The organism is Allobosea sp. BH3, from assembly GCF_025499465.1.
In the GTDB taxonomy this organism is placed as follows: domain Bacteria; phylum Pseudomonadota; class Alphaproteobacteria; order Rhizobiales; family Beijerinckiaceae; genus Allobosea.
In genome coordinates this window covers 109,498-164,512 of record NZ_JAIMCA010000004.1, presented here as the reverse complement: position 1 = coordinate 164,512, position 55,015 = coordinate 109,498, and the positions used below count along the sequence as shown (strand labels likewise).

Annotated in this window: 52 protein-coding genes and 2 tRNA genes (2 of these 54 running past the window's edge); 27 read left to right on the top strand and 27 right to left on the bottom strand. The window is 67.0% G+C overall.

The window, feature by feature from the left end; all coding sequences use genetic code 11:
* Both rnd and BoBH3_RS13615 read right to left on the bottom strand, forming a co-directional pair.
* On the bottom strand, positions 1 to 746 hold the 5' portion of the coding sequence (gene rnd / locus BoBH3_RS13620) for a ribonuclease D (protein ID WP_262331358.1). Its footprint begins 394 nt before the window's first position; the window shows 746 of its 1,140 coding nt (coding positions 1-746); the start codon lies at positions 744 to 746; the stop codon falls past the left edge of the window.
* Positions 747 to 799: 53 nt separating this feature from the next.
* The gene (locus tag BoBH3_RS13615) at positions 800 to 1,060 is read right to left on the bottom strand and encodes a hypothetical protein (RefSeq protein WP_262331357.1); all 261 of its coding nucleotides are present in this window, start codon (positions 1,058 to 1,060) and stop codon (positions 800 to 802) included.
* Positions 1,061 to 1,227: 167 nt separating this feature from the next.
* Between BoBH3_RS13615 and aspS the strand changes: the two genes are divergently transcribed.
* The 5 genes from aspS to BoBH3_RS13590 all read left to right on the top strand — a co-directional run bounded on the left by aspS (position 1,228) and on the right by BoBH3_RS13590 (position 5,744).
* Positions 1,228 to 3,006: an aspartate--tRNA ligase gene (gene aspS, locus BoBH3_RS13610; protein WP_262331938.1), complete on the top strand. Its 1,779-nt coding sequence runs from the start codon at positions 1,228 to 1,230 to the stop codon at positions 3,004 to 3,006.
* 5 nt (positions 3,007 to 3,011) lie between these two features.
* Positions 3,012 to 3,383: a hypothetical protein gene (locus BoBH3_RS13605; RefSeq protein WP_262331356.1), complete on the top strand. Its 372-nt coding sequence runs from the start codon at positions 3,012 to 3,014 to the stop codon at positions 3,381 to 3,383.
* A gap of 6 nt (positions 3,384 to 3,389) precedes the next feature.
* A complete protein-coding gene (locus tag BoBH3_RS13600) occupies positions 3,390 to 3,698 on the top strand; it encodes a hypothetical protein (protein ID WP_262331355.1) in 309 nt (102 codons plus the stop codon).
* Positions 3,699 to 3,819: 121 nt separating this feature from the next.
* A complete protein-coding gene (locus BoBH3_RS13595) occupies positions 3,820 to 4,695 on the top strand; it encodes a glycosyltransferase family 2 protein (protein ID WP_262331354.1) in 876 nt (291 codons plus the stop codon).
* Positions 4,692 to 5,744 (top strand): acyltransferase family protein, encoded by a 1,053-nt coding sequence (locus BoBH3_RS13590; protein WP_262331353.1) that lies wholly within the window; start codon positions 4,692 to 4,694, stop codon positions 5,742 to 5,744. The genes BoBH3_RS13595 and BoBH3_RS13590 overlap by 4 nt, the downstream gene beginning before the upstream one ends.
* Here the strand turns inward: BoBH3_RS13590 and BoBH3_RS13585 are convergent.
* A complete protein-coding gene (locus BoBH3_RS13585) occupies positions 5,716 to 6,453 on the bottom strand; it encodes a CatB-related O-acetyltransferase (protein ID WP_316045104.1) in 738 nt (245 codons plus the stop codon). The two genes, BoBH3_RS13590 and BoBH3_RS13585, sit on opposite strands and share 29 nt — an antisense overlap.
* A gap of 36 nt (positions 6,454 to 6,489) precedes the next feature.
* Positions 6,490 to 8,307, bottom strand: coding sequence for a hypothetical protein (locus tag BoBH3_RS13580; RefSeq protein ID WP_262331352.1), 1,818 nt, complete (start codon positions 8,305 to 8,307; stop codon positions 6,490 to 6,492).
* Positions 8,308 to 8,506: 199 nt separating this feature from the next.
* On the opposite strand from BoBH3_RS13580, the gene BoBH3_RS13575 reads away from it, so the two are divergent.
* From BoBH3_RS13575 to BoBH3_RS13560, 4 genes are all read left to right on the top strand, one after another.
* Complete coding sequence (locus BoBH3_RS13575) at positions 8,507 to 8,986, top strand: DUF192 domain-containing protein (protein WP_262331351.1); 480 nt, start codon at positions 8,507 to 8,509, stop codon at positions 8,984 to 8,986.
* A 95-nt stretch (positions 8,987 to 9,081) separates the two neighbouring features.
* A tRNA-Pro gene (locus tag BoBH3_RS13570) sits at positions 9,082 to 9,158 on the top strand.
* A 41-nt stretch (positions 9,159 to 9,199) separates the two neighbouring features.
* Positions 9,200 to 9,505, top strand: coding sequence for an ETC complex I subunit (locus BoBH3_RS13565; protein WP_262331350.1), 306 nt, complete (start codon positions 9,200 to 9,202; stop codon positions 9,503 to 9,505).
* A gap of 34 nt (positions 9,506 to 9,539) precedes the next feature.
* Positions 9,540 to 9,616: transfer RNA gene (locus BoBH3_RS13560), tRNA-Arg, on the top strand.
* Positions 9,617 to 9,849: 233 nt separating this feature from the next.
* Here BoBH3_RS13560 and BoBH3_RS13555 read toward each other — a convergent pair.
* Positions 9,850 to 10,932, bottom strand: coding sequence for a hypothetical protein (locus BoBH3_RS13555; RefSeq protein WP_262331349.1), 1,083 nt, complete (start codon positions 10,930 to 10,932; stop codon positions 9,850 to 9,852).
* A 379-nt stretch (positions 10,933 to 11,311) separates the two neighbouring features.
* On the opposite strand from BoBH3_RS13555, the gene BoBH3_RS13550 reads away from it, so the two are divergent.
* The 3 genes from BoBH3_RS13550 to BoBH3_RS13540 all read left to right on the top strand — a co-directional run bounded on the left by BoBH3_RS13550 (position 11,312) and on the right by BoBH3_RS13540 (position 14,326).
* A complete protein-coding gene (locus BoBH3_RS13550) occupies positions 11,312 to 13,003 on the top strand; it encodes an ArnT family glycosyltransferase (protein WP_410050613.1) in 1,692 nt (563 codons plus the stop codon).
* Positions 13,004 to 13,238: 235 nt separating this feature from the next.
* Entirely contained in the window at positions 13,239 to 13,982 is a 744-nt protein-coding gene (locus BoBH3_RS13545; RefSeq protein WP_262331347.1) for a glycosyltransferase family 2 protein, read from the top strand.
* Entirely contained in the window at positions 13,982 to 14,326 is a 345-nt protein-coding gene (locus BoBH3_RS13540) for a lipid-A-disaccharide synthase N-terminal domain-containing protein (protein ID WP_257732267.1), read from the top strand. The genes BoBH3_RS13545 and BoBH3_RS13540 overlap by 1 nt, the downstream gene beginning before the upstream one ends.
* Positions 14,327 to 14,447: 121 nt before the next feature.
* On the opposite strand, the gene BoBH3_RS13535 is transcribed toward BoBH3_RS13540, so the two are convergent.
* From BoBH3_RS13535 to fliL, 5 genes are all read right to left on the bottom strand, one after another.
* Positions 14,448 to 17,846, bottom strand: a complete 3,399-nt coding sequence (locus BoBH3_RS13535) for a hypothetical protein (RefSeq protein WP_262331346.1) — start codon at positions 17,844 to 17,846, stop codon at positions 14,448 to 14,450.
* Positions 17,847 to 17,984: 138 nt separating this feature from the next.
* Positions 17,985 to 18,863 (bottom strand): MotE family protein, encoded by an 879-nt coding sequence (locus tag BoBH3_RS13530; protein ID WP_262331345.1) that lies wholly within the window; start codon positions 18,861 to 18,863, stop codon positions 17,985 to 17,987.
* A complete protein-coding gene (locus tag BoBH3_RS13525; RefSeq protein WP_262331344.1) occupies positions 18,860 to 19,309 on the bottom strand; it encodes a DUF6468 domain-containing protein in 450 nt (149 codons plus the stop codon). The genes BoBH3_RS13530 and BoBH3_RS13525 overlap by 4 nt, the downstream gene beginning before the upstream one ends.
* 14 nt (positions 19,310 to 19,323) lie before the next feature.
* Positions 19,324 to 20,451 carry a flagellar motor switch protein FliM gene (gene fliM / locus BoBH3_RS13520; protein ID WP_316045103.1) on the bottom strand — a complete coding sequence of 376 codons (1,128 nt, stop codon included), beginning with the start codon at positions 20,449 to 20,451 and terminating at the stop codon, positions 19,324 to 19,326.
* An 89-nt stretch (positions 20,452 to 20,540) separates the two neighbouring features.
* Positions 20,541 to 21,050, bottom strand: a complete 510-nt coding sequence (gene fliL, locus BoBH3_RS13515; RefSeq protein WP_262331343.1) for a flagellar basal body-associated protein FliL — start codon at positions 21,048 to 21,050, stop codon at positions 20,541 to 20,543.
* Positions 21,051 to 21,335: 285 nt separating this feature from the next.
* On the opposite strand from fliL, the gene flgF reads away from it, so the two are divergent.
* The 5 genes from flgF to BoBH3_RS13490 all read left to right on the top strand — a co-directional run bounded on the left by flgF (position 21,336) and on the right by BoBH3_RS13490 (position 28,044).
* A complete protein-coding gene (gene flgF / locus BoBH3_RS13510; RefSeq protein WP_262331342.1) occupies positions 21,336 to 22,079 on the top strand; it encodes a flagellar basal-body rod protein FlgF in 744 nt (247 codons plus the stop codon).
* A 15-nt stretch (positions 22,080 to 22,094) separates the two neighbouring features.
* Entirely contained in the window at positions 22,095 to 22,886 is a 792-nt protein-coding gene (gene flgG, locus BoBH3_RS13505; RefSeq protein ID WP_262331341.1) for a flagellar basal-body rod protein FlgG, read from the top strand.
* Positions 22,887 to 22,902: 16 nt separating this feature from the next.
* Positions 22,903 to 23,946, top strand: a complete 1,044-nt coding sequence (gene flgA, locus BoBH3_RS13500; protein WP_262331340.1) for a flagellar basal body P-ring formation chaperone FlgA — start codon at positions 22,903 to 22,905, stop codon at positions 23,944 to 23,946.
* Positions 23,947 to 23,977: 31 nt separating this feature from the next.
* A complete protein-coding gene (flgH, locus tag BoBH3_RS13495) occupies positions 23,978 to 24,730 on the top strand; it encodes a flagellar basal body L-ring protein FlgH (RefSeq protein ID WP_262331339.1) in 753 nt (250 codons plus the stop codon).
* A gap of 581 nt (positions 24,731 to 25,311) precedes the next feature.
* Positions 25,312 to 28,044 carry an autotransporter outer membrane beta-barrel domain-containing protein gene (locus BoBH3_RS13490; RefSeq protein WP_262331338.1) on the top strand — a complete coding sequence of 911 codons (2,733 nt, stop codon included), beginning with the start codon at positions 25,312 to 25,314 and terminating at the stop codon, positions 28,042 to 28,044.
* Positions 28,045 to 28,139: 95 nt separating this feature from the next.
* Here the strand turns inward: BoBH3_RS13490 and BoBH3_RS13485 are convergent, their stop codons facing one another.
* Positions 28,140 to 28,478 (bottom strand): YciI family protein, encoded by a 339-nt coding sequence (locus BoBH3_RS13485; protein ID WP_262331337.1) that lies wholly within the window; start codon positions 28,476 to 28,478, stop codon positions 28,140 to 28,142.
* Positions 28,479 to 28,675: 197 nt separating this feature from the next.
* Between BoBH3_RS13485 and BoBH3_RS13480 the strand changes: the two genes are divergently transcribed.
* Positions 28,676 to 28,966, top strand: a complete 291-nt coding sequence (locus tag BoBH3_RS13480; protein ID WP_262331336.1) for a DUF1330 domain-containing protein — start codon at positions 28,676 to 28,678, stop codon at positions 28,964 to 28,966.
* 174 nt (positions 28,967 to 29,140) lie between these two features.
* Here the strand turns inward: BoBH3_RS13480 and dksA are convergent, their stop codons facing one another.
* The 3 genes from dksA to BoBH3_RS13465 all read right to left on the bottom strand — a co-directional run bounded on the left by dksA (position 29,141) and on the right by BoBH3_RS13465 (position 32,137).
* Positions 29,141 to 29,563 (bottom strand): RNA polymerase-binding protein DksA, encoded by a 423-nt coding sequence (dksA, locus tag BoBH3_RS13475; RefSeq protein WP_262331335.1) that lies wholly within the window; start codon positions 29,561 to 29,563, stop codon positions 29,141 to 29,143.
* A gap of 194 nt (positions 29,564 to 29,757) precedes the next feature.
* On the bottom strand, positions 29,758 to 30,789 hold the full coding sequence (locus BoBH3_RS13470) for a hypothetical protein (protein WP_262331334.1): 1,032 nt from the start codon (positions 30,787 to 30,789) through the stop codon (positions 29,758 to 29,760).
* A complete protein-coding gene (locus tag BoBH3_RS13465; RefSeq protein ID WP_262331333.1) occupies positions 30,764 to 32,137 on the bottom strand; it encodes an MBOAT family O-acyltransferase in 1,374 nt (457 codons plus the stop codon). Before BoBH3_RS13465 ends, BoBH3_RS13470 begins: the two co-directional genes overlap by 26 nt.
* A gap of 120 nt (positions 32,138 to 32,257) precedes the next feature.
* On the opposite strand from BoBH3_RS13465, the gene BoBH3_RS13460 reads away from it, so the two are divergent.
* Both BoBH3_RS13460 and fabF read left to right on the top strand, forming a co-directional pair.
* On the top strand, positions 32,258 to 32,770 hold the full coding sequence (locus BoBH3_RS13460; protein WP_262331332.1) for a winged helix-turn-helix transcriptional regulator: 513 nt from the start codon (positions 32,258 to 32,260) through the stop codon (positions 32,768 to 32,770).
* An 8-nt stretch (positions 32,771 to 32,778) separates the two neighbouring features.
* Positions 32,779 to 34,044 carry a beta-ketoacyl-ACP synthase II gene (gene fabF, locus BoBH3_RS13455; protein ID WP_262331331.1) on the top strand — a complete coding sequence of 422 codons (1,266 nt, stop codon included), beginning with the start codon at positions 32,779 to 32,781 and terminating at the stop codon, positions 34,042 to 34,044.
* 20 nt (positions 34,045 to 34,064) lie between these two features.
* On the opposite strand, the gene BoBH3_RS13450 is transcribed toward fabF, so the two are convergent.
* Together BoBH3_RS13450 and BoBH3_RS13445 are read right to left on the bottom strand one after the other, a co-directional pair.
* The gene (locus BoBH3_RS13450; RefSeq protein WP_262331330.1) at positions 34,065 to 35,141 is read right to left on the bottom strand and encodes a tartrate dehydrogenase; all 1,077 of its coding nucleotides are present in this window, start codon (positions 35,139 to 35,141) and stop codon (positions 34,065 to 34,067) included.
* A gap of 67 nt (positions 35,142 to 35,208) precedes the next feature.
* On the bottom strand, positions 35,209 to 36,183 hold the full coding sequence (locus BoBH3_RS13445; protein WP_262331329.1) for a tripartite tricarboxylate transporter substrate-binding protein: 975 nt from the start codon (positions 36,181 to 36,183) through the stop codon (positions 35,209 to 35,211).
* Between the two features lie 147 nt (positions 36,184 to 36,330).
* Here BoBH3_RS13445 and BoBH3_RS13440 point away from each other — a divergent pair, with 147 nt between their 5' ends.
* On the top strand, positions 36,331 to 37,038 hold the full coding sequence (locus BoBH3_RS13440) for a GntR family transcriptional regulator (RefSeq protein ID WP_262331935.1): 708 nt from the start codon (positions 36,331 to 36,333) through the stop codon (positions 37,036 to 37,038).
* 14 nt (positions 37,039 to 37,052) lie between these two features.
* Here the strand turns inward: BoBH3_RS13440 and BoBH3_RS13435 are convergent, their stop codons facing one another.
* From BoBH3_RS13435 to BoBH3_RS13425, 3 genes are all read right to left on the bottom strand, one after another.
* Complete coding sequence (locus BoBH3_RS13435; protein WP_262331328.1) at positions 37,053 to 38,582, bottom strand: acyl-CoA carboxylase subunit beta; 1,530 nt, start codon at positions 38,580 to 38,582, stop codon at positions 37,053 to 37,055.
* Between the two features lie 191 nt (positions 38,583 to 38,773).
* Entirely contained in the window at positions 38,774 to 39,562 is a 789-nt protein-coding gene (locus tag BoBH3_RS13430; protein WP_262331327.1) for an ATP12 family chaperone protein, read from the bottom strand.
* 157 nt (positions 39,563 to 39,719) lie between these two features.
* Positions 39,720 to 40,718, bottom strand: coding sequence for a P1 family peptidase (locus tag BoBH3_RS13425; protein WP_262331326.1), 999 nt, complete (start codon positions 40,716 to 40,718; stop codon positions 39,720 to 39,722).
* A 190-nt stretch (positions 40,719 to 40,908) separates the two neighbouring features.
* Here BoBH3_RS13425 and BoBH3_RS13420 point away from each other — a divergent pair, with 190 nt between their 5' ends.
* Positions 40,909 to 41,505 (top strand): Spy/CpxP family protein refolding chaperone, encoded by a 597-nt coding sequence (locus BoBH3_RS13420; protein ID WP_262331325.1) that lies wholly within the window; start codon positions 40,909 to 40,911, stop codon positions 41,503 to 41,505.
* A 145-nt stretch (positions 41,506 to 41,650) separates the two neighbouring features.
* Here BoBH3_RS13420 and BoBH3_RS13415 read toward each other — a convergent pair whose 3' ends face one another.
* On the bottom strand, positions 41,651 to 41,884 hold the full coding sequence (locus tag BoBH3_RS13415) for a hypothetical protein (protein WP_410050612.1): 234 nt from the start codon (positions 41,882 to 41,884) through the stop codon (positions 41,651 to 41,653).
* A gap of 220 nt (positions 41,885 to 42,104) precedes the next feature.
* On the opposite strand from BoBH3_RS13415, the gene BoBH3_RS13410 reads away from it, so the two are divergent.
* A complete protein-coding gene (locus tag BoBH3_RS13410; protein WP_262331323.1) occupies positions 42,105 to 42,257 on the top strand; it encodes a hypothetical protein in 153 nt (50 codons plus the stop codon).
* A 74-nt stretch (positions 42,258 to 42,331) separates the two neighbouring features.
* Here BoBH3_RS13410 and BoBH3_RS13405 read toward each other — a convergent pair whose 3' ends face one another.
* From BoBH3_RS13405 to BoBH3_RS13390, 4 genes are all read right to left on the bottom strand, one after another.
* Complete coding sequence (locus BoBH3_RS13405) at positions 42,332 to 42,697, bottom strand: hypothetical protein (protein WP_262331322.1); 366 nt, start codon at positions 42,695 to 42,697, stop codon at positions 42,332 to 42,334.
* A 175-nt stretch (positions 42,698 to 42,872) separates the two neighbouring features.
* Positions 42,873 to 43,490 carry a 30S ribosomal protein S4 gene (rpsD, locus tag BoBH3_RS13400; RefSeq protein ID WP_262331321.1) on the bottom strand — a complete coding sequence of 206 codons (618 nt, stop codon included), beginning with the start codon at positions 43,488 to 43,490 and terminating at the stop codon, positions 42,873 to 42,875.
* A 278-nt stretch (positions 43,491 to 43,768) separates the two neighbouring features.
* Positions 43,769 to 44,629, bottom strand: coding sequence for a glutamate racemase (gene murI, locus BoBH3_RS13395; RefSeq protein ID WP_262331320.1), 861 nt, complete (start codon positions 44,627 to 44,629; stop codon positions 43,769 to 43,771).
* Positions 44,630 to 44,750: 121 nt separating this feature from the next.
* Entirely contained in the window at positions 44,751 to 46,085 is a 1,335-nt protein-coding gene (locus BoBH3_RS13390) for a flavin monoamine oxidase family protein (RefSeq protein WP_262331319.1), read from the bottom strand.
* Between the two features lie 354 nt (positions 46,086 to 46,439).
* On the opposite strand from BoBH3_RS13390, the gene BoBH3_RS13385 reads away from it, so the two are divergent.
* Positions 46,440 to 48,674, top strand: coding sequence for a TonB-dependent hemoglobin/transferrin/lactoferrin family receptor (locus tag BoBH3_RS13385; RefSeq protein ID WP_262331318.1), 2,235 nt, complete (start codon positions 46,440 to 46,442; stop codon positions 48,672 to 48,674).
* 170 nt (positions 48,675 to 48,844) lie between these two features.
* On the opposite strand, the gene BoBH3_RS13380 is transcribed toward BoBH3_RS13385, so the two are convergent.
* The 3 genes from BoBH3_RS13380 to BoBH3_RS13370 form a co-directional block, all read right to left on the bottom strand.
* The gene (locus tag BoBH3_RS13380) at positions 48,845 to 49,663 is read right to left on the bottom strand and encodes an RNA methyltransferase (protein WP_262331317.1); all 819 of its coding nucleotides are present in this window, start codon (positions 49,661 to 49,663) and stop codon (positions 48,845 to 48,847) included.
* Positions 49,664 to 49,793: 130 nt separating this feature from the next.
* Positions 49,794 to 50,933, bottom strand: a complete 1,140-nt coding sequence (locus BoBH3_RS13375) for a dipeptidase (RefSeq protein ID WP_262331316.1) — start codon at positions 50,931 to 50,933, stop codon at positions 49,794 to 49,796.
* 195 nt (positions 50,934 to 51,128) lie between these two features.
* Positions 51,129 to 52,379, bottom strand: coding sequence for an NAD(P)/FAD-dependent oxidoreductase (locus tag BoBH3_RS13370; protein WP_262331315.1), 1,251 nt, complete (start codon positions 52,377 to 52,379; stop codon positions 51,129 to 51,131).
* A 267-nt stretch (positions 52,380 to 52,646) separates the two neighbouring features.
* Between BoBH3_RS13370 and BoBH3_RS13365 the strand changes: the two genes are divergently transcribed.
* The 3 genes in view from BoBH3_RS13365 to rpe are tightly spaced (at most 45 nt apart) and all read left to right on the top strand, a layout consistent with a single transcriptional unit that may run on beyond the window.
* Positions 52,647 to 53,618 carry a hypothetical protein gene (locus tag BoBH3_RS13365; RefSeq protein ID WP_262331314.1) on the top strand — a complete coding sequence of 324 codons (972 nt, stop codon included), beginning with the start codon at positions 52,647 to 52,649 and terminating at the stop codon, positions 53,616 to 53,618.
* Positions 53,619 to 53,663: 45 nt separating this feature from the next.
* A complete protein-coding gene (locus tag BoBH3_RS13360) occupies positions 53,664 to 54,347 on the top strand; it encodes a glutathione S-transferase family protein (RefSeq protein ID WP_262331313.1) in 684 nt (227 codons plus the stop codon).
* 36 nt (positions 54,348 to 54,383) lie between these two features.
* Positions 54,384 to 55,015, top strand: partial view of a ribulose-phosphate 3-epimerase gene (gene rpe, locus BoBH3_RS13355; RefSeq protein ID WP_262331312.1) — the 5' portion only. Its footprint extends 52 nt past the window's final position; the window shows 632 of its 684 coding nt (coding positions 1-632); its start codon is at positions 54,384 to 54,386; the stop codon falls past the right edge of the window.

Sequence of the window (55,015 nt, the reverse complement as noted above, 5' to 3'; positions counted from 1 at the left end):
CCGCGCTGGACAATGTCCATCATCGCATCGTCCTTGAGCACGCGCTGGCGCGGCACGTCGCGGTTCTGCGCCTCACGCTCGCGCCAGGCGGCGATCTCCATCAGGAGCGGCAGTTCGCGCGGCTTGCGGACGCGGCCCTTGAGACGCTGCCAGGCGTTCTCGGGCTTGACCTCATAGGTCGAGGGGGAGGCCAGTACCGACATCTCCTCGGCGACCCAGCTTTCGCGGCCGCTCTCGTCGAGATCGGATTTCAGGGCGAGATAGATCTGGCGCAGATAGGTGACGTCCGATTCCGCGTAGGCGAGCTGGGCCTCGGAGAGGGGCCGGCGCGACCAGTCGGTGAAGCGGGAGGATTTGTCGATGCGTGCCTTGGCGAGGTCGTTGGCGAGCTGTTCGTAGCCGACCGAGTCGCCATAGCCGCAGACCATGGCGGCGACCTGCGTGTCGAAGAGCGGCACGGGCAGCACGCGCCCGAGCAGCCAGACGATTTCAAGATCCTGCCGTGCGGCGTGGAAAACCTTCACCACCGCCTCGTCGACCATCAGCCCGAAGAAGGGGGCGAGGTCGAGCTCCGGCGCGAGCGGGTCGACCAGGATCGCCTCATCTGGCGAGGCGATCTGGATCAGGCACAGCTTCGGGTAATAGGTCGTCTCCCGCAGGAACTCGGTGTCGACCGTGATGAAGGGGTGGGTCGCGAGGCGCTCGCAAGCGGCGGCCAGCTCGGCGGTGTCGGTGATCAGATGCATAGAGTGGGATTAGCGGAGGAACGGGCTAGCCGTCGAGTCCGTGTTGCATCGGATCATCGGCTGATGCGGCATTCGTTCCAGACGGCGGTCGAGAAGCGCGGGCCGTCGGAAATGGCCCAGAAGTTCTTGGCTTTCCGATGGTTAACCAGATGGGCCTGCTCGGCGAAGACGCGTGCATAGCATTCCGGGCGCTCGTAATGGCGGCTCTTGGCGACCTTCAGCCCTGCACGATACGCAGGCGATGGCGCCGCTGCTGACGCCGGTACCATCGCGCATAACCCTAAGCCGGCGCTGAGCGCCGCTTTCCAAAGCATGTCTTCGTCCCCCGGCCGCGTGGCAGCTTCGCCACCATTTTTCTGACTGACAGGATGCGGCGGCTCCGCTGTTCTTGACAAGTCGCCCCAGCGCGTGTGGTTACGCCCGAAGCTACGTTTCGGCCCCGTGCCTTGCACCCGCGCCCGCGAAAGACGATTCCGTGACCATGCACCGTTACCGTTCCCATAACTGCGGCGCGCTCCGCGAGAGCGACATCGGCCAGACCGTGCGGCTCTCCGGCTGGTGCCACCGCATCCGTGACCATGGCGGCGTGCTCTTCATCGACCTGCGCGACCATTACGGCGTGACGCAGGTCGTGGTGGACCCGGATTCGCCGGCCTTCGTCGATGCCGAGGCAGCCCGCTCGGAATGGGTCATCCGCATCGATGGCAAGGTCAAGGCGCGCCTCGAGGGCACCGAGAACGCCAACCTCTCGACCGGCAAGGTCGAGGTCTTCGCGACCAAGCTCGAAGTGCTGGGCCCGGCGGCCGAGCTGCCGCTGCCGGTCTTCGGCGATCTCGAATATCCCGAGGACACGCGGCTGAAATACCGCTTCCTCGATCTGCGCCGCGAGAAGCTGCACAACAACATCATGCTGCGCACCAAGGTCATCGATTCGATGCGCACGCGCATGAAGGCCTCGGGCTTCTCGGAGTTCCAGACGCCGATCCTGACCGCCTCCTCGCCGGAGGGCGCGCGTGACTTCCTGGTGCCGAGCCGGCTGCATCCGGGCAAGTTCTATGCGCTGCCGCAGGCGCCGCAGCAGTACAAGCAGCTCCTGATGATGGCGGGCTTCGACCGCTACTTCCAGATCGCGCCCTGCTTCCGGGACGAGGACCCGCGCGCCGACCGTCTGCCGGGCGAGTTCTACCAGCTCGACGTCGAGATGAGCTTCGTCGAGCAGGAGGACATCTTCGCGACGATGGAGCCCGTGATCACCGGCGTCTTCGAGGAGTTCGCCGAAGGCCGCAGCGTCGCCAAGAACTGGCCGCGTATTCCGTACGCCGAGGCCATCGCGAAGTACGGCTCCGACAAGCCGGATCTGCGCAACCCCATCGAGATGCAGGACGTGTCCGAGCATTTCCGCGGCTCGGGCTTCAAGGTCTTCGCGCGCATCCTCGAGGGCGAGAAGAACCGCGTCTGGGCGATTCCCGCTCCGGGCGGCGGCAGCCGCGCCTTCTGCGACCGGATGAACTCCTGGGCTCAGGGCGAGGGCCAGCCCGGCCTCGGCTATCTGATGGTCAAGGAGGATGGCGAAGGGCAGGGGCCGATCGCCAACAACATCGGGCCTGAGCGCGTCGCCGCGATCGTCAAGCAGATGGGGCTGAAGGGCGGCGACGCCTGCTTCTTCGTCGCGGGCGACCCGGACAAATTCTACAAGTTCGCCGGTTCGGCGCGGAGCAAGGTCGGGCAGGAGCTCAACCTGATCGACGAGAACGCCTTCGCCTTCGCCTGGATCGTCGACTTCCCGATGTTCGAGTACAACGAGGACGAGAAGAAGGTCGATTTCTCGCACAACCCCTTCTCCATGCCGCAGGGCGGGCTGAAGGCGCTGACCGAGGAAGACCCGCTCTCGCTCAAGGCCTTCCAGTACGACATCGCCTGCAATGGCTATGAGCTCGCCTCCGGCGGTATCCGCAACCACAAGCCGGAAGCGATGGTGAAGGCCTTCGAGATCGCCGGCTATGGCGAGGAGACGGTGATCGAGCGCTTCGGCGGCATGTATCGCGCCTTCCAGTATGGCGCGCCGCCTCATGGCGGCATGGCGGCGGGTGTCGACCGCATCATCATGCTGCTGGCCCGGGCCACGAACCTGCGCGAGGTCGCCCTGTTCCCGATGAACCAGCAGGCGGTCGACCTGCTGATGGGCGCGCCGGCCGAAGCCTCGCCCAAGCAGCTGCGCGAGGCGCATCTGCGGATCAACGCGCCCGAGAAGAACGGCTGACGACCATGGCCCCGCTGCCTGCCGGGCGAGCCTTGGCGCTCGCCTGTCTTCTCCTGCTGCCGCTCGGGGCCTGCGTCTCACCGCATGCGGATACCAGCGCCGGGCGTGCCTCGGCGCTGGCGACGACGGTTTCGCGCGCCACGGCTTGCAAGGCGGGCTCGCCGCAGCGCGGTACGCTGGACCGCTTCATCGCCGCCGAGCAGGCGCGTGGAGCGAGCGTTGACCAGATCGCCGCCGCCCGCTCGGCCTATGTCTCCATCTCGGAGGCCGAGATGATCAACCAGGGCGTGAAGCCGCAGCCCTGCACGGCACAAGAGCGGGCGGCGCTCAAGGAGCGCATGGCCGCCATCCGGGCCGGGACGTTCGAGGCGCGCTGATCCGCTATGCCGAAGGCGCGAATCCTCAAGTTAGGCTTCGCCGGCGCGGCTCTCGCCGGGCTCACAGCCTGCACCGTCGCGGGGCCGGCGCCGGGCACGGTGGAATATGCAGCAGCGACAGTCTCGCGCGCCTATGATTGTGGGTTGCGCGTCGACCGCGGGCGTATCATCGCGCGCATCGACCGGCAGGAGCGCCAGCGCTTCGTCGAGGCCAACCAGCGCTACGCCGTATCCGCCTATCGGGCGCCGCATGCCTGCGGAATGGCCGAGCGCGAGCGGGTCCGGGGCGAGATCGTCGCGCTGGCACGGCGCTAGATCACCGTGATCTTGCGCGTTGTCATGCGCATCGGATTCTTCCGAAAAGTGGGTTCCACTTTCCGGTCCGATGCGCTGAATTCGCTTGCGTCTGATGAGCCGGCATGGCCAGAAGCCCGCGATGCCCGCCGCCGCCATCACAGCCATCGTCGTCTCCTATGACAGCGCCGAGGTCCTGCCTGCCTGCCTCGATGCGCTGGCGGGGGAGGGCGTGCCGGCGATCGTCGTCGACAATGCGAGCGGCGACGACAGCCGCTGCATCGCCGAGAAGCGCGGCGCGCGGGTGATCGCCAACGCCCGCAACGAGGGCTATGGGCGCGCCAACAACGCCGGAGTCGCGGCCGCCGACACCCCCTTCGTGCTGATCGTCAATCCGGATCTGGAGCTGGGGCGCGGCGCTGCGGCGGCGCTGCTGGCGGCAGCCGAGCGGTATTCCGATGCCGGCATGCTGGCGCCGCGCATCGTCGAGCCGTCGGGCCGCATCTTCCTCCAACCGCGCTCGATGCTCTCGCCGCCGCATCTCAACCTCCGCGGCGCGATGGCGATCCCCGATGGAGATGCCTGCCTGCCTTTCCTGTCGGGCGCCTGCCTGCTGATCCGCCGCGAGCTGTTCCTGGCGCTTGGCGGCTTCGACCCGGCGATCTTCCTGTTCTATGAGGATGACGATCTGTGCCGGCGTATGCGCGACGCCGGCCATGCACTCGTCCATGTCCATGAGGCGGAGGCGCGGCACGGGCGCGGGCGCTCGACGGCGCCATCGCCGCAGCGGCGCTTCAAGGCGCGCTGGCACCTCGCCTGGTCGGAGGGCTACATCGCCCGCAAATACGGCCTGCCGGAACCCAGCCTCGTCCGCACGCTGGAAAACCTCGGTAAGGCGGCCGGATATGGCCTGCTGCTCAACCGCGACAAGGCCTATGCCCATGCCGGCTCGGCCGCCGGGGCGCGGGCCTGGGCGCGGGGCGAGACGGCGCTGGCACAGGAAGGGCTCTCGCCATGATCTTCGGCGGCGCCAAGGTCGGGCAGGCGCTTGCCCATCCGCACAATAATTTCGGCCTGCTGCGCCTCGTCATGGCGGTGGCGGTGGTGATCTCGCACGCCTTCAGCGTCACCGATGGACGCGTCGAGCAGGAGCCCTGGTTCCAGACCACAGGTTTCACGCTGGGCGAGCATGCGGTGAACGGCTTCTTCGCGATCTCCGGCTTCCTCGTGACCATGAGCTTCCTGCGCCGGGGCTGGCGCGACTATGTGCTGGCGCGGGCGCTCAGGATCGCACCGGGGCTGATCGCGGCGGTGCTGGTGGTGGCGCTGCTGCTCGGCGGGGCGATGACGAGCCTCGACAAGGGCGCCTATTTCAGCGACCCGCGACTCTGGCGCTTCATCACCGCTACGCTGACGACCTTCAAGAGCGCGGCTGCCCTGCCGGGTGTTTTCGAAAACAACCCGCTGCAGTTCCCGATGGGAACCGTCTGGACGCTGAAATACGAGACCTTGTGCTATCTCGGCGTGCTGCTGGCCGGACTAGCCGGGCTGCTGACGAAGCCGCGCGTGGCGCTGTCGGCGCTGGTCGCACTGACGCTGGCGGTGGTGCTGCGGGAGGTGGTGACGCCGGATGGACCCAAGGGCACTGAGACGGCGCTGCGCCTGCCGCTGATCTTCCTCGCCGGAGGCGTGATCTATCTCTACCGCGAGCGGGTGACGCTCGCGCTGCCGCTGCTGGCGCTTGTCCTGCTGGCGCTGGTGCCGCTCTCCTTCACGCCGCTCTACAAGGCCGCGCTCTATCTGGTCACGGCCTGGGGCTCGCTCGTGCTGGCGCTGTCGCCCGTTCTGACGCGCCGCTCGGTCGAGCCGCCGGCGGACCTGTCCTATGGCGTCTATCTCTATGGCTGGCCGGTGCAGCAGGCTCTGCATGCGCTGTTTCCGAGCCTCGGCGCCGTTGCGCTGCTCTGGCCCTCGCTCGCCGGCACCTTCATCATCGCGGCGCTGTCCTGGTATCTCGTCGAGAAGCCGGCACTCGGCCTCAAGCGCCGGCTGCTGCGCGGGTCCTGAGCGCGGCTAGAAATTCGCCGGTCCGCTCGCTCATCATCAGCGGCAGGAGGGGAGCGAGCGCCTCGCGCGGCAGATCCCACCAGCGGCTCTCGATCAGCGCCGCCACCGTCGCCTCGCCGAAGCGCAGCCGCACGACGCGGGCCGGGTTGCCGGCGACGATGGCGTAGGGCGGCACATCGCGCGTCACCACGGCGCGCGCCGCCACCACCGCGCCATGGCCGATGCTGACGCCGGACAACACCATGCATTGCGAGCCGAGCCAGACATCATGGCCGATGACGACATCGCCGCGCGTGGTGTCGTGGTCAGTCCGGCCTGCCGCCTCCGGCCAGAGACCGGGCAGGGCGGGGAAGGGGTAGGTCGTCGCCCAGTCGAGCCTGTGGTTGCCGCCGAGCAGGATCTCGACCCCGTCCGCGATCGAGCCGTAGCGGCCGATGACGAGCTTCGCCCCGCTTTCGGGAAAGCGGACCTTGGGCCGGCCATAGGTGTACGAGCCGGCGACGATCTGGCCCGGCCGCCGCGCGACGAGATGGGCCAGATGCAGCCTCGTCTGGTTGTGCGGGTTCAGCCGCTTGCGCAGCCAGCCGCGCGTCACCTGCGGCAGGCCGGCCCACCAGGCCTGCAGCGTGGAAGGGCGCCAGTTGCGGTCTGCGGGCGCGACGCAGTCTTCGGGCGCGCCCTCCATCTCTTCATCCCGCATTTTCTTCACGCGAACCGGCTTCCATTGCGCTTGAAAATGCCTGGCTCACTGGGCATCGGCCTTGATGTTGATCTTGTCGAAGATCTCCGTCGGCTCCGTCATGGTGATGACGTCGGCGAGGCCGAGCCCGCTGCTCGATTTCGCGCTGGCGGCGACGGTGAGCGTGCCTGGCTTGGCGGCGAAACGCGCCACCGCGGCCGTCAGGGCCTTGGCCGAATCGGAGGGGCCGAGGATGGCGGCGAGGCCCAGGCTCGCGATCATAGCGAATTGCTGGCGGACATCCTCGACCTTGCGCTTCGACTTGCGGGCCTCGTTCTCGATCAGCTTCTCGGCGAGGCCGAGATTCTGCAGCTTCACCTGCACGCCACGCGCCGTGGCACCGAGCGCGGCGACCTGAGCGAGCGCGAGGTCGCTCGAGAACAGGTCCTTGGTGACGTTGCCGAGCGTGGCCGAGGCGTCGAGCTGGGCGAGGCCGGCGCCGCCGAGCGAGAGCGAGCGGATGGCGATCTCGTTCTTTGCCGCTTCCCAGGCAAGGTCGAGACGCAGCGAGAGATCGAGCGAGCGGATGCCCATCGCGATCATGTCCTTGGCGGCGGGGTTGCCGGGGGTCTCGACGATCGGCGCGACGAGGCGGTCGATGGTCAGCGCCAGGCTGGTCGGGATGCCGTTGAGCTGCTCGCCGGCCTTCACCTCGAAGGTTCCCAGAGAGACCTTGATCGGGGCCTTCGCCGGCGGGACCGGCGGCGCGTCGACCGAAAGGCCGGCCAGGCGGATCGTGCCGAGCGTCGGGACGAGCTTGCGGAAGTCGATCTCGTCGAACGACGTATCGGGCTGGCTCAGCATCGCCCTGAGCTCGCGCAGCACCGGGCTTATGGAAAAGCCCGAATGGCCGATGAAGTCGATGCCGCCCTTGGCAGGGCCGGCGGTGAAGCGCAGGCCTTCCACGGCGAAGCCGGACTTTGCCGGCGTCGCGTCGCCTAAGACCATGCGGGCGATCTGCACGTCCACCGTCTCGGGCTTCGCGCCGGGCGTCGGCGGGGCCTGCACGGTCATGACGAGGTCGCGCGCCTCGCCGCTGCCGTATTCGAACATGTCGAACAAAGCGAGCATGGAGAGGGCGAGGGGCTTCGCCGCGTCGCTATCAGCCGCCTTGTCGCCGGTAGCGTCCTTCTTCTCGAGTTCGGCGGAGGCGGTGGCGACCTTTGCGAGGAGGTCGAGCAACGGTTCGGGACCGACGCGGCCCGCGAAGCCGCGGCCGGTCGTCTTGCCGAGGGACATCCTGCCGGCCTTGCCCATGTCGAGGCTGTAGCCGTCCTGCTCGAAATTGCCGATCAGCGGCTTCATCGGCTCCTCGGTGCCGGGAGCGGCCTTCTCGGTCAGGATGCGTGCGGCCTGGTGCAGGTCGAGGGCGTCGAAGGCGGTGCGCTTCAGGACGCCGGTGACCTGGCCGGCGGGGCCGCCATCGGATGAGACCGCTGCGCTCGCCGATTCGCCACGGCCGATCCGGCCCTCGCGGATGTCGGTGAGGCGGATGTCGCGATAGGTCGTCGTCTGCTTCTGGTCGCCGATGGTCTGCAGCAGGGTGAGCTCCGGCGCGCTGATCTCGGCGGCGTTGAGGCGCTTGGCGCGGCTGGCGGCCGAATCGGCGGCGGAGCCGCTGAACAGCGCCAGGAAAGCGTCCTTCTCCAGCGTCGAGCCCTTGATCGCGATCTTCGGCGCACTGATGACCATCGCGCCCATGTCGATGCGGACGTTGTCGAGCTGGAAGTCGGCTGCGCGGGCGGGAAGGGCGAATGTCAGGGCTGCCGCGGCGAAGGCCACCCCGGCAAGATGCATCGGCCGACGAAGGCACGCCACGGTCATGAGGAACTCCTGCTTGGGAACTTGCTGAAACTGCCGCAAGCGACGGACGAAAGAAAGGCGCCGAAGGCCGGGCGAATCGTCCTTTCTTCATAGGATGAGGAAAGTCTTGACCGAAAGGCGGCGAAGGCTGCCATCTGCCGAAGATTCGCCATTTCGTTTTTCTAGCGCAGGGCGAAGACCGCCATGGAGTTCGGACGCGATGCTCGCCCTCAGAACCGCTTTCGCCGCCTTCGCGCTTGCCATCATTGCGCTCGTTCCGGCCGTATCGCACGCTCAAGGCCAGCCGGCTTCGGCCGCAGCGGGGCTGGAAGCGCTCACCATCGTCAGCGCCGGCAAGCGCCATGCCTTCCAGGTCGAGGTCATGCGGACACCGGACCAGCGGGCGCGCGGGCTGATGCACCGCAACTACCTGCCGGCGGACCGCGGCATGCTGTTCGATTTCGGCGCCAGCGAGCCGGTGGCGATGTGGATGCAGAACACCTATATTTCGCTCGATATGCTGTTCATCCGCGCCGACGGCACGATCGCGCGGATCGCGGAACGGACGGAGCCGCTCTCGACCCGTACCATCCCGTCGGGCGAGCCCGTGCTCTCGGTGCTGGAGATCAATGGCGGGGCGAGCCGCGAGCTCGGCATCAAGCCAGGTGACAAGGTCGAGCACGCGCTGTTCAAGCGTTGAGCGGCGCGGAGCAAATGCCGATACCATGCGGACGGCTTTCGCTTGCGGCCTGAGCCCGCGGCGTGATAGCCAACCGCAACGTTTTGAATGCCAGTCGGGGTATAGCGCAGCCCGGTAGCGCATCTGCTTTGGGAGCAGAGGGTCCCAGGTTCGAATCCTGGTGCCCCGACCATTCAAGACATCAACGGATCTGGTGACGGCTGAGCGCTATCCATGACTGCACGCATCTATCGCCCCGCCCGTACGGCCATGCAGTCCGGCACCGCCAAGACCGAGCGCTGGCTGCTCGAATACGAGCCGGAGCGTCCGCGCGAAATCGAGCCGCTGATGGGCTGGACCTCGTCCTCTGACATGAAGAGCCAGCTCAAGCTCTGGTTCGACAGCGAGGCGGACGCCGTGGCCTATGCCACGCGCAACGGCATCCCCTTCCGGGTCGAGCAGCCCCACGAGGCGAAGCGCCGCTCGCTTTCCTATTCCGACAATTTCAAGTTCTCGCGCGTCGGCCAGTGGACGCATTGACACCAACCGGCTTGGGCGTCAGCACCAAGCTCTCGGGCCCGTAGCTCAGTTGGATAGAGCAGCGGACTTCTAATCCGCAGGTCGCAGGTTCGAATCCTGCCGGGCTCGCCATTGATTGTATTGCGAATTCCTCTTCGTTCTCTGAGGCGTTTCGACACGAATGCTGTAGGTCATTCTGACTTTTTTGGCCGCCATCCGTTGGCGTAACACGGTGTTCTAGGACGGTTGGTCCGCCACGCAGCGCATATGCCAACCTCAGCACGACTTCTTAGCGTCATTAGAACGCACGGTGGGCTAATCGAGACGTTGGGCGCCGCCCTATGAAGCGGGCAGCGCCCCAGAGATCACTTCTTTAAGAAGTCATCCAAGCTCGTAACTGACACTATGAACATTTCGCCTTTTGGTCCGTCCTGGCCAATGGAACCATTTCCTAGGTTGGCCGGGTTGGGATACGAACCCGGCGATCCTGGTCCGGACGGCCCGCACCAACCGTTGCGCGGTGCCCCGTCGCCTTGGCGACCTGGCAAGCCAGGCGGTCCTCCTCGCCCCGGCAGTCCAGCGCGGCCGCCTTGGTTATTAACGCGGGAATAGCTGAACGTCTCGGCGCCTTGTTTCAGGGAAACGAAAACTAGCGTCGCCCCTGCGCCACCGTTACCTGCGGCTCCTCCCATTCCGCCCATCCCCGCAGCACCGCCGTCGCCACCGGGGCCAGGCCCTTCTTTGCAATCGAACAGGCTGTCCGCCCCTTCTTTGCCGTTCCCGGCATTGCCGCCATCACCTCCTCGGCCGCCCGCGCCGCCCATGCCTCCATCAAATCCTCGCACAATCAGCGCGAGATTGAGGATGCCGGGTGGAATCGGTTTACTGTTCTCATCGAGCAACTGTTCCGCGATGATATAAATGGTAGGCAGTTGCCGCGTAGCGCCAGGCTCACCCGTTCCGCCAGGGCCTCCAGGATCCCCGTTATTGCCTCGACGATTGGTTTCCCCAGGGCGATCGGCCCCTCTAGGTCCCGTCGCACCAGCGCGGCCATCTGGCGCGCTGTTCATTGACATATCGCGCTCGATAAATGAGTAGGTCAGCGGGTCACGAAATTTAATGCGTCGAGCAGCGATCGCAATCCATTCATTCGACAGGTTCTTGATTATTAATTTTGAATCTTTATCGAAAACAATATCTTCTGCTTTAATTATTTGCTGATTAAATGATTCTGATCCTGTTATTGGAAGTATATCCTTTATATTCGGCGCCGATTTAATTGAATCTGCAATTTTTTTTGGGATTTGGGGCGGCAATCCTATTGGTCCGTTGGAGAGGTCTCTTAGCGTAATTTCTGATCTAGACATGAATGAATTCTGAGATAAACTTTCATTTATTGTTGCTAGAATGGCCAAGAACGCGGTCGTTGTAAGCGTTAACAGCTTCATTTTTTCCTCCATCTTGTTTCGGATTGTAGGGAGGTGGTCGTCGTCGACAGCGCAAAAATCATAAATGCACTTTTTGATAACGCAATGGCATGGCGATGCAACTATTAGTTGAATCGAATTGCAAGGGCCTCTTTGCTAACATCCAGGTAAAGGCAGAGGTCGCCGACTCGGCCGCTCGTCTTCGGGCGGTGAGCGTGATTTTCTCAGCCCAATCCTATCGAAAGGCGCCGGGAGCGAGTGCTGCCTTGCCGCGCCTTGCAGCGCAGCGTAAACCGCCGGCAACCTCGCCTTGATCGTGCCCGAAAGGGGCGGCATCGGGGCGGTGTCCAGCGTGATGCGGTTCGAGACAGGCGCGGCTTCGCGGCCGCGAGGATGGATGATGTTTTCGTTGAGCCCTGCGATCGAGCGGTTTCGAGACTGGGCCACCGCCAGCCATGCGCGGGCCTGCGCCGTCCTGCTGCTGATCTCGCTCGCCTGCTTCCTGCCCGGGTTCAGCACGCTGCAGCCGCTCGACCGCGACGAGCCGCGCTTCGCCCAGGCGAGCAAGCAGATGCTGGAGACCGGCGATTTCGTCGATATCCGCTTCCAGGACGAGGCCCGGCACAAGAAGCCGGTCGGCATCTACTGGCTGCAGAGCGCCGCGGTGAAGGCGGGCGAGGCGCTGGGCGTGCCGCAGGCCCGCACGCAGATCTGGCTCTATCGCATTCCCTCGCTGATCGGCGCCATCGCGACCGTGCTGCTGACCTACTGGGCGCTGCTCGCCTTCCTGGCGCGGCGCTATGCGCTGCTCGGCGGGGCGCTGATGGCGGCGGCCGTGCTGCTCGGCGTCGAGGCGCGCATCGCCAAGACGGATGCCGTGCTCGCGGCTTGTGCCGTCGCCACCATGGGCGCGCTGGCGCGGGCCTGGCTCGACTGGACGCGCTCGCTCGCCTTCGTGCCCCATCGCCACAACTGGCTGGTGTTCTGGGGCGCGACGGCGCTCGGCCTGCTGATCAAGGGGCCGATCGTGCCCATGGTCTGGGGCCTCGCCATCCTGGTGCTGAGCGCGAGCCAGCGCTCGTTCCGCTGGCTGAAGCCGCTGCGCTTCGGATCGGGGTTGCTGCTCTGCCTTTTGGTCGCGCTGCCCTGGTTCGTCGCGATCATGCTCAAGACGGGCGGCAGCTTCTTCGCGGACAGCGTCGGCCAGGACATGCTCGGCAAGGTCGCGGAGGGTCAGGAGAAGCATTGGGGGCCGCCCGGGCTCTATCTCGTCGTCTTCTTCGGCACCTATTGGCCGGCGGCGGCCTTCGCGGCGATGGCGATCCCCTTCGCCTGGGCGCGGCGCAAGGAGCCGCAGATCCTGTTCCTGATCGCCTGGATCGTGCCGTCCTGGCTGGTGTTCGAGGCGGTTCCGACCAAGTTGCCGCATTATGTGCTGCCACTCTATCCGGCGGTCACGGCGCTGCTGCTGCTGGCGGTGATCAATCGCGGCATCGACCGGCATCGTTGGGGCGCGGTTGCGACCGCCTGCCTCGTCCTGATCGTGCCGCTGGCGCTGATGGGCGTCATTCTCTACGGCAACTGGACGCTGGACCAGACGCTGCCCTGGCTCGCGCTGCCGCTCTTCGCGCTGATGCTGCTCGCGGCCGTCAGCGTCATCGCGGCCTTCCGGCGGGAGGATTTCGAGGGCGCGCTCTGGCGCTGCGTGCTGGCGAGCATCCTGCTGACGGCGGCGGTCTATCCCTTGGCCATCGAGAGCCTGCGCTCGCTGAAGCTCTCGCCGCGGCTGGCCGAGGCGGCTAGGTCGGCCTGCGCCGAGCCGGCGGTGATGACGCTGGGCTATCGCGAGCCGAGCCTCGTCTTCCTGACTGGCACCAACCTCGCCATGGCGCCGAGCGGCGAGCAGGCGGCTGCCTTCCTGAACCAGCCGGGCTGCCGCGTCGCCTTCGTCGAGAAGCGCTTCGCGGCGGATTTCGAGGCGGCGCTGGCGAAGGGCGCGCAGAAGCCGCGCCTGCTGACGACGATCCGCGGCTTCAACCTCAATGGCGGCCGCAGGCTGGAGATCGGCGTCTTCACCAATGCGCCGGGTTGACGCGGGCCGCCCGACATGCGCCAGCCCTCATCCTGAGGAGCAAGTGAAGCTTGCGTCTCGAAGGATGCTCCAGTTGGTTCCGAAGCCTCCCGGAGCATCCTTCAAGAGGCCGCTGGCGCTGCCCCTCAGGATGAGGGCTGCCATGTTTGCTCCGCATCTCAGAACGCAAAATTGGTTCCCTCGCCGGCGCATCTTGCTCTAGAGCAATGCCAATCGTTTTCCGGATGAACCCGATTTGACCGAAACCTCCTCCCACCCGCTGCTGAGCGTCGTCGTGCCTGTGCGCAACGAAGTCGGCAACATCGCGCCGCTCGTCGCCGACATCGAGAAGGCCTGTGCCGGCATCGGCGCCTTCGAGATCGTCTACGTCAATGACGGCTCGACCGATGGCACCGCCGCAGCGTTGGCGGACCTCGCGACCACGCGGCCCTGGCTGCGCGTCCTCACCCATGCCGAGTCCTGCGGGCAGAGCGCAGCGGTGCGCAGCGGCGTGCGCCATGCTCGGGCAATTATTGTCGCGACGCTCGATGGCGACGGCCAGAACGACCCGGCCTTCCTGCCGGAGATGGTCGAGACGCTCCAGAAGGGCGGGCTCCATGCCGGGCTGGTGCAGGGCCAGCGCGTCGGGCGCAAGGATACCGGCTTCAAGCGCTGGCAGTCCAAGGTCGCCAACAACGTGCGCGTGCGCGTGCTCAGGGACGAGACCCGCGACACCGGCTGCGGGCTGAAATGCTTCCGGCGCGAGGCCTATCTCGCCTTGCCCTATTTCGACGCGCTGCACCGTTTCATGCCGGCGCTGATGGCGCGCGAGGGCTATCAGGTGCTGCATGTCGACGTGCGCGACCGGCCGCGGCTGTCCGGCGTCTCGAATTATGGCTTCTTCGACCGGCTCTGGGTGGGCATCCTCGATCTCGCCGGAGTATGGTGGCTGATCCGGCGGCGGCGGCGCGTACCCCGGATCGTCTCGGAGACGCTGTGATGCTGATCGATCTTCAGCAAACCATCGGCAACTACTTCCACGATGTCTTCGTCAACAACATCGACTGGTGGGTGCTGCTCGGCGTCGTGGCGCAGGGGCTCTTCACCATGCGCTTCGTCGTGCAGTGGCTGGCGAGCGAGAAGGCCGGGCGCTCCGTCGTCCCGATGACCTTCTGGTGGTTTTCGATCGGCGGCGGCGCGCTGCTGCTGATGTATGCGCTCTACCGGCGCGACCCGGTCTTCATCCTGGGCCAAGGCTTCGGCGTCTTCGTCTATATCCGCAACCTGCAGTTCGTTCTGCGCGCCAGGGCGCGGGGCGAGGACACGAATTCCGGGCCGGGCTAGAGCACGCGCCGATCAGATTGCGTAGCAATCCGATCGGATCACGCGTTCTCTATCTATAGGGTAGAGACGGATTCACCGATCAGGTTGGTTCAACCTGATCGGATCCGGCTCTAGCGCCTGCTCAACTCCGCTGCGGCGTCGCCGGCTCGGCCTTGGCGCCATCGGCCGGGGAGGGCAGGGCCTCGCCTTGCGGCTGCGGATTGCGCATTGCCGACGAGAGCGCGGGATAGCGCTCGCGATAGGCCTTCAGGAATTCCGAGACCGTGTTGGACCCGGCGGTGACGCGGGCGATCTCGCGGATGTCGCCCGCCCGTGCACGGTTGGCGGTGGTGATGAAGGCGAAGGTGCGCGCGTCGATGCTGCTCGCCATCTTCGGCGCGAACTTGCTGCGCAGCCGGTCGAGCGAGAGCGTCTCGCCCGCCATCACATAGGCGACGGCGGCGCGCATGGTGTCGGCCCGCTCGGCATCGGTCAGGCCTGAGTCGCTGCGCCAGCTCTCGCCGAGGAGGCGCTCATAGGCCTCGCCGGCCTCGCGCCAGCGGCGGCCGGTCCAGTTGACGTCGGCGCGCAGGCGGTCGACCTCGCTGCCATTCTCGCCTTCGAGCATCTCCAGCGCCTGGTCGGTGCGGGACAGATCCGAGAGCGCCTTGGCCTCGAGCAGGAGGCGAGCGCGCTTGACGTCGGCCGGCAGCTCGACGAGCCGGGTCGCGGCCAGCGCGCGCAGCGCTTCGGCCGGCTTGCCGTTCATCAGCTCGACCATGGCGAGACGTGCCGCGACGGTGGAGCGTGCGGCGCCGGTCAGGCGGCGCTCCATCTGGTAGCGCAGGATCTCGGCCGCCTGATCCAGCAGGTCGAGCTCCACCAGCCTGTCGGCGAGGAGGCGCGTGATCTCGTCGCCGCGCCGGCCGATCGGCAGGAACTCCTTGAAGTCGTAGAACAGCGCCAGCGCCTCGATGCGCGGCAGGGCGGCGAGATGCTGGCCGCCGAACAGCTCGGCGAAGCGCTGGGCGGTCTCGTCATGCATGCGCCGCGTCAGCGGGTCGTCGGGGAAGGTCTCGTTGGCCCGGCGGGCGACGGTGAAGGCGTCGCGCCAGCGCTGCTGGTCGGCATAGAGCCGGCCGAGTTCGGCCAGGCTCTCCATTTCCAGCCGGCCGCCGCGCCAGATCACCGAGACGGTTTCCAGCCGGGCGATGGCCTCGTCGGGCGAGATGTCGCCGTTCTGCCTGATATTGGCGAGCTTGACGGCGAGAAGCTGGGCTTCCGCCGCCACGGGCCGGCTCTTGGCTTCGAACAGCGCCTTGTAGCCGTTCATCGCGGCTTCCGGCCGGCCGCTGACTTCGTTGAGCCGCGCCTGCAGCAGGGCGAGGCGTTCGCCGTCGAAGCTGCCTCGCGGAAGGTCGCTAATCAGCTGCACCTGCTGGTCGGCGACGCCGATTTCCTGCGTGGCGAGGGCCGCACGCGCCATCGCCTCGCGGAATTCGCCCTGGAGGTCGGCGGGGTAGCGGTCGAGCGCCGGTTCGCCCCGGCGGAAGCCGACCAGCGCCTGCGCGCTACGGCCGAGCCGCTGCTCGATCAGGGCGCGCCAGAGCCCCGCCTCGGCATCGTCCTTGATCGGGGCTGCGTCGAAGGCCGCGAGCGCCTGCGGGTTGCGATGCATGCCCGCCGCGATGACGCCCTTGAGGAAGTGCGGCTCCCTCTTGTCGCGCGTCGTGGGATCGTCCGCCAGCATCGTGTCCAGCGGGCCGCTGGCCTCCGGCATCAGGCCGTTGGCGGCGTAGAAGCGGGCGAGAGCCAACCGTGCCTGCGATTTGCGGCCGCGCGAGACGTCGGTGACGTCGAGCATCAGGTCGCGTGCGGTTTCACGCAGGTTGCCGCGGCGCAGCTTCGTCCAGAGCTCGGGGTCGAGCAGCGGCGGCTCGTCCTGTTTGGCGGTCTCCGTCTCGGCCAGCCGCGCGGGGCCGGGGATGTCGAGCGAGACGGTGAGGCCGCCGGCCCGGCCGATGCGGACCTGGCCCGTGCCTTCCCGCACGATGATATCGTCCGAGCGCGGCTGGACGACGAGCCCCTGAGCCGTCTGCAGCAGACCGAACTCGACGAATTGATAGGGCTTCGGCGTCAACCGCACCGGGCCGGTCGCCGTCGCGACGGCTGCGGGCAGGCCGGCGGGGCCACTCTCCAGCCAGTGCACGCCGGTGAGGCCCGGCATCGGCACGGCGAGCATGGTCTGTTCGCGATCGTCGGTGCCGCGCGCCGGTTCGATCGGTACGGAGGCCTTGCCGGCATTCTCGCCGAGGTCGAGCGACCAGCCTGTGCCGTCGTCGAAGAAGCGGGCGAGGGGCTGCCCGGTGAGGCGCAGGCGCACCAGCGTCGCCCGGCCTTCGCGCGTCACCGAACTCTCGGCGATCAGCTTCGGCAGCAGCCCGCTGAGATGGGCGGGGTCGATGGTGTCGCGCGTATCGAAGACCAGCGTCATCGTGCCGGCGTCGAGGAAGGCGGCGGCACCCGTCCGGCGGGGAAAGCGGAAATCGAGGCGCTTCTCGCCCGCCGAGATCCCGACGGGCCCGGGAGGCGGTTCGGGAGCGGCCGGGGCTGCCGCTGCGACCTGTGGAGGCGCCGCGGCGGGCTGAGCCGCCGGCTGGGGCTGTCCCGGCTTGGCCTCCGCAGGCTTGGCAGCGGCGGCGGGTGCGGCCTCGGGTTGCAGCTTTTCGAGATCGGCGAGCGACAATGCGTTCGCGGTCGCGGGGCGCAGCAGGTCGACGACGAGGCCGGTCTCGTCGTTGAAACTGCGAACCTGCCAGTCCTTGGGGATGGTGAGCGTAAGCCCGACCTTGTCCGTGCCGGAATCCAGCGCGGCGAGCTTCACCTGCTCGGGCAGAGCGCTGCGGATCGCGGGCGCCTCGACATTCATCGCACGGTCGAAGCCGAGCTTCAGCGCGCCGTCGGACAGGGCGGTGGTCAGCTTGGTGCCGGGCGGTGCCTGAAAGATCAGGCGCTCCAGCGTCGGCAGGCTCGCTGCGCGCAGGCCGAGCATCGCGGGCAGGGGATCGCGGGCGGCCTGTCGCGCCTTCGCCTCGGCCTGGCGCAGCCGCTCGGTCAGGGCGGCGAGCGCATCCGCGGGTGGCCCGGGCATGACGCCGGTCCAGCTTTGCGGCAGCAGGTCGATGAAGGCCCTGTCGCCGGCCTCGATCAGGTTCGCCTTGTAGGGCTGGGTCAGCGCGAAGCGCATGCCGCGCCCGTCGGGATCGACGCGGGCGACGGAAACATAGTTCGGCAGTTCGCGGGCGATCTTGGCGACGTCGACCTGGACCGGTGTGCCGAAGGAGACGATCAGGACGCCATTGGACGTCAGGATGCGGGTCTGGACCGGCCCTTCAAAAGCCAGCGAGAGGCGCCCGAAGCCGGCGGGCATGGCCTCGCCGCGGACGGTGGCTCCTGCGGCGAGCGCAGGCGCGTCGAGACCGGCGGCAAGCGCGAGCGCGGCCAGCCCGATACCGAAAGCGAAGGAACGCGACAGACGCAAACCGGAACACTCGACCCAACGCGACAGCGGGCCACGCCGCATCCGTCGGAGGTGGAGCGGCCCTCGGGCACGCTACCGCGTCAACCATAATACGGTCTTAACGACAGGCGATTTCGGCGCAGGCGCCGACCATCTCCCTCAGCGCAGCGGCGCAGGGGCGATGGCGGGCAGTTCGTTGATCGGCAGGGGTGCCTCGGCGCTGAGCCTTTCAGGCTGGGCGGAGCGGCTCGATGTGGCCAGCGCGACGGTCAACTTCTCGGCGCGCTCGGGCGCCATGGCCGCGAGCACTTCGGACATCTTGCGCGGGTTCATCTGCTGGACGACCGGAACCAGCACGTCGAGGCCGAGCCGGTCGAAGACGCGGGCGGCGTCCTTGGGCTTCATCGCCTCGTACATGATGACGAGGTTGCGGATCGCCTTGGCTTCCTCGACGGCCGGCTTGGGGCCTCCCACGCTGGTCTTCTCCTCCAGCGCCTTGAGATCTCCGACACGGCCGTCGAGTCGCTTCTCGGCGGTGTCGAGCAGGCGCTCGCGGATCTCCAGCTCGCGCATGCGGCTGTCGAGTTCCTCGCGCCGCTCGCCGAGGCGTTCGAGGATCGCCTTCTCGGCCGGCGAGACCGCGCGGGCTGTGCCATTGATGATGGCGGCCTTGTTGTTGGGGTTGGCGGCACGGGCGGCCTCGGCCTTCGCCTCGGCTTCCTTCTTCTCCTGGTCCTTCTTGGGATCCGGAGCGGGGTTGGAGCCGGTCGTCTCGGGATCGAAGAAGCGGCCGGGGGTGTGGGCGCGCCCGATGATCTTGGCCAGGCCCCAAGCGTCCGGCTCCGCGTCGCCCTGCTTGCCGGATGAGGGCTTGCCGGCGGCGGGTTTGGCTGCGGCTGGCTTCGCTGCGGCGACGCTGGCGGGCGCCGGACGTTCGCTGACGATGGTATCCGCCCCCGTCCAGGCAAGCAGCTTCAGCGCCAGGAGACCCATGGCGCCGAGGATGACGGCCGGAAGGAGGCGAGGCCGTTCGATCACGCCGCGTTTTCCTCCAGCCGGCGGGCGGCGCGATTGCGGATCGCCGCGGCGGACCTGGCGGCATCGTCGAGGCGCGAGACGGAGGAGGTCTCGACCGCGGCCGGCTCCGCGACGGGCCGGCCGATGCGATTGGCCGCGGCGACGATCTGGGCGATGCGATCCATCACCGCATGTCCGGCTTCGACCTGGGCGTGGAGGTCGGCGGCATAGCGCTCGGCCGTGCGCAGGCGCTCGTCGAGCGTGCGGTCGCAATCGCCGAGGGTCAGCTTCAGGCTGCTGATGGCACGTTCGGCGCTGTCGGTGGCGGTGATCAGCGCGCCGACGGTCTGGCGCATGCCGGCCTCGTCGGCCTTCAGGCGCTCGATCCGGCGGGAGAGCACGAAGCAGGTGATGATGGTGGCGACGAGCAGGCTGGCCACGAGCGCTTCGGCGATGAGATTGATCATGATGACATCCCGTCTCAGCTCGTGGCGCCGAATTGACTGGCGAGGCTGTCGAAGGCCGCCAGCGTGGTCTTGGAGCGCCGCAGCGGGCTCGTGACCTGAACGGCGATCTTGCCGTCGACGCGGCCGATCCGCCCGTCGGTGACCATGAAATCGCCGCAGCGCAGCGAGACGGAGGCGTCGGGGCGCGCGTCGAACATCAGCGTGTCGCCGATCTCGAGCCGCATCATCCGCTTGAGCGGCATCTGCGTCTCGTGCAGCACGCAGGTGACGTCCACATCCGCCTGCCAGACCTCGGTCGCGAGATGGCTCTCCCAGGTCGGATCGCGACCCAGCTTCTCGCCCATGAAGCTTTCGAGCAGGAGCTCGCGGATCGGCTCGATGGTGGCGTAGGGCAGCAGGATGTGCAGCGCGCCGCCGCGACCTTCCATGTCGAAGCGCAGTTCGACGCGGATCGCGGCATTCGCCGGGCGCGAGATCGAGACGAAGCGGGGGTTCGATTCGACGCGGTCGATGGTGAAGCTCACCGGCGAGAGCGGCTTGAAGGCCGCTTCCGCATCGCTCAGCACGAGCGCGATGACGCGGCGGATCAGCCGGATCTCGATCGAGGTGAAGGGGCGCCCGTCGATGCGCGGGGCGGGCTGGCCGCGCTTGCCGCCGAAGAGCGTGTCCAGCACCGAGTAGATCAGCGCCGACTCGATGGTGACGAGGCCGAAATTGTCCCATTCCTCGGCCTTGAAGACCGAGAGCAGCGCCGGCTGCGAGATCGAGTTGATGTAGTCGCCGAAGCGCACCGAGCGGATGCTCTCGAGCGTAACCTCGACATTGTCCGTGAAGAAGTTGCGCAGGCTGGTCGAGAGCAGGCGCACGAGACGCTCGAAGATGATCTCGAGCATCGGCAGGCGTTCATAGGCGACCGAGCCCGAATCGACGATCGCCTGGATGCCGTTGCGGTCATCCTTGTCGTCGCCGCTGGTGAAACCGAGCATCGTGTCGATTTCGTCCTGCGACATCAGACGGTCGGTGCCGCCTTCCTGCTCGCCGTCCTCGATGACGACTTCGGGCATGGCGACCCAGCCGGCCGCCATGTTCTCCGGCGTCAGCGGCTCGTCGCCGGGAAGGGAATTGTCGCGATCGGTGCTCATCGTTCCGTCGTCATCTCTGCGTGGGGTCTAGATTGCTTTTGCATCGAACCGAAAACCGGCTTCCGCTTTTCGATCCGAATTCAGCCCACTCACTGCACCAGCAGTTCCTTGAACAGCACCGCATCCACCTTGGCCGGATAGACCGTCAGGTTGACGCGCCGCAGCAGCTCCTCCTTCAGCCGATACATGCCGGCCGAGCCTTCGAGGTCCGAGGGGCGCAGCTCCCGCATGAAGACCTGGAAGGCATCCTCGACGCGCGGCAGCAGCGGCTTCACATCCTCCGAGATCTTCGGATCGGAGACTTCCAGCACGACCTTGATCTTCATCAGTGGCGCGCGTTCCTGCTGGCCCGATGCCGCCATGCCGATCGTCATGTCCTTCATCTCGATGAAGGAGGCAGGCTTCTTGGCCTTCGCAGCAGCCTCGGCCGCCGCGGTCTGCTCGGCGCTGGGCTTGTTCAGGAAGAACCAGCCGCCACCGCCGCCGGCAGCCAGCAAGGCGACGGCGCCCACGATGATGAAGAGCTTCTTCTTGCTCTTCGGCGCGTCAGCGCCGGAGGCGTCTTCGTCGTCCGTCTTCGGCTTCGGCTTCTTAGCCATCTCGATCCTACGCCCCGGGCCGTCGGCGGCTTCTGCCCCCGTTCCTGCAGAGCTTCCCCAATCACGGTTAACGCGTCGTTAAGGGCGGCAGAATTTGCCGAGTCAATCTTGCCGGTTCAGCAGCTCGTGCCGGGTGTGAATGGGGAGGGGGTAACCTCCAAATCAATTATAATTCAGAGATTTAGCTGAATTTCTCGGGTTGGCATGCCGGTTGCGGATGTCTTGCCGTGGCGACTGCGCTGGGGAGCGTCGAGGTCGTCGCGGGACAAGATCGGGAGTTGAGCCGTGGAGAATGCGCTTCTCGTCGGCCTGTCGCGCCAGGTGGCCCTGGCGCGCGAGCTGGACGTCATCGCCAACAACATGGCGAATGTCGGCACCAATGGATTCAAGGCGCGCAGCGCGCGCTTCAACGAATACATCATGCCGCGCGCCAAGGCAGAGGCCTTCAAGCCGCTCGACCGGCCGCTCTCCTATGTCATCGACAAGGGCACGCCGCTCGACCTGTCGCAGGGCGTGATCGAGCGCACCGGCAACCCGCTCGACGTCGCGCTCAAGGACGACAACTACCTGGTCGCGCAGACGCCGAACGGCGAACGCTACACCCGCGCGGGCTCGCTGACCGTCGACCGGCAGGGACGGCTCGTCACCCAGACCGGCCTCGCGGTGATGGGCGAGGCGGGCCCGATCACCTTCGGCGCGGCCGAATACGACATGCGGATCGCGCCCGACGGCACCGTGACCAGCGACCAGGGCGTGCGCGGCCGGCTGCGGCAGGTGACCTTCGCCAATCCGCGGGACCTCGCGAACGACGGTACCAACCTGTTCTCCTCGTCCGTGCCCGCGCAGCCGGCAGGGCCGCTGGCGCGGCTGGAGCCCGGCGCGATCGAGCGTTCGAACGTCAAGGCCGTGGTCGAGATGACCCGTCTGATGGAGGTGCAGCGCAACTACCAGAGCGTCGCGAACATGATCAGCAGGTCCGATGAACTGCGCAGCCGGGCGATCTCGCGCCTGGCCGACCAGCAAGCCTGATAAGGAGCAAGCGCCATGCGCGCCATGCAGACAGCCGCAACGGGCATGATGGCCCAGGAGATGAACGTCCAGGTCATCTCCAACAACATCGCCAACGTGCGGACCACGGGCTACAAGCGCCAGCAGGTTCATTTCCAGGACCTGCTCTACGAGAACTTCCGGCGGGCGGGCGCGAACACCTCCGACCAGAACACCCAGGCGCCGGCGGGCACCTTCGTCGGCTCCGGCGTCAAGACGGTTTCGACCGGCCGGGTCATGACGCAGGGCAACATCACGCCGACCGAGAAGCCCTATGATCTCGCCGTTCGCGGCGAGGGCTTCTTCCGCATCCAGATGCCGGACGGGCGGACCGCTTTTAGCCGTGACGGCTCCTTCGACCTCGATTCGCAGGGCCAGATCGTCACGCGCGACGGCTATCAGGTGCAGCCCGGTATCACCGTGCCGAACAACGCCACCAGCGTCAGCGTCAACGCGCAAGGCATGGTCGAGGCGCAGATGCCGGGGCAGACGGCCCCGCAGCAGCTCGGCCAGATCCAGCTCGCGCGCTTCGTCAACAAGGTCGGCCTCGAATCGATCGGCGACAACCTCTTCATCGAGACGGCGGCATCGGGCCAGCCGATCGACGGCTTCGGCGGCGGCGAGGGCTTCGGCACGCTCCAGCAGAACTACCTCGAAGAAGGCAACGTCCAGGCCGTGACCGAGCTGACCTCGCTGATCGCGGCGCAGCGCGCCTACGAGATGAACTCCAAGGTCATCACCGCCGCCGACCAGATGATGTCGGCGACCACCCAGATGTTCCGCGGCTAGCAGGGGAGCGCGCATCATGATCCGTCTGTCTCTCGCAGCCTTCGTTCTCTCGAGCGCCGCCGCATTCGCCGCGCCCCAGCCGAAGGTTTCCGCGCCGGTCTCGGTCGCCGCTGTGACGGCCGCACCGGCGCCCGTTCTGCCGCAGAAGCTCCGGCTCAAATCCGAGGTCAGCCTCTCGCGCGATCTCGTCACCTTCGGCGATCTCATTCCCGGCCTCGCTGGCGATGCTGCCACCACGGCTGCCTTCCGGGCCCCGGGCCTGGGCGAGACGGGCACGATCCAGGTCGCGCGCATCGTCGAGGCGGCGCGCGCCGCCGGCGTCGTGCGCGAGGTGTCCGAGCTGGAGAGCCATGGCTTCGCCCAGGTCGTGGTGACGCGCGCCGCGCGCCGCATCACGGCCGCCGATCTGGAGGCTGCCGTGAAGGCGGGCCTGCAGGAGCGCTTCGGCGTCGATGCACGGCTCTTTGCTCTGGCCATCGACGGCGGCGCGCCGGCCATCGCGGTCGAGCCCGAGCTCACCGGCGATGTCGGTGTGATCGACCTGTCCTTCGACGCCCGCACGCGGCGCCTGCAGGCGCGGCTCGCCGTGCCGGGCAGCATGGCGATGCGGCTGAAGCCGCTGCGCATCTCGGGCCAGCTCGTCGAGACCGTAGAGGTCGTGGTGCCGAAGCGGGCGATCGCACGCGGCGAGACGCTGACCAAGGACGATGTCTCGCTGGAGCGCCGCCCGCGCGACGGGCAGGGCACGGAAATCCTCTCCGACGTCCGCGGCGCCATCGACAAGGTGGCGCGCCGGGCGCTGCTCGCCGGGGCGCCGCTGCGCAGCGGCGACGTCCAGCGCGAGGAGATCGTCGGCAAGGGCGACCTCGTCACGATCAGCTACGAAACCCCGGGACTGGTCATCACCCTGCGCGGCCGGGCCAACGAGGCCGGCGCCATGGGAGACGTCATCTCCGTCACCAACCCCCAGTCCAAGCGCGTGCTGCAGGGCAGGGTGAGCGGGCAGGGGCGGATCTCCGTCCAGCCCTCCGCCTCCGGCCGCATCGCCAGCGCCAATTGACGGCTTCCAAGTGACAGCCATGGAAAACGCCATGACCCTTTCCCGCCTCGCCAAGCTCTCCAGCCTCCTGCTGCTCTCGGCCTCGCTCGGCGCCTGCGGCATGGCCGACCGCCTTGCCAATGTCGGCCAGCCGCCGAACCTTTCGCCGATCGAGGACCCGACGGCGACCAAGGGCTACAAGCCGGTGCAGATGCCGATGCCGGCGATGGAGCATGCGTCCTACGCGCCGAACTCGCTGTGGCGGACCGGCTCGCGCGCCTTCTTCAAGGACCAGCGCGCCCGGCTCGTCGGCGATCTCGTGACGGTCAAGGTCAAGATCACCGACCGGGCCCAGCTCGACAACTCGACCAAGCGCAGCCGCAAGAACGGCGAGGATTTCGGTGCGTCGCGCCTGATGGGCTTCGAGAACAAGCTCGACAAGTTCCTGCCCAACGGCTCGAGCGCCGGCGAGCTCCTGAAGCTGGACTCCGAAGGATCCAGCGAGGGCTCGGGCACGATCCGCCGGGCCGAGCAGCTCAGCACGAACGTCGCCGCCGTCGTCACCCAGACCCTGCCGAACGGCAACCTCGTGATCGAGGGCAAGCAGGAGATCCGGGTCAATTTCGAGGTGCGCGAGCTGATCGTGGCCGGCGTGATCCGGCCGGAGGACATCGAGTCCGACAACACGATCGAATCCTCGAAGATCGCCCAGGCCCGCATCGCCTATGGCGGCCGCGGCCAGATCACCGATGTCCAGCAGCCGCGCTACGGCCAGCAGGTGATGGACATCCTCCTGCCGTTCTGACCCGCCCGTCCGAACGGCCCCCACGAAATCCCGGACGGCGCGGAACGCTCCCCCTTGTCTCCGCGCCGCCCCGGCCGGCGGTCTCTCCCGAGCCGCCGAAAGCCCCGGCCGCCCGCCACGCTCCCCAAGCTATCCAAGGCAGGCAGCCACAAGCCCCGCGTCCTCCCGACGCGGGGCTTTTTTGCGTTGGGGTGGGGCTATGGCGATGTCGCCTATGGGTCGGGAGCGGACTCTCGCTTTACGCCTGAAACCAGACCTTTGCAGCGCTTCACCCGTCACCAAGCGCTATTCCCGACAGCCTCGCCCGAGCGCAACCCCGAGTTCGTTGCCGAATCGTTAACCGTGATGGCTTACTCAGGGGCAGCGTCGCGACGGCGCCGATGACGGGGCTGACTATCTCTATGCTTGCCGACCTGCCTATGCCGACGCCGTCGCCCCTTCGCAGCGCCTTAACGCGCTCCACCGCTCTCTTCGCACGTTGCATTGTGGGCCGGGGAGCTCTGGAGGCGGGAACACATTGGACGTCGGCGCCGGGCGTCCCCTCCCTGCGCAGCCTGATGCGTGCTCCCTTGCGAGCAGCCTTGCTGGCCTCGACGGCTCTGGCGCTGGCATCGATGCCCCTGGCGACCGGGCCGGCCCAGGCGCAGACCTGGCTGGCCAATCCGGGATCGAGCAATTACTACGACGGGGGCAACTGGAGCTCAGGCAGCGTGCCGGCCGGCACGGCATCGTTCGGCGCCTCGAACACCACCGCGCTGACGCTGGGCCTTCCCGGCACCATCAGCGGCTGGACGTTCAGCGCCGGAGCCTCGAACTACACGTTCGATATCCAGCAGCTTACGAGCTTCTCGGGATTTGGCATCACGATCAATGGCGGCAGCGCGACCATTAACAACGACAATGATATGTACTTCACTAATGCCAGCTCAGCCGGCAGTGCGGCCATTATCAACACCAATACTATGAATTTCTCGAATACCAGCTCAGCCGACCGCGCGACCATTACCAACAACTCTACCATGATCTTCCACGACGGCAGCTCAGCAAGCAGTTCGGTCATCAACAACACAAGCGGACTAAGCTTCACCAGCAACAGTACAGCCGGCAGCGCCACCATTACCAACAGTACAGTCGGTAGCGCCATATCTTTTTCGGATTCCAGCACGGCGGGCAGCGCCACCATTACCAGCAGTGGTAGCATATTTTTCTCGGATTCCAGCACGGCGGGCAGCGCCACATTCAACAGCGACGGCTATATCGCGTTCTCGGCTACGGCCACGGCGGGCAACGCCGCCATTACCAACGTCACGGGCACCGTGGAATTCCGGGACAGCAGCACGGCGGGCAACGCCGCCATTACCAACATCACGGGCACCGTGGAATTCCGGAACAGCAGCACGGCGGGCAGCGCCACAATCATCAACAACGACAGAATAATTTTCCGGAACACCACGACGGCGGGCAACGCCACCCTGATCAACAACGCCGGGGGCACAGTCGACTTCTCGTTCAGCACGGGCCCGAACGGCGACAGCAGGCTGAGCGCTGCCTCCATCGCAGGCGCCGGAAACTATCTCCTCGGCGCCAACGAACTGACGGTCGGCTCGAACGATCGCTCGACCGAGGTAAGCGGCATCATCTCCGGCGCGGGCGGCTCGCTGGTCAAGCTCGGCACGGGCACGCTGACGCTGTCGGGCGCAAACACCTATTCGGGCGCGACCACGGTCTCCGGCGGCCGGCTGGCGGTAAACGGCTCACTCGCCGGTTCCGTGATCGTTAATGCCGGCGGCGAGCTCGGCGGCACCGGCACGGTCGGCGGGGCCCTGATCAACGGCGGCATGCTGGCGCCCGGCAATTCGATTGGGGTTCTCAATGTCGCCGGCAACCTCGCCTTCACGAGCGCCTCGACCTATGCGGTCGAGGTCTCGCCCTCAAGCGCCGACAGGGTCAATGTCAGCGGCACCGCTACGCTCGGCGGAGCCACGGTCGCGGCGAGCTTCGCGGCCGGCAGCTATGTCGCAAAGCAGTACACGATCCTCAACGCCGCCGGCGGCGTCAGCGGGACCTTCGGCACCAAGGTCGACACCAATTTGCCCGCAGGCTTCAAGTCCGTCTTGAGCTATGACGCCAACAACGCCTACCTCGATCTTGAACTCCTCCCGGCGAGCCTGAACCGCAACCAGAGCCGCGTCTCCCACGCGCTGACGAAATACTTCGATGCGGCCGGCAGCATCCCGATGGCCTTCGGTACGCTGACGCCGGCTGGGCTGTCCCAAGCCTCGGGGGAGCCTGCGACCGGCGCCCAGACCGCCACTCATGACGCCATGACCCAGTTCATGGGCACGTTGGTCGATCCCTCGCCGGAGGGCCGCGGCATCGCGCTCGGCGCGGCTCCGACCGGCTTCGCCTCCTATTCCTCGGCTTCCGGCAAGGGCTCCGATCTGCCCACACGCAAGGTCGCGCTGACCGCCGACCCCGATCTCTGGCGCTGGAGTGTCTGGGGCAGCGGCTTCGGCGGCGCGCAGTTCACCGGCGCGCACGCATCCGCCGGCACCGCCGCCAACACCAACCGAGTCTATGGCGCGGCCGTCGGCGCCGACTACAAGCTGACGCCCTCGACCATCGCCGGCTTCGCCTTCGCCGGCGGCGCCACCAGCTTCAACACCTATGGGCTCGGCTCCGGCAAGTCCGACCTGTTCCAGGCCGGCCTCTTCCTGCGCCAGCATTTCGGCCAGGCCTATCTCTCGGCCGGCCTCGCCTATGGCTGGCAGGACGTCACCACCGACCGCAGCGTCCTCGGCGAGCGGCTGGAGGCCAAGTTCGACGTCAACAGCTGGTCGGGCAAGCTGGAAGCTGGGCACCGCTTCGCGCTCGGCCCGGCCGCGCTGACGCCTTATGTCGCGGCGCAGTTCACCGCGATCGCGCTGCCGGACTATGCCGAGCGGGCGCTGGCGGGCCCCAGCCTGTTCGCGCTGTCATACGCCTCGCGCGACGTCACCACGACGCGCAGCGAGCTTGGCCTGCGGGCCGACGCCAATGTCAGCATCGGCGGGCTGCCGCTCTCGCTGCGGGGCGGCGTCGCCTGGGTGCACAACTTCGAGACGGCGACCGGCGCGCTTGCCAGCTTCCAGTCGCTGCCGGGCGCGACCTTCCTGGTCAGCGGCGCGGCGCTTGACCGCAACGCGCTGCGCACCACCGCCACTGCCGAGCTCGACCTGAAGAACGGCCTCTCCATCGCCGCCACCTTCGACGGCGAGTTCGGCGAGAACAGCCGCAGCCTCGGCGGCAAGGGCGCGCTTCGCTACAGGTGGTGAGCACGAGCAGCAAGGCGGGATGCCATAAAGCGGACCATCCCGCCGTCAGCTGTGGGCCGGAAGCGGACACATGGCGCAGGCCGCGAAAATGGCCTCTAGCTCGCCGGATCGTAGCCGAACTCGCGCAGTTCCTGGGCGCAGCGGCATGCCGCCGCGAGCTTCCTCGCCCATTCGACTGCCAGTTCACGACTGGGCACTTCCAGCACGGCGAACCCGCCGGTCAGACGGCTGCCTGGATAGATGGTCGTCGAGACCGATCCATCAGCGCTCACCAGGGCCGGATCGACCGCCTCGTTGATGCCTCCGCCGAACACATAGACACCGGCCGCCTTCGCCTCCTCGATCACCGCGTGCGACTCATCCGACGCGAGGCGCATTTCCTCGTCCGAGAGAGCCATCGCTTCGCTTGGAAAGGAAATGAGGTACTTTGCCATATGCCGATGATGCAGGGTCGTCCGGATCGCGGCAAGCGATGATCCAGGCGTCGGCAACGGGCCGAGAGGCGACGTTCCGCGCCATGTCGAATATCGGCCCAAGGGGCGGGCAGGCTCAAACCAACCATGCCTCTTTCGCCGCCGATCCCATCGTGAAAATATCGCCCGCAGGAATGGTTCCACGCAGGAGATGCACGATGGCCAAGGCCTATTGGGTCGGCACCTATCGCTCGGTCAGCAATGCCGATGCGCTCGCGGCTTATGCGAAGCTCAGCGGCCCGGCGATCGTCGCCGGCGGCGGCCGCATCCTGGCGCGCGGATTGCCCGCGCTGGTCTACGAATCCGGGCTCCAGCAGCGCACCGTCGTCATCGAGTTCGACAGCGTCGAGCAGGCGAAGGCGACGCATGACAGCCCGGCCTATCAGGAGGCGCTGGCCTTGCTGGCCGGCGGCGCGGAGCGCGACATCCGCATCGTCGAAGGCGTCTAGGTAACCGGGAATCCTTCTCCTGCGCGGGAGAGGGGTTCCCGCGGTTCCGGCGCTTCTCGGCCAAAGATGCCCGGGCCGAACCCGAGCATGATGGCGGGTGGCACATTCACGCAAAAGGCCCCGCGCCCGTGGCGCGAGGCCTTCAAAAAACAAAAGTAGCCGGTTGGCTGCCTCTCAATCGTCCCGGAACACGCGCTCATTGCGCTCGTGGCGCTCCTGGGCTTCGAGCGAAAGCGTGGCGATCGGGCGGGCTTCCAGGCGCTTGAGCGAAATCGGCTCGCCGGTTTCCTCGCAATAGCCGTAGGAGGCATCGTCGATCCGGGCGATGGCCGCGTCGATCTTGGCGATCAGCTTGCGCTGGCGGTCGCGGGCGCGCAGTTCGATGGCGCGGTCGGTTTCGGAAGAGGCCCGGTCGGCGATATCCGGGTGGTTCTCGCTCTCGGCCTGGAGAGTGGCGAGGGTCTCCTTCGCCTCCCTCAGAATCTCGTCCTTCCAGGCGATGAGCTTGCCGCGGAAGTACTCGCGCTGACGATCGTTCATGAACGGCTCGTCATCGCTCGGCTTGTAGTCCGCATCGAGGATGATCTGCTTCGACATGGGGGCGCTCTCTACGTTGTCCGCTCACGCGCCCATCAGCTATGCCGCGGGAGGGTGAGCCGAGTTGGCGCCCTTATAGCGATACGCATCAAGCGGAACAATCGCTTCCGACAGGGCTTCAACCGGTTCTTGCCAAGTTTGCCGGAAAGAGCGTTCCAAAAGGCGGATTTTGCTGCCTTTTCGCGGTAGCGGCCTTAATCCAGCGCCCGGATCGCGGTGGCGATGTCGGCCTCCATCAGCCGGGCGATGGGCAGGCGGTAATGCGTGTGGTCGAAGAAGAGATTCGAATCACGCAGTTCCGGCCGGTCGAGGCGCCAGTTCACCATTGCCGTGCGGGGCCGGCGGCTCGCGAGGTCGGCAAATGCCTTGAGGCAGGCGGCTTCGGCCGCGCCGCCGGGCGTGCCTGGCCTGGGCAGGCCCGCGACATAGATCGGGGGCCGGACGAGGATGAGCTTCGTCTCGGGTGGAGCCGATTTCATCAACGCTTCCAGCGCGGCGGCGGCCGGGTAGGGGCCGTCGACATTGCCGCCGCCCGAATCGATCGGCTTCTCGAGCTTCTCGCGCAGGTCGGGCCGGGTGGCGTAACCCTGGTCGTGGTAGCCCGCCTCATAATCCCAGTAGCCGTCGGGCCGGGCGCGCTCGGCCCTGGAGGAGGCCAGATAGCCGATGCGTCGCGGGATCTCCTCCAGCAGATCGTAGCGCATCAGCTTGCCGAGATATTCCGGCAGGCTGCGGCTGAGCAGCCAGAAGGGGAAGGGCTTGTCGTTCGGCATCGCCGGGTCCGGCGTGCACCAGAAATCGTCGACGCCGATGACGATCGCCTTGGGCGGCGTCTTCTGGTGGTGGCGCAGGAACCAGTCGATCGTGAGCAGGGTCTCCTTCGGCCGCGTCGCGGGGGCGATCAGCGAGACGAAGGGGATGCCGGTCTTTGCCCGCAATTCTTCCGGCGAGATGAGCTGGATATGCGAATTACCGAAGATCGCACCGGTGAACTGCGGATCGCGCCCGCGGCTCGCCAGCGCCGTGCGCGGGCCCTGCGGGCGCACGCCGTCCTTCAGCTGCAGCGGCGAGCGGCCGCTGTCATAGGGGTCGAGCAGGAAGGCGGTGGCGATGAAGGCGAACGAAGACAACGCCGCCGCCGCCAGCAGCGTCGTGACGAAGCCCTTCCAGCTCGCCGCCAGAGCGGGCTTGCCGGCCGGCTCAGAACTGGAAGTAGATGAACTCATAATTGGCGTCTTCGCCGATCTTCAGGAGGATGATGACGAACAGCAGGCCCGCGACCACGGCGATCCAGCGCGCGGGCGGCAGCTTGTGAACGAGGTTCCAGGCGGTGGGGCCGATGATGGCGAAGGCGGCCGCCGGCAGGAGCGCGCGCCATTTGAAGCCGCTGCCGATAGGCCCGAGGCCGATGAGCCCCTTGTAGATGGCGAGCGCCGCCTCGAAGCTCGTGGCGCGGAACAGGACCCAGCAGGCCATCACGAAGAGGAAGGTCAGGAGCCAGCCGAGCGGGGCCGGCATCGGCCAGCCGGCGCGGCGCCAGAACAGGGCGGCGATCAGCGCCAGCCCATGTGCCACGCCCCAGGCGACGAAGGTCAGGCCCGCGCCATGCCAGAGGCCGCCGAGCGCCATGGTGGCGAACAGAGCCCAGACCTGCGTGGGCAGGCCGGCGCGCGAGCCGCCGAGGGGGATGTACAGATAGTCGCGCAGGAAGCGCGACAGCGTCATGTGCCAGCGCCGCCAGAAATCCTGGATCGAGAGCGAGCGATAGGGCGCCTCGAAGTTCTGCGGCAGCACGACGCCGAAGAGCAAAGCGAGGCCCAGCGCCATGTCGGTGTAGCCGGAGAAGTCGAAATAGATCTGGAAGGTGAAGGCGAGCGTCGCCTGCCAGGCCTCGGCCAGGCTGATGACCTTGCCGGCCGCAGCGGCGGCGAAGACCGGGTTTGCGTATTCGGCCAGCGGATCGCCGATCAGCACCTTCTTGGCGAGGCCGGCGGTCAGCAGCAGCAGGCCGCGCGCGAAGCGCTCGGCCGCGTCCGGCCGCTGATAGGGCCGCTCGTCGAGCTGGTGCATGATCTCGCGCCAGCGCACCAGCGGGCCGGCGAGCACCTGCGGGAAGAAGGCAATGTAGAGTGCGTAACGGACCAGATCGTAGCGCGGAGCCTGCCCGCGCCTGAGATCCGTCAGGTACATGATGTGGTGGAAGGTGAAGAAGGAGATGCCGAGCGGCAGGGCGATGTCGAATTTCGGCGCCGGCAATCCCGGAATCATCCCAGCGAGATCGGCGAAGAAGTTGAAGTACTTGAACATCGCCAGCACGGCGAGATTGAGCACGATGGCGAGCGTGATGAGCCCGCTGGATTTTGTCTTCTGGAAGGCTTCCGCGATCAGCCAGTTGAGGCCGATCGAGAGCGCGAGCAGCGGCAGGAAGCGCCAATCCCACCAGCCGTAAAAGGCAAAGGAGAGCGCCACCAGAACCGGCAGTCGCCAGCTCGGCGCGAAGCGCTCCGCCAGCCAGTGCAGCGCGAGCGACAGCGGCAGGAAAGCGAGCAGGAAGACGAAGGAATTGAAGAGCATCTGAGGCGGGCGGCTTTCGGGATGGCTGCCGCCTTAGCGGATAATTCGGCTTGAGTCATGCTTGGGATCGCGGACATGATGTCGCTTGCAAAATGATAGTTACTGGCATAACCGTGCCCCATGCAGTTCAAGCTCGGCCCGCTTCCGGAATGTCCCTGCGCCGCCACGGTCGAGACGGTCGGCGAATGGTGGAGCATTCTCATCCTGCGTGACGCCATGCAGGGCTTCACGCGCTTCGAGCAATTCCAGCGCAGCCTGGGGATCGCGCCGAACATGCTGGCGCGGCGCCTGAAGCATCTGACGGACAGCGGCATCTTCGAGCGGCGGCTCTACAGCACGCGCCCGGCCCGTCACGAATATGTGCTGACCGAGAAGGGGCGGGACTTCTTTCCGGTCATCGCAGCGATGGTCGGATGGGGCAACCGCCACTTCGCCAAGGACGGCCCGGCGCTGCTGCTGGCGGACCGCAGCTCCGGGCGTGCGCTCGATCCGGTCCTGGTCGATTCGGCAAGCCTGCAGCCGATCGATGCCGATACGGCCATGGCCGTCGCCGGTCCGCAGGCAAGCCCGCAGATGCGCGAGAGGCTGGCGATGGTCGCTGCGCTGCGCCCGATTCCCTCTTCCAACGGATAGGTTGTTTCATGCGTCGTATCGTCGTGACAGGCCTCGGCGTGGTGTCGCCGCTCGGCTGCGGAACCGAAACAGCCTGGGCGCGGCTGCTGGCCGGGCGCTCGGGCCTGAGCCGGCTGCCCGAAGCCATCGCGGAGACGTTGCCGGCCAAGGTCGCCGGGAGCGTGCCCGCGAAGGGCGCGGATAGCGAGGGCGGCTTCGATCCGGACGCGGTCATTGCGCCGAAGGATCAGCGCAAGATGGACCGCTTCATCCAGTTTGCGCTGGTCGCGGCCAAGGAGGCGCTGGAGCAGGCGGGCTGGCACCCGGCGAGCGAAGCCGAGCAGGAGCGGACGGCAACGGTGATCGCCTCCGGCATCGGCGGCTTTCCCGCCATTGCCGAGGCGGTTCGGACGAGCGATGCGCGCGGCGTCCGCCGCCTCTCGCCCTTCACGATCCCGTCCTTCCTCGTCAATCTGGCGGCGGGCCACGTCTCGATCGAGCATGGCCTCAAGGGGCCGATGGGCGCGCCGGTGACGGCTTGCGCGGCCGGCGTGCAGGCCATCGGCGATGCGGCGCGGATGATCCGGGCAGGGGAGGCCGATATCGCGCTCTGCGGCGGTGCCGAGGCCTGCATTGATCTCGTCGCCCTCGGCGGTTTCGCTGCGGCGCGGGCGCTGTCGACGGGCTTCAACGAAACGCCCGAGCAGGCCTCGCGCCCCTTCGACCGGGATCGCGACGGCTTCGTCATGGGCGAGGGGGCGGGCCTGCTCGTGATCGAGACGCTGGAGCATGCTGAGGCGCGCGGGGCGAAGCCCATCGCTGAGCTGGTCGGCTACGGCACGAGCGCAGACGCCTATCACATCACGGCAGGGCCGGAGGATGGCTCGGGCGCGAGGCGGGCGATGGAGGCTGCGCTGAAGCAAGCGGGGCTCGCGCCGAGCGATGTCGGTCATCTCAACGCGCATTCGACCTCGACCCCTGTCGGGGACCGCGGCGAGCTCGCCGCGATCAAGGCCGTATTCGGAACCGCGGGCGGCATCGCGATTAGCGCGACCAAGGCCTCGACCGGCCATCTGCTTGGCGCGGCCGGCGGGCTGGAGGCAGTCTTCACGGTGCTGGCGCTGCGTGACCAGACCGCGCCGCCGACGCTCAATCTCGCTAATCCGGACGAGGCGGCGGAAGGCCTCGATATCGTCGGCCCCGAGAGGCGGAAGCTGGAGACGGACTATGCCATCTCCAACGGCTTCGGCTTCGGCGGGGTGAATGCCAGCGTCGTGTTCCGGCGCTGGGGCTGATCCGGTCCGAGGCGGGCCGATCAGATATTGTCGCCTCGCAGTGCCTCGCAGACGGCTTTCGTCACCTGATGCGTTGTGGCTTTGCCGCCGAGATCCGGCGTGTGCAGCTCCGGATTTCCGGTCACACGCTCGACGGCGCGCATCAACCTGGCAGCGGCCTTCGGCTCGCCGAGATGCTCGAGCATCATCGCGCCGGTCCAGAAGGTTGCGACCGGATTGGCGATCCCCTTGCCGGTGATGTCGAAGGCCGAGCCGTGGATCGGCTCGAACATGGAAGGCGTCGTGCGCTCCGGGTTGAGATTCGCTGTCGGCGCGATGCCGAGCGAGCCGGCCAGCGCTGCGGCAAGGTCCGACAGGATGTCGGCATGGAGATTGGTTGCGACGATGGTGTCGAGCGTCTCCGGCTTCAGCGTCATGCGCATGGTCATCGCGTCGACCAGCATCTTGTCCCAGGTCACGTCCGGGAATTCCTGTGCGACCTCCGCCGCGATCTCGTCCCACATTACCATGCCGTGGCGCTGAGCGTTCGACTTGGTCACGACCGTCAGCAGCTTCCGGGGCCGCGACTGCGCGATCCGGAAGGCATGGCGGATGATCCGTGTCACGCCGGCACGCGTGAACATCGCGACATCGGTCGCAACTTCCTCCGGCAGGCCCTTGTGGACGCGCCCGCCGACGCCGGAATACTCGCCCTCCGAGTTTTCGCGGACGATGACCCAATCCAGTTCCGGCCCCGAGACATGGCGGAGCGGGCTGACGATGCCGGGCAGGATGCGCGTCGGCCGGATGTTGGCGTATTGGTCGAGCGGCTGGCAGATGGCGAGCCTGAGGCCCCAGAGCGTCAGATGGTCCGGGATGTCGGGCGCACCGACGGCGCCGAAGAAGATGGCGTCGAAGGCGCGCAATTTGTCGGCGCCATCGGCGGGCATCATGACGCCGTGCTTGCGGTAGTAGCCCGAACCCCAGTCGAAGGATTCGACCTCCAGCGCGAACCCGCCGTCGCGTTCGGCGCAGACCTCCAGGGCCTGCAGGCCTGCCGCGATGACTTCCGGGCCGATTCCATCGCCGCCGATCGCGGCGATCCGGTGTGTACGCATGATGTTTCTCGCAATCTTTCCGTTTCGATTGCCGCGGCGCCGGACCAACTCCGGCGCCGTCGGTTCCTCACTGGACCGTGACGCCCGCGTTGCGGATCACTGGCACCCATTTGTCGATTTCGCTGCGAACCAGCTCTCCGAGCGCGGCAGGGGTCTGGCCGGCATCGTCGGGAAGCTCGGCGCCGAGATCGAGCAGTCGCTTGCGCGTCGCCGGGTCCTTCAGCGCGGCGCGGGCCGCGGCGTTGAGCTTGTCGACGATGCCCTTTGGAGTGCCCTTGGGCGCGAACATCGCGTTCCAGCCGGTGGCCTGGAACTGCGGCAGTCCCTGCTCGGCAGAGGTCGGGACGTCGGGGATGACGGGCAGACGGTTCTGCACCGCGACGACCAGACCCTTGCCTTCCTTGGCCTGGACGGTCGGGACGATCGCGACCGTCTGGTCGCAGACATAGTCGACCTGCCCGCCGAGCAGCGCGTTGAGCGCCGGGCCCGAACCGCGGAAGGGGACATGCTGCGGCTTCACCCCCAGCAGGGAATCGAGAAACAGGCAGGTCAGGTGGGAGGTCGATCCGACGCCGCCGGAGCCGTAGTTCAGCTTGGCGGCGTTCTCCTTGAGATAGGCGACGAACTCCCGGAAATCCTTCACCGGAAGGTCCTTCTTCGCGACGACGAGCATTGGCGTCGAGGCCGAGTTCATGATCGGCTCGAAATCGGTGCGCGGATCGTAGGAGAGCTTCGGATAGAGCCCGACGCTGGCCGCCTGGGTGCCGAGATTGCCCATCAGCAGCGTGTAGCCGTCAGGCGTCGCTCTTGCGACGCGATTGGCGCCGGTGGTTCCGCCGGCGCCGGCGATGTTCTCGACGACAAGGGACTGGCCGAGCGTGCGGCCCATATGGTCGGCCATCAGCCTGGCGACGATGTCGGTGGTGCCGCCGGCCGCGAACGGCACGACCAGCGTGATCGATTTCGTCGGATAGTCGGTCTGCGCCATGGCGGGCGCCAGCGCGCAGAGCCCGAGACCCAGCGTGAGCAGCAATCGCTTCATGTTTCCTCTCCCGGTCGAGGGCTCTTTGCGAGCCTTGTCCATTAGCTTCCATGGAAGTTTGGATGCTTGATGCTTGCCGCATATGAAGCGACTGTCAATGATGCATTCGTGCTTGCATGGAAGGTGGCGTCATGCTCAATCGCCAACATGGTGGAACTGGCGCGCAAGGATCATCAGGAGCAGGAGGGCAGGCGGCCGTCGCTGGTCGACGAAGCCTATGCCGCGCTCAAGGAGGCGATTCGCAACACCGCCTTCCCGCCGGGCTATCAGGGCTCCGAGCAGGAAATCGCCGTAAGGCTCGGCATGAGCCGCACTCCCGTGCATGAGGCGATCATTCGCCTGCAGGAGGACGGGCTGGTGCGCGTGCTTGCCAAGCGCGGCGTGCTGATCTGTCCGCTGGCGCCCGAGGATATTCGCGAGATCTACGAGGTTCTGATCGCGATCGAGGCGATGGCGGCCGAACTGCTGGCCGCATTGCCCGAGCCGGAGCGGATAGCGGCCTCGGACGAGCTGGAGGCGGCAAACGCCGAGATGGACGCAGCTCTGGCGCAGGACGATCTGCGGCGCTGGGCGGATGCCGACGATCGCTTCCACAGGCTGCTCGTCGAGCGCTGCGGCAATGGGCGGCTCAGGCGCGTTGCGCAGACCGTGACCGACCAGGCCCACCGCGCACGCATGCTGACGCTGAAGCTTCGTTCGCGCCCGTCGGGGGCGGCCGCATCACATCGCCGGATACTGGCCGCGATCCGGGCCGGCGATGTCGCGCAGGCTCAGCTGGAGGCGCGGGCGCATCGCGTCGGAGCCCGCGACGAACTCGTGCCGCTGATCAAGGATATCGGCCTGCGCCATATGTGAAGCGCTGACTCCGCTCAGAGCGGAATGTTGTCGTGCTTTCGCCAGGGCCGCTCGACGCTCTTGGTGCGCAGCATGGCGAGCGCGCGGGCGATACGGCGGCGGGTCGAGTGCGGCATGATCACCTCGTCGACATAGCCGCGCTCGGCCGCGACGAAGGGGGACATGAAGCGGTCCTCATATTCCTTGGTCTGGCGCGCGATGGTCTCGGCGTCGCCGCCGCGGAAGATGATCTCCACCGCGCCCTTCGCGCCCATCACCGCGATCTGCGCAGAGGGCCAAGCATAGTTCACGTCGGCGCCGACATGCTTTGAAGCCATGACGTCATAGGCGCCGCCGAAGGCCTTGCGCGTGATGATCGTGACCAGCGGCACGGTGCATTCGCTGTAGGCGAAGAGCAGCTTGGCGCCGTGCTTGATGAGCCCGCCGTACTCTTGCGCCGTGCCGGGCAGGAAGCCGGGGACATCAACGAAGGTGACGATCGGGATCTCGAAGGCGTCGCAATACCGCACGAAGCGGGCGGCCTTGCGGCTGGCATCAGAGTCGAGCACGCCGGCCAGCACCATCGGCTGGTTGGCGACGATACCGACGGTGCGGCCTTCGATGCGGCCGAAGCCAGTGACGATGTTGCCGGCATAGGCGGCCTGGATCTCGAAGAAGTCGCCCTCGTCGACCGTCTTCAGGATCAGTTCCTTGATGTCGTAGGGCTTGTTCGGATTGTCCGGGACCAGCGTGTCGAGGCTCATGTCGACACGGTCCGGCACGTCGAAGCTCGGCCATTCCGGCACGCCGACGGTGTTGTTGGCGGGCAGGAAGTCGAGCAGGCGGCGGACCTGCAGCAGCGCCTCGACATCGTTCTCGAACGAGCCGTCCGCCACCGAGGATTTGGAGGTGTGGACCTTGGCGCCGCCGAGCTCCTCGGAGGTCACGGTCTCGTTGGTGACGGTCTTCACCACGTCCGGTCCGGTGACGAACATGTAGGACGTGTCGCGGACCATGAAGATGAAGTCGGTCATCGCCGGCGAATAGACGTCGCCGCCGGCGCAGGGGCCCATGATGACGGAGATCTGCGGGATGACGCCGGAAGCAGCGACATTGCGCTTGAAGACCTCGCCATAGCCGCCGAGCGCCGCGACGCCCTCCTGGATGCGGGCGCCGCCGGCGTCGAACAGGCCGACGATAGGCGCGCGCATCTTCAGCGCCATGTCCTGGATCTTGATGATCTTCTGCGCATGCGTCTCGGAGAGCGAGCCGCCGAAGACGGTGAAGTCCTTGGAGAAGACGAAGACGGTGCGGCCATTGACCGTGCCCCAGCCGGTGACGACGCCGTCTCCGGGGATCTTCTCGGCCTTGTCCATGCCGAAATCGACGCAGCGGTGCTGCACGAACATGTCGAACTCCTCGAAGGAGTCCTTGTCGAGCAGCAGCTCTACGCGCTCGCGGGCGGTGAGCTTGCCGCGCTTGTGCTGCGCCTCGATGCGCTTCTCGCCGCCACCCTTGCGGGCGCCGTCGCGGCGGGTTTCGAGCTGTTCGAGGATGTCCTTCATGGCGGCGGGCTCCGGACCGTAAAACGCCTCTGGATCATTGGACCGAATATCGTATTCGATCCGATGACCCCGTTCGTTGGTTTTGCATCGGCTTTGACCGAAAACCGGGGTCCAGTTTTCGGGCCGATGCTCCAGAGCCGGCTTAAGCGGAGGCGCGGCGGGAGTCTACGCCCGCGCCGTTCGGCTTTCGGCTAGCCGTGTGCGAGGAGCAGCACGGCGGTGTCGAATTCCCGCCTGCGGATGGCGCGGCGCTCGGCCGCTTCCTCGTCCTGGCCCCAGATCCCGATCTGGTAGTCCTCGTCGAGATGGGCGGCCTGCCAGGCGGCGTCCGCATCGATGGCGCCGTCCGCCAGCGCGAGCATGAGGATGGTCGAGCCGGTCAGCGTCATCACGTTGTGGGCGCCTGCCAGCGCGAGCGGGGCGGGGATGGCGGCGACGCGCCGGGCGACGGCCTCGAGCGTTTGCGCGGGCTGCTCGGTGAAGATCACGCCCTCGGCCAGCACGAAGCGGGCGCCAACCTGCTCCTCGACACCCTTCAGGAGCGGCTGCCAGACCTCGTTCTGGCGCGCCACCAGTGCCTCGGGTTCGCCGGCGCGGTAGCAGAGCGCATCCGAGCCGGCATAGCGCACGATCTCGGCGCGCACGGCTTCCTGCTGGTCCGCGACGCCGTCGAGCGCCGAGTTGACGAGGCGGGTCAGCGGCATGCGGGCCGGGTCGATACGCTCGGCCTGCGCATCCCATTCGGCGGCGAGCGCCTCTGCGACCGGGCGAGAGCCGACGGCAAGGGGCTTGCGCGCCGGGGTGCGGGCGGTCTTGCCGTCGAGCGCGACATGGAAGAGCCCGTCGCGCTCCAGCACGCTCGCCTCCTTGTAGAAGCGGGCGGGCAGGGGATTGCGCATCGCCTGCTGGGCGGCGGCGACGGGATCGGGCTGGCGCTGGCCTTCGGCGCCGAAGCGGGCCAGGAAATCATCGGTGGACATGGCGCTGCCTTAGCGCATTTCGGAGGGTGGCGGGAAGCTCTGGCCTGTCGCGGGGCGAGTGCGCGTCATTCTCGGGCTTGACCCGAGAATCTCCTGCAGAAAGGGGCGCCACTCCTTCCCGAGATGCTCGGGTCAAGCCCAATCATGACGGAGCCTTTCAACTGCCGAACCGATCCCGCCAGGCCGGCAGCGCGCCGGGGAAGGGCAGGGCCGTCGCGGCATGGACGCCGCGGGCCACGGCCCGGGCCAGCACATCGGCCGCGGTCGCGCAGAGCTCCGTCAGGGCGAAGGCGTCCGAGGGGGCTCCGCTATGGCCGGTCGCGGCGGCGAAGACGATATCGCCGTCGAGCGGGGCGTGGGCGGGGCGCAGCGAACGGGCGAGGCCGTCATGGGCCGCGAGCGCGAGGCGGCGCGCCTGCGACTTGGTCAGCACGGCGTCGGTGGCGACGATGGCGATCGTGGTGTTCTGGCCGGTGCCACCCTTGAAACGCAGCGCCGTATCGGCGGGCGTGATGGCATCGGGCCAGCCGAGGCCGCCGAACTCACCATCACGTTCGTAAGGGGAGGCCCAGAAATGCGGGCCTGTGCCGATGGTGGCGCTGCCGACCGCATTGACGGCGACGAGCGCGCCGACGATCTGCCCGGTCGCGGCGCGTGCGCTGGCCGAGCCGATGCCGCCCTTCAGGCCAGCGGTGGTCGCGCCATAGCCCGCGCCCGTGGTCCCGAGGGCGAAGTCGGCGGAGGCTGCCGCCGCTGCCCTTGCGCCGAGCTCGCGATAGGGCGTGTCGCCCTCGCCGCGCGCCCAGGGCTTCTCGCCGCCATTGGAGAGGTCGAACAGGATCGCCTGCGGCACGATCGGCACCCGGAAGGCGCCGACCGGGAAGCCGCGGCCCTGGCCGGCGAGCCAGCGCATCACCCCGTCGGCCGCCCCCAAACCCCAGGCCGAGCCACCTGAGAACACGATGGCGTCGACATGCTCGACCGTCATTTCGGGCAACAGGAGCGCGGTGTCGCGGCTGCCGGGCGCGCCGCCGAGCACGGCCGCCGAGGCGATGGTCGGGCGCTCGAAGATCGCGGCGGTCACACCGGTCGCTGCCGTTACGTCATCTGCGTGGCCGACGCGTACGCCGCGGACATCGGTGATAAGATTGAGCATGAGCGAGATTGTCCGCGGGACGATGCGAGAGCGAACCGAATCGGGCGGCACGCGTTGTCGTCACATTACGATCTTTTCATGCGCGGGCCATGGCCGGTTCAGGCATCGAAGCCCAGGCTGACCTCATCGCCCATCGGATTCGAGACCCGCGAAGCGACCTGTACCGACTGGATGTCCAAGGGAGATTCCCATGAAACCCATCGCCCTCATCGCCGCTTCGTCCATCGCGATGCTTGCCGGAGGCCTTGCCCTGGCGCAGCCGCAGCCGGTGCCACCCGCAGGCGGCGCACAGCAGACCCAGGAGCGCACCGAGAGCCGCGAACAGCGGCGCGAGGGGATGCGTGAGCGCCGGGCCGAGCGCGCCAAGGCGCGGCTCGACGAGCGGCTCGGCAAGCTGCGCGCAGACCTCAAGCTCAAGCCCGAGCAGACGGCCCTGTTCGACAAGGTCGAGGCGCTGATCAAGCAGCGCAGCTCACAGCGCATGGAGCAATGGGCGACAATGCGCGAGCAGCGCGAGACCATGCGCCATGCCGACATGATGGAGCGGCTCGACGCCATGGCCAGCCGGGCGAACGAGCGGGCGACGCGCGCGAAGGAGCTGGCCGATGCGGTGCGTCCGCTCTGGGCCACGCTCGCCGACGAGCAGAAGACGGTGCTGCGCCGCTCCGTGCGAGAGGCGATGGCGGAAGGGCGCGAGCGCTTCCGCGAGATGCGCGGCTGGCACCATGACGGCGACGACGACCGCGGTGATCGTCGCTGGGAGCGTCGGGACCGCAACCGGGACTGAACAGGTTCTGCGTTGCCGTCAGAGGCTTTCCGCGTTTCTTTGAATCGCGGAAAGCCTCTATCTATTTGTTTTATCGTACTTTCTTCAAGCGAACCGGAGCCCGGTTCGCTTGAAAATTCTTTCGTTTGCCTTACGCGGCCTGTGTTCAGCCGCCGACGGCGTCCCTGACGCATTTGTTGGTGAAGCTCGTCTTGGCAGCGCCGGCGAGCTTCTTATCCGCCGCCTGCTTGTCACAGGTCGCGCCTGCATCCTTTTCGCACTTGGTCAGGAAGCTGGTCTTCGCCGCGCCGGCGAGCTTCTTGTCGGTCGCCTGAACCGTGCAGCTCTGGGCCTGGGCGAGGCTCACCGTGCAGCACAGCGCGAAAGCGGTCAAAACCATACGAATCATGATCGTTCCTCCTTGGGTGGCGCTGAGATTAGGGCATGGCGCCTTCGAGAGGAACGACCCTGCTGTTCCCGCCTTGCTTTCGCCGCTATTTAGACCAATTCCATAACGCACGGATTTAAATAGGGAATCCGGAATTTACCATCTCTATTCAGTTGCGATTCACGTCTTACCGTTTACGGTTTGTCAGGAACTGCGATGCGAAAGGTGGGCCATGAAGCAGACATGGTTAACATGGGCCATGCGGGCCTTTATCGGTTCCGTATTCGTCTTGTGCCTGTTCGGGCCCTATGCGCTGTCGATCCTGATCGGTTGCCTGGGCCTCGGCTGCTACTTCTTCCGCCACCAGGTCGGCTCGCACCTCTAGGGCGGGCGATCCGGGTGACATCAAAAAAGGGCGGCTCGCAGGAGCCGCCCTTTTTTGATGTCCGGGCGCGCCGCTCACCGGCGCATGACGATCCAGCCGAACAGCAGCATGCCGATGATGACGATGATGGAGCCGATGCCGGCGAGGGGCTCGCCGCTGGCCGGCGAGCCGGTGTGAACCAGCGCCACGCCGATGGTCATGACCACGGTCCCGACGATCCAGATAAAGACCTGGAACAGGGCGAGGCGACCGCGATCGATGGCCGGGTGGGCCTGATAGAACAGCCCGAAGAGGAAGAGCGAGACCCAGCCGAGCAGATTCAGATGAGCGTGTGCCGGCATCGCCGAATGATCGTGCGAAACGGCCATATGGACGCCCCAGAGCATCCCCACCACGACCGACAATATGGCGATCGGGTAGCTGATCGACGATGCGCGCATAGCACCCTCCCAGTTCAGAAACCCTCTAGCATGGCTGCGGGAAGGTGACGATGGGGAAGGTGAGGTAGGGCGGCGCCTGCTTGCGGTGCACGGACCAAAAAAGAGGGAGGGCGAAAGCTCGCCCTCCCTCCGATATCCGATGAACGAGCGGATCATTCGATCCGCTGCGAGCCGATCAGCGCGAGTAGAACTCGATGACCAGGTTCGGTTCCATCTGCACCGCATAGGGCACGTCCGTCAGGGTCGGCGTGCGGGTGAAGGTGGCGGTCGACTTGGTGTGGTCGGCGTCGATGTAGTCGGGCACGTCACGCTCGGCGAGCGCGGCCGATTCGATGACGATGGCGAGCTGGCGCGAGCTCTCCTTGATCGCGATCACGTCGCCCGGACGGACCTGATAGGAGGCGATGTTGACGCGCTTGCCGTTCACGGTGACGTGGCCGTGGTTGACGAACTGGCGGGCGGCGAAGACCGTCGGGACGAACTTGGCGCGGTAGATCACCGCGTCGAGACGGCGCTCGAGCAGTCCGACGAGGTTCTCGCCCGAGTCGCCCTTGAGGCGGATCGCCTCGGCGTAGTAGCGGCGGAACTGCTTCTCGGAGATCGAGCCGTAGTAACCCTTGAGCTTCTGCTTGGCGCGCAGCTGCGTGCCGAAGTCGGAAGGCTTGCCCTTGCGGCGCTGGCCGTGCTGGCCGGGGCCGTATTCGCGGCGGTTGACCGGGGACTTCGGGCGGCCCCAGATGTTCTGACCGAGACGACGGTCAATCTTGTATTTCGCCTCGTGGCGCTTCGACATGTCGCGTGTCCTCTATGGTTCGCGATTATTGAGGACCGCGCCCTCCTGTCCCAGGCTGCTTTCGCAAGCTGCCATTTTCTCTGCATCGAATTTGCCCGAAAGGTGGAAGCCACTTTTCGGTCCGATGCACCGGGGCGACAGATCCAGCTTCCGAAGAGAGCGGATCGCGGGTGCGGAAAAGCCACGCGGCCCCGTCAGGAGCCGCGCGACGGCGCTCTAGAACCATGCGCCGGCTGTTTTGTCAAACAAGGAATGGCTTCCCGGCCGCCGGGAGCCCCTCAATTGACCAGCGGCATCGGCTCCGTGGCGATACGCGCGAGGCCATAGCCGGCGAGCGCGATGCGGAGGGGGCCGCTCAGATTCTGCCCCGAGGTAAAGACTGCCGTGGCGTCGGGGCAGGGAAGGCGCCCGCTCGGCCCAAGCAACTGCGAAACGCGCCGCGCGATGGCCGGTGCCGGGTCGATCCATTCGACCGGCCAGGGCGCAAGGCGTCGCATGCGCTCCAGCAGCAGCGGATAGTGGGTACAGGAGAGCGTCACGACGTCGGTGCGCTGGCCGTCCTTCTCGCTGAAGCACGGTGCGATCTCGGCGAGCAGGGCCTCGTCATCGACCGGCTCCCCCTTCAGTGCCTTTTCGGCGAGGCCGGCGAGCTTCGTCGAGCCGATGAGGGTGACCTCGCAGGCGGCGGCGTAATTTTCGATCAGCTCGCGCGTATAGACGCGGGCGACGGTGCCGGGCGTGGCCAGCACCGTGATCATGCCGCTTCGCGTGGCGGCGGCGGCGGGCTTGATCGCGGGGACGGTGCCGATGAAGGGGATGGCGAAGCGCGCGCGCAGCGCCGGCAGCACCAGCGTGGAAGCCGTGTTGCAGGCTATGACCACGAGATCGGGGTGGAAGCGCGCGATGAGCCGCTCCATCACCGCCAGCACCCGGGCGACGAGCGCGTCCTCGCTCAGCCGGCCATAGGGAAAGCCCGCATCGTCCGCGGCGTAGACGATATGAGCGTCGGCGCAAAGCTCGGTCGTGCGCGAAAGCACTGTGAGGCCGCCGAGGCCCGAATCGAAGACGAGGATGGTGGGTTGGGGCCGGGGGAGCGCGAGGGGGCGATAGCCCGTTCCGGCGAGGAGATCGACCTGCATGGCGGGCCTGGGGGCTGTTAAAGCCCGATTGCGCCAGAGACCCGTTAAGGGAGGGTTAGCGATCTCCTTCTGCGATGTCTCGAATTGGACATTTCAGCCCTCAGGATGAGGGCTGAGGGGACTACGCCTTCAGCCGCGCCAGAGTGGCTGCTGCGGCGCGCCCGGCCAGGGTCGCCCCGCCGACCGTCATGGCGCCGCCGCCGGCCGTCGCTTCGCCGGCGATGAGGAGGCGGCCGCCGATGGGCTGGGCGAGTGCCGCGCGGGCTCCTTCATGGCCGGGGGCGCAGACGGAATAGGAGCCGCGGGCGAAGGGGTCTGTCCACCAGGCCGGGAAGGAGACGGCCTTCACCGTCTTGCGGAAATCCCCGCCGACCATCTGCGCCAGCATGTCGACGATCTGGGTGCGGGCCTCCTCGGTTCCCGCCTCGGAGAGCTTGCGGGCATAGTCGCCGCCGAAATAGCCGATGACGAGATCCCTGCCGTCCGGGAACATGTCGAAATTCACGAGCCGCCCCGGTGCCCCGGCTTCAAGGAAGCTCGTGCCCGGCGCGATGCCGAAGCGGTCTCCCTCGACGCGGAAGGCGATCTTGGTCAACGCGCCCATGTGGATGCCCGCGAGCGCATCGCGCGTGGCGGCGGGTAGTTCCGGGGTGAAGCGGATGGCGCCCGCCTTCAGCACGCCGACCGGCACTGTCACGATGCAGCCTTGCGCCCTGATCTCCCCCGAGCGGGAGGTGACGGTGACGCCGCGGCTGCCCCAGCGAATCGCGCTGACCGGCTCGTCCAGCCGGATGTCGAGCCCGGTGGCGGAGGCCGCCACGAGGTTTCCATAACCGGATGGAACGACGAGATCGTCGCCCGCCCACAGCCGCTGATAGTCGCGCGCGGAAATCCGGCTCGATTCCTCGCCGATCGAGAGCAGCAGGCCGGAGGCGGCGATGGGGGCCTGGTCCGGGCCGAGATCGCCGAGCAGCTCCGCGATCGACATGTCGCGCTGGCCGAGATCGACGGTTTCGAGCCGCCGGTCGATCTGGCCGAACGCCGCACGACGGCGGCGGCGGTCCTCATCGGCCATGGGCCTGCCCTCGGCGAAGACCTTGAAGCCGCTGCCCCAGGACTCGGCCGCCGTGGCGATGCCGAGATCGCGCGCGATCTGGACCCAGGGGTTGCGCTCGGCCCAGTGGATGAACATCGCCCCGGCGTCATAGGCGGGGCCCAGCGAGGCGTCGGTGAAGGCGCGCCCGCCGATGCGGCGGCGCGCTTCCAGCACGATCGGCTTGCGCCCCGCCTCGCGAAGCGTCCGCGCCGCGGCGATGCCGGCTGCGCCGGCGCCGATCACGACGATGTCGGCATCGCTTGCGGCAGCCGGGCGGCCGGTCACGGCAAAGGCAGCGGCCATGCTCATGCCCCCCGAGAGCAGCTTGCGGCGGTCGATCCTGGCATGGCGTGGCTTCATGACGGGACAATGCGCGCCGCTGCCGGCGTTGCAATGACGGAAGAGGCCGAAGCCCGGCTCCGGCCATCACGACATCGGGAGCGGCGACTTCTGGCTCGCGCAGCGCACTTCCGAATATCTACATTATAATAGTTATGAATTAGAATGACTCTATTGTTTTGCCCTGCGATCGCCATGAATTGACATGCATCAATCGAGTCAATATCCGTCATCGAGTCTTATATTTGAGTATAAGGCGTTCTTTTTACTGATTTTAATCAGCGGCGCGCCCTCGGCGGGCCGCGCGGCGATGGCGGGACTGGGGTTATGGGCGATCTATCCGGCAGGCTACGCGGGGGCGTGGCGCTTTGCAGCTTGACGTTTGCTTTTCTCGCTTCCCCTGCGGAAGCGCAGCAGCAGAGCCGGCGAGCCGCTCAACCTGCTCCTGCGGTCGAGGCGCCGGTGGTGCTCGACCAGATCAACGTCCAGGGCGAGGGCGTGCCGGGCGGCGCGCTGCTGAGCGGGCCGACCACGACGCGTGTCACGCGCCAGGAACTCGACCGTGAGCAGATCCAAAGCCTGTCGGATCTCTCCAACCGGGTCGAGGCCGGCATCACCTTCAACCGCCAGACCAATTCGCTCAATATCCGCGGCCTCGACGGCGCGCGCGTATTGACGACGATCGATGGCATCCGCCAGCCCTTCCTGATCGACACGCGCATCAACCGCGGCGCGCAGAACGCTTTCGACTTCGATTCGCTCTCGACGCTCGACCTGCTGCGCGGCCCCAGCGGCGCGAGCACGCTCGGCGCCGGCGCGCTGGGCGGTGCGCTTGCCGTCCGCACGCTCGATCCTGAGGATCTGCTCCGCAACGGCCGCAGCTATGGCGCCCTCGCCAAGACGGGCTTCGACAGCACGGACCGCGCCTGGTTCGGCAGCGCTGCCGCAGCGGCCAAGTGGGGCAACACCTCAGCGCTTCTGCAAGGCGGCTTCCGCAACGGGCACGAGATCGACAACAAGGGCAACATCAAGACGATCGGCGCGACGCGCACCGCGCCCAATCCAAGCGATTTCAACCAGTACAACCTGCTGGGCAAGGTTTACCACGAGATCGATGGCGTTCATCGCTTCGGCCTGCAGGGCGAGTTCTTCAAGCGCGCCGACCGCACGCAGGTCCGCACGAGCACGGTTTCGACGACCGGCAACTTCCGCCCGGGCTCCTATGAGACCGGCGAGGATATCGAGCGCAATCGCGTCTCGTTGACCTATGACTACAAGCTGCCGGGCGGCTTCTTCGACGAGGCGCATGCGATCGCCTACTGGCAGAAGCTGAAGCGCAACGACCTCACGAGCGCCTGGCGCTACACCAGCATCGTCGGCCCCTATGGCCGCGACAACGAGAACGAGGAGAACGCGTACGGCTTCAACGGCCACGTGATCAAGAATTTCCAGACCGGTGCGCTGTCGCACCGCCTGATGCTCGGCACGGAACTGCGGATGTCGTCGCTGGAGCAATATTCGTCCGGCGTCGACAACTGCCCGGCGAAGCCCGCCTCGGGCCAGTACACCGGCGCGTTCGCGACCTGCAACAACCTCCACACCAATCAGGCGGACCAGCCCAAGGTCGACGGGCGGCTGCTCGGCCTCTACGTGCATGACCAGATCGGCCTGCTCGATGACCGCCTGCGCATCACGCCCGGCGTCCGCTTCGACTGGTACGAGGAGAAGCCGCAGAACACGGCCGCCTATTTCGCGGGCGGCTCGCGCCCGACGACGCTGCCGCCGTCTTCCAGCGACTCCGCCTGGTCGCCGCGGGTGCGGATCGAATACGACATCCTGAAGAATGCCCCGGGGGTGAAGGACCTGACCTTCTTCGCGCAGTGGGCCAAGACCTTCCGTGCGCCGACGGCGAACGAGCTCTACGGACGCTTCGGCGGTCCCGGCACCTATCTGCGCACCGGCGATCCGATGCTGCGGCCGGAGGTCGGCAACGGCGTCGATATCGGCTTCCGCTTCGGCGACAAGCAGCTCGGCGGTGCGATCACCTATTTCCACACCAACTACCGCAACTTCATCGAGCAGGTTCAGATCGCGCCTCCGGGCGGCCTGTACCCGCAAGGCGGCATCGTCTCGTTCCAGAACATCAACCGCGCCGAGATCGAGGGCGTGGAGATCAACGGGCAGTTTGCCTTTGCGCCGAACTGGCTGGTGCGCGGCTCGTTTGCCTATACGCGGGGCAAGAACCAGGACAACGACACCTTCCTGAATTCGATCCCGCCGATGCAGGGCATCATCGCCATCGCCTATGGCACGGATAACTGGGGGGCTGAGGTTTCGACCAAGCTCGCCGGGGATCGCAACGACGTCGCCGCCACGACCGGCACCACCCAGGGCTTCCGCGCGCCGGGCTATGCGCTCTTCAACGCCTCGGCCTGGTGGCGCCCGATGCCGCAGATCGCGGACCTTGAATTGCAGGTCGGTGTCTACAATATCTTCGATCGTAGGTATTTCGACGCGGTCAGCGTACCGACCGGCGTGCTGGCGCAGGCCCGCGACTACTACAGCGAGCCCGGCCGTACGGTGAAGGCGACGCTGAAGTACCAGTTCTGAACCGGGCGTTTCGAGACCCCCGCTTTAGCAGGCCGGCCTTTCGGGGCCGGCCTTTTTTTATCTGGGAGCGTCATTCTCGGGCGAAGCGAAGCGCAGACCCGAGAATCTCATGACAAGATGCCGCTGGTTTCCGAGATGCTCGGGTCAAGCCCGCGCATGGCGGCTCGGGTTCAGTCCTCGGACGCCTCAGCCTGCCGCGCGATGAGGCGGGCTTTCCTCGGCCCCTCGACCAGCGACTTGAAGACGCCGCGCAGCGTCCGCGCCTCCTGCTCGGTCATGTCGAGGCGGTGCAGGATGTCGCGGAGATTGGCCGTCATGACCGGCTTCTTGCCGGGCGGGAAGAAGCCGCTGAGGTCGAGTTCGCCCTCGAGAAAATCGAACATCGAGAGGATCGTGGCGCGGCTTGCCGGCGGGGAGGGGTTGTTCTCGCGGAAGGGCGGCTCGCCACCCGTCACCTTGAACCACTCATAGCCCGTCAGCAGCACGGCCTGGGCGAGGTTGAGCGAGGCGAAGGCGGGGTTGACCGGGAAGGTCAGGATCGCGTCGGCGAAGCTGATCTCCTCATTGGTGAGGCCGATCCGTTCGCGCCCAAAGAGGATGCCGGTGCGTTCGCCGCCGCCGATGCTGTCCGCGACCTCCGGCATGGCCTCGGCCGGGGTGAGCACGCGCTTCATCTGGCCGCGCTCGCGGGCGGTGGTGGCGAGCACATGGTTCAGGTCGGCGATGGCCTCGGCCGCCGTGGGATAGAGGCGGGCATTTTCCAGAATATGCGTCGCGCCCGAAGCGGCCGCCGTCGCGCCCTTCTTGAGCCCGCCGCCGCTGGGCCAGCCGTCGCGGGGAGCGACGAGGCGCATCTCGGAGAGGCCAAAATTCGCCATGGCGCGGGCGCACATGCCGATGTTCTCGGCGAGCTGCGGCTCAACCAGGATGACGATGGGGGCGGGGGCCTGGACGGCCGGGCGGGTGCGGTCGGTGCCGGAACCGGTCATGGGTGATCAGGTCTTGTCTTCGCGATGAGGCTTGCGTCGGGGCCGGATAAGCCGGGCCGAAGCGCAAGCTCATACGGCATGCTCGCTGCCGTGGCGAGCATGCCCATCTGAAACCGTGACGACGACGGAGCTAGTCCGCTTCCTGCTCGACGGCGCGCAGGACGCGCAGCGTGTTGCCGCCTGCGAGCTTGATCAGGTTGTCCTCCGACCAGCCGCGGCGGATCAGCTCCGCGATCACCGACGGGAAGGTGGTCGTGTCTTCCAGCCCCTCGGGGTTGATCCATCCGAAGAAGTCCGAGCCGATGCCGACATGGTCGTGGCCGACGGCTTTGGCGAGGTATTCGACATGGTCGCAATACTGCGCCAGCGTCGCCTTCGGGCGCGGCCCCGCCTTGGCCTGGATCTCGGCCTCGAGCTTCGCGTAGTCGACGCCTTCGGGTGCCTTGCCGAACTGGTCGCGGGCCGGGCGATGCCAGTCGCGCGAGGCCTGGCTGATGAAATCGGGCACGAAGGTCGCCATCACGACGCCGCCATTGCCGGCAACGCGCTCCAGCACGTCGTCGGGCACGTTGCGGGGGTGGTCGCACAGGCTGAAGGCGTTGGAATGAGACCAGACGACGGGCGCGCGGGTGACGTCGAGAACGTCATGCATCGCCTTCGGGGCGACATGGGCGAGATCGACGACGATGCCGAGCCGGTTCATCCGCCGGATCACGCGCATCCCGAAGGAGGAGAGGCCATCATGCTTGGGGGCATCGGTGGCGGAGTCACACCAATCGGTGGTGCCGTTGTGGCAGAGCGTCATCAGGCGCACGCCGAGATCGTAATAGGCGTCGAGCGCATCGAGCTGGTTGTCGATGGCCGAGCCATTCTCGATCGTCATGAAGAGCGCGATGCGCCCCTCCGCCTTGGCGGCCTCGACGTCGTCGGCAGAGAGGCCGGGCCGGAAGACGTCGTCATGGCGCCTGAGCATGTCACGCATCAGCGCGATCTGGGCCAGCGCGAAGCCGGCGGGCTTCGGCTCGTTCGGCGGGACATAGGCCGCGAAGAACTGGCCCGCGAGCTTGCCGGCCTGCATCCGCGGAATGTCGGTGTCGACCTCGGCGTGGACCGTCGTCAGGTCGTAGGTCTCGACGTCGCCCTTCGCGGTGGCGTGCTTGCGGATGACGTAGGGCAGGTCATTATGCCCGTCGATCAGCGGGACGCGATCCAGCAGCGCCAGCGCGGCGACGTAGGCGTTGTCCTGGACGGGCGGTTTCGCAAGGGCCATGGCGAGGTCTCGATCCGAATCGGAGGCAGGATCGTGGCAGGCGGCGCGGCAAGAGGCGAGGGGGGATGGCGCAGGGCGGCCAAAGCGAGGCGTCATGCTCGGGCCTGACCCGAGCATCTCATGCCGCAGAGGGCGCCTCTTTCGGGAAGAGATTCTCGGGTCCGCGCAGGCGCGGCCCGAGAATGACGCCGGTCGTCAGACGAAGCGCGCCGGGGCGAACGGCGCCGGATCGACGAAGACCTTCTGGCCGGTGACCATCTCGGCGATCATGCGGCCGGTGACGGCGGCCAGCGTCAGCCCGTGATGCGCATGGCCGAAGGAGAACCAGAGGCCCTTGTGCTTCGGTGCCGGGCCGATGATCGGCATCATGTCGGGCGTGCAGGGACGCCGGCCGAGCCAGGGCTCGGCCTCGAGGCGCTCGCCGAGCGGGAAGAGGGAGCGGGCGATCGGCTCGGCGCGGGCGAGCTGGACCGGCGTCTTGGGCGCGTCGCGATCAGCGAATTCGGCGCCCGTCGTCAGGCGAATGCCCTGCTGCATCGGCGCGAGGAAATAGCCGCGCTCGGTGTCGAGCACCGGGTGGTTGAGCACGGCGTTGCCTTCGGCCTTGTAATGCATGTGGTAGCCGCGCTTGACCGCGAGCGGGAAGTGATAGCCGAGCTTCGCGGTCAGCACGTCGGCCCAGGGGCCGAGCGCGACGACGATGTTCTTCGCCTGCGCCTTGGTGCCGTCCGCAAGGGTGACGCTCCATTCGGCGCCCTCCTGCGTGAGCGTCGCGGCATCGCCCAGCGCCAGCTTGCCGCCGAGTTTCTCGAACTGCGCGACATAGGCTTTCGAGAGGCCCAGCGGGTCGATGACCGTTGTGGGGTCCGTCCAATGCAGGCCGCCGACGAGGCTGCCATGGTCGAGATGCGGCTCCTCGATCTTGAGCGCCTCGATGTCGAGGGCGCGGTAGTTCAGCCCGAACTCGCGGTTCCAGCGCGCTGCTTCGGCGAGGCGCTCTTCCTGCTGCTGCTGTGTGCGGAACACCTTCATCCAGCCCTTGCGGCGCAGCAGGCCGGTGGCGCCCGCTTCCGCCGCCAGAGCATCGTGCTCGGTGACGCAGTGCTCGATCAGGGTCGCGTATTTATGGGCGATCGCCTCATGCTGCGAGGCGCGCGAATGCATCCAGTAGGAAAACAGGAAGGGCGCGAGCTTCGGGATCGCCTTCCAGTGATAATGCGCGTCGATGGTGTTGTTCATCGCGTAGCGGAACAGGGCGCCGAAATCATGCGGGAAGCCGTAAGGATAGACGCCCTCGCGCTGGATCAGGCCGGCATTGCCGTAGCTGGTTTCTTCGCCGGGGCCGCGCCGGTCGACGAGCAGCGTGGAACGGCCCGCCTTTTGCAGATGAAGCGCCACCGAAATGCCGACGATGCCGGCGCCGAGAACGATCGTATCCGCACGCATAAAAACTGCTCCTGCCAGCCCCTTGGTGCAAAAGATACCGCTTTGCGGCAGCTTGTCAGCGCCGCGGCGGGTTTTTGCGTCGTATAGGGCAATCTTTCGCAAATTCTGCGCCAACTGCGATGGAGCGCCGGTTCCGCGCAGAGGCCGTGCAGTAATCGCGCAATTTTATGCCGGCGCAGGACCGCCCTGCCTCGGAGGCAGGTGACGCACTCTCCGGCTTGGGCCAGTGTGCGGGCCCTTTCGCGTGCGATTCCAGAGCCTGTTCCGATGTCTCCAACCGCCTTCCTTGCCTCCGGGCTCGCATGGCTCGGTCGCTACGGCACGCAAGGCTTTGCGCTTTCGATCTTTCTCGGGCTGGCCCTGCCGCAATTCTCGGCGATGGCGCGGCCGGTGCTGCCGATCACCATCTTCTGCTTCACCACCGTCGTGTTTATGCGGGTCGACCTCGGCATCACCGCGCAGCTGCTGCGCCGGCCCGCCAAGCTTTCGCTGGCCTGCCTCTGGCTCATCGCCGCGCCGATGCTGCTGATCGGCGGGGCGTTCCTGATCGTCGGGCGCGAGAACCTCGACCCCGGCCTCGTACTCGGGCTTGCGATCATGGGCGCGGCGCCGCCGATCATGTCCTCGCCGGCGGTGGCCATCCTCTACGGCTTCGAGCCTTCGCTGATCATCGCCAGCGTCATCCTGACCACGATCATCAGCCCTGTCGTCGCCCCCTTCCTGGTGGAGATCCTCGCAGGAGCGGCGGTGCCGCTCGACCGCTGGGTGCTGGCGCTGCGCCTCCTGATCTTCATCGGCGGCGGCATGGCTGTGGCGGCCGCGATCCGGCTCTGGCTCGGCATCGACCGGATCAGGGCGATGAAAGCCAATCTCGATGGTTTCGGCGTGCTGATGTATTTCGTCTTCGCCATCGCTGCGATGGATGGCGTGACGCGGGCGGCGCTCGACAATCCCCGGCTCGTGCTCTTCATGCTGGCCTGCACCTTCGCGGTCTCGGCCGCGGCGCTGCTGGTCAGCTGGCTGGTGCTGCGCCGGCTGCCAGGGCCGGAGCGCTTCATGGTCGGCTACGGCTCGGGGCAGCGGAACATGGGGCTGCTGGTCGCGGCGCTGGGGGCGGGCGTCTCGCCCACGACCTTCCTGTTCTTCGCGCTAGCACAGTTCCCGATCTACCTGCTGCCCTGGGCGCTGCGCGGGCTCGCCGCCCGTATTCGGCGGCGGGAGGCTGCTGACGGGCGCTGACGCTCGGCGCTGCGAGGCTTTCCGCAGTCGCAGGGGTTTCGCGCCATGATCACGCTCTATTCCGGCCCGCTCAGCCTGTTCTCGCGCAAGGTCGAGATCGCGCTCAGGGAGAAGGGCCTCGCCTTCGAGCGGGTCATGGTGCCGTTCAACCAGACGACGGGCTACGACCCCAGGCATCCCGAGGTGGTCGCGCTCAACCCCAAGCGGCAGGTGCCGGTGCTGAGCGATTGCGGCCTCGTGCTCTACGATTCCACCGTCATCAACGAATATCTCGACGAAGCCTATCCCGAGCCGCCGCTGATGCCGCAAAGCCCGGTCGAGCGGGCGCGTTGCCGGCTGGACGAGCTCTATGCCGACGAGATCATGCTGCAGGCCCTGCGGCCGCTGATGCATCGGACCGGCCCACCCTCGCCGGACCGCGACCGGCGCATCGCACAGGAGGCCGACGCGCTGATCGCCGAGGAGGAGCTGGTGCGGCATTACGAGGTGCTGGAGCAGAAGCTGGCTGGCCGGGACTTCTTCGGCGGCGCCCTTTCGCTCGCGGACATTGCACTGTTCATGAGCGTGCTCTTCGCGCGCCGGCTCGGCGGCCCCTCGCTCGATGGGCATCCGGCGCTGGCAGCGTGGTTTACGCGGCTGAAGCTGCGGCCGGCCTTCGCGCAGGTGGTCGCGGAGGTGGCGGAGGCCGACAGAAGGCTGTCCTTTCCGGTGAAATCACGCTCCGCCTGATTGCGGCAACAAAGTCATGGCGCTAAACCGCCAGCCATGACGCGCCCCATCCGCATTGCTCCCTCCATTCTCTCGGCCGATTTCTCGAAGCTGGGCGAGGAGGTGCGCGCGATCGACGAGGCCGGGGCCGACTGGATCCATTGCGACGTGATGGACGGGCATTTCGTGCCGAACATCACCTTCGGCCCGGACATCCTGAAATCGATCCGGCCCTACACCAAGAAGTTCTTCGACGTGCATCTGATGATCGCGCCGGTCGACCCGTATATCGAGGCCTTCGCCAAGGCCGGCGCCGACCTGATCGCGTTCCATGTCGAGGCAGGCCCGCATCCGCATCGCACGCTGCAGGCGATCAAGGCTCAAGGGAAGCAGGCCGGCATCGTGCTCAATCCCGGCACGCCGGCGAGCGCGATCGAGGCGCTGATCGAGGATGTCGACCTGATCCTGCTGATGACGGTCAATCCCGGCTTCGGCGGGCAGAGCTTTATCCGTTCCGTGGTCGAGAAAGTCGCGCAGGTGAGGGCGCTGATCGGCGAGCGACCGATCGCGCTCGAGATCGACGGCGGCGTGACGCCCGAGACCGCGCCGCTGGTCGCGAAGGCAGGAGCCGACACGCTGGTTGCCGGGTCGGCGGTGTTCAAGGGCGGGCCTTCGGCCTATGCCGGCAA

Bases quoted from the DNA above. Each gene is read 5' to 3' on its own strand.
- BoBH3_RS13615 (WP_262331357.1), bottom strand. From the start codon at position 1,060: ATGCTTTGGAAAGCGGCGCTCAGCGCCGGCTTAGGGTTATGCGCGATG.
- aspS (WP_262331938.1), top strand. From the start codon at position 1,228: ATGCACCGTTACCGTTCCCATAACTGCGGCGCGCTCCGCGAGAGCGAC.
- BoBH3_RS13605 (WP_262331356.1), top strand. From the start codon at position 3,012: ATGGCCCCGCTGCCTGCCGGGCGAGCCTTGGCGCTCGCCTGTCTTCTC.
- BoBH3_RS13600 (WP_262331355.1), top strand. From the start codon at position 3,390: ATGCCGAAGGCGCGAATCCTCAAGTTAGGCTTCGCCGGCGCGGCTCTC.
- BoBH3_RS13595 (WP_262331354.1), top strand. From the start codon at position 3,820: ATGCCCGCCGCCGCCATCACAGCCATCGTCGTCTCCTATGACAGCGCC.
- BoBH3_RS13590 (WP_262331353.1), top strand. From the start codon at position 4,692: ATGATCTTCGGCGGCGCCAAGGTCGGGCAGGCGCTTGCCCATCCGCAC.
- BoBH3_RS13580 (WP_262331352.1), bottom strand. From the start codon at position 8,307: ATGACCGTGGCGTGCCTTCGTCGGCCGATGCATCTTGCCGGGGTGGCC.
- BoBH3_RS13575 (WP_262331351.1), top strand. From the start codon at position 8,507: ATGCTCGCCCTCAGAACCGCTTTCGCCGCCTTCGCGCTTGCCATCATT.
- BoBH3_RS13565 (WP_262331350.1), top strand. From the start codon at position 9,200: ATGACTGCACGCATCTATCGCCCCGCCCGTACGGCCATGCAGTCCGGC.
- BoBH3_RS13555 (WP_262331349.1), bottom strand. From the start codon at position 10,932: ATGAAGCTGTTAACGCTTACAACGACCGCGTTCTTGGCCATTCTAGCA.
- BoBH3_RS13550 (WP_410050613.1), top strand. From the start codon at position 11,312: ATGTTTTCGTTGAGCCCTGCGATCGAGCGGTTTCGAGACTGGGCCACC.
- BoBH3_RS13540 (WP_257732267.1), top strand. From the start codon at position 13,982: ATGCTGATCGATCTTCAGCAAACCATCGGCAACTACTTCCACGATGTC.
- BoBH3_RS13525 (WP_262331344.1), bottom strand. From the start codon at position 19,309: ATGATCAATCTCATCGCCGAAGCGCTCGTGGCCAGCCTGCTCGTCGCC.
- fliM (WP_316045103.1), bottom strand. From the start codon at position 20,451: ATGAGCACCGATCGCGACAATTCCCTTCCCGGCGACGAGCCGCTGACG.
- fliL (WP_262331343.1), bottom strand. From the start codon at position 21,050: ATGGCTAAGAAGCCGAAGCCGAAGACGGACGACGAAGACGCCTCCGGC.
- flgG (WP_262331341.1), top strand. From the start codon at position 22,095: ATGCGCGCCATGCAGACAGCCGCAACGGGCATGATGGCCCAGGAGATG.
- flgA (WP_262331340.1), top strand. From the start codon at position 22,903: ATGATCCGTCTGTCTCTCGCAGCCTTCGTTCTCTCGAGCGCCGCCGCA.
- flgH (WP_262331339.1), top strand. From the start codon at position 23,978: ATGACCCTTTCCCGCCTCGCCAAGCTCTCCAGCCTCCTGCTGCTCTCG.
- BoBH3_RS13485 (WP_262331337.1), bottom strand. From the start codon at position 28,478: ATGGCAAAGTACCTCATTTCCTTTCCAAGCGAAGCGATGGCTCTCTCG.
- BoBH3_RS13480 (WP_262331336.1), top strand. From the start codon at position 28,676: ATGGCCAAGGCCTATTGGGTCGGCACCTATCGCTCGGTCAGCAATGCC.
- dksA (WP_262331335.1), bottom strand. From the start codon at position 29,563: ATGTCGAAGCAGATCATCCTCGATGCGGACTACAAGCCGAGCGATGAC.
- BoBH3_RS13470 (WP_262331334.1), bottom strand. From the start codon at position 30,789: ATGAGTTCATCTACTTCCAGTTCTGAGCCGGCCGGCAAGCCCGCTCTG.
- BoBH3_RS13465 (WP_262331333.1), bottom strand. From the start codon at position 32,137: ATGCTCTTCAATTCCTTCGTCTTCCTGCTCGCTTTCCTGCCGCTGTCG.
- BoBH3_RS13460 (WP_262331332.1), top strand. From the start codon at position 32,258: ATGCAGTTCAAGCTCGGCCCGCTTCCGGAATGTCCCTGCGCCGCCACG.
- fabF (WP_262331331.1), top strand. From the start codon at position 32,779: ATGCGTCGTATCGTCGTGACAGGCCTCGGCGTGGTGTCGCCGCTCGGC.
- BoBH3_RS13450 (WP_262331330.1), bottom strand. From the start codon at position 35,141: ATGCGTACACACCGGATCGCCGCGATCGGCGGCGATGGAATCGGCCCG.
- BoBH3_RS13445 (WP_262331329.1), bottom strand. From the start codon at position 36,183: ATGAAGCGATTGCTGCTCACGCTGGGTCTCGGGCTCTGCGCGCTGGCG.
- BoBH3_RS13440 (WP_262331935.1), top strand. From the start codon at position 36,331: ATGGTGGAACTGGCGCGCAAGGATCATCAGGAGCAGGAGGGCAGGCGG.
- BoBH3_RS13435 (WP_262331328.1), bottom strand. From the start codon at position 38,582: ATGAAGGACATCCTCGAACAGCTCGAAACCCGCCGCGACGGCGCCCGC.
- BoBH3_RS13430 (WP_262331327.1), bottom strand. From the start codon at position 39,562: ATGTCCACCGATGATTTCCTGGCCCGCTTCGGCGCCGAAGGCCAGCGC.
- BoBH3_RS13425 (WP_262331326.1), bottom strand. From the start codon at position 40,718: ATGCTCAATCTTATCACCGATGTCCGCGGCGTACGCGTCGGCCACGCA.
- BoBH3_RS13420 (WP_262331325.1), top strand. From the start codon at position 40,909: ATGAAACCCATCGCCCTCATCGCCGCTTCGTCCATCGCGATGCTTGCC.
- BoBH3_RS13415 (WP_410050612.1), bottom strand. From the start codon at position 41,884: ATGGTTTTGACCGCTTTCGCGCTGTGCTGCACGGTGAGCCTCGCCCAG.
- BoBH3_RS13410 (WP_262331323.1), top strand. From the start codon at position 42,105: ATGAAGCAGACATGGTTAACATGGGCCATGCGGGCCTTTATCGGTTCC.
- BoBH3_RS13405 (WP_262331322.1), bottom strand. From the start codon at position 42,697: ATGCGCGCATCGTCGATCAGCTACCCGATCGCCATATTGTCGGTCGTG.
- rpsD (WP_262331321.1), bottom strand. From the start codon at position 43,490: ATGTCGAAGCGCCACGAGGCGAAATACAAGATTGACCGTCGTCTCGGT.
- murI (WP_262331320.1), bottom strand. From the start codon at position 44,629: ATGCAGGTCGATCTCCTCGCCGGAACGGGCTATCGCCCCCTCGCGCTC.
- BoBH3_RS13390 (WP_262331319.1), bottom strand. From the start codon at position 46,085: ATGAAGCCACGCCATGCCAGGATCGACCGCCGCAAGCTGCTCTCGGGG.
- BoBH3_RS13380 (WP_262331317.1), bottom strand. From the start codon at position 49,663: ATGACCGGTTCCGGCACCGACCGCACCCGCCCGGCCGTCCAGGCCCCC.
- BoBH3_RS13375 (WP_262331316.1), bottom strand. From the start codon at position 50,933: ATGGCCCTTGCGAAACCGCCCGTCCAGGACAACGCCTACGTCGCCGCG.
- BoBH3_RS13370 (WP_262331315.1), bottom strand. From the start codon at position 52,379: ATGCGTGCGGATACGATCGTTCTCGGCGCCGGCATCGTCGGCATTTCG.
- BoBH3_RS13365 (WP_262331314.1), top strand. From the start codon at position 52,647: ATGTCTCCAACCGCCTTCCTTGCCTCCGGGCTCGCATGGCTCGGTCGC.
- BoBH3_RS13360 (WP_262331313.1), top strand. From the start codon at position 53,664: ATGATCACGCTCTATTCCGGCCCGCTCAGCCTGTTCTCGCGCAAGGTC.